44 protein-coding genes, 3 rRNA genes and 4 pseudogenes (2 of these 51 cut by a window edge) are annotated in these 57,671 nt (G+C 39.7%); 13 read left to right on the forward strand and 38 right to left on the reverse strand.

Annotated features, from left to right (window positions below; genetic code table 11):
- Positions 1–279 carry the beginning of a tetratricopeptide repeat protein gene (locus RCG17_RS01880; protein ID WP_308173601.1) on the reverse strand. 738 nt of this gene lie to the left of the window's left edge, so the window shows 279 of its 1,017 coding nt (coding positions 1–279); it begins with the start codon at positions 277–279; its stop codon lies beyond the left edge, outside the window.
- A 254-nt stretch (positions 280–533) separates the two neighbouring features.
- Here RCG17_RS01880 and RCG17_RS01885 point away from each other — a divergent pair, with 254 nt between their 5' ends.
- The gene (locus RCG17_RS01885) at positions 534–1,031 is read left to right on the forward strand and encodes a CcdC family protein (RefSeq protein WP_308173602.1); all 498 of its coding nucleotides are present in this window, start codon (positions 534–536) and stop codon (positions 1,029–1,031) included.
- Between the two features lie 48 nt (positions 1,032–1,079).
- On the opposite strand, the gene RCG17_RS01890 is transcribed toward RCG17_RS01885, so the two are convergent.
- The 3 genes from RCG17_RS01890 to RCG17_RS01900 are packed head-to-tail and all read right to left on the reverse strand — an operon-like array spanning position 1,080 to position 6,037.
- Complete coding sequence (locus RCG17_RS01890; RefSeq protein ID WP_308173603.1) at positions 1,080–1,580, reverse strand: acetone carboxylase subunit gamma; 501 nt, start codon at positions 1,578–1,580, stop codon at positions 1,080–1,082.
- A 23-nt stretch (positions 1,581–1,603) separates the two neighbouring features.
- A complete protein-coding gene (locus tag RCG17_RS01895; RefSeq protein WP_308173604.1) occupies positions 1,604–3,871 on the reverse strand; it encodes a hydantoinase B/oxoprolinase family protein in 2,268 nt (755 codons plus the stop codon).
- An 18-nt stretch (positions 3,872–3,889) separates the two neighbouring features.
- Complete coding sequence (locus RCG17_RS01900; RefSeq protein ID WP_308173605.1) at positions 3,890–6,037, reverse strand: hydantoinase/oxoprolinase family protein; 2,148 nt, start codon at positions 6,035–6,037, stop codon at positions 3,890–3,892.
- Positions 6,038–6,306: 269 nt separating this feature from the next.
- Between RCG17_RS01900 and RCG17_RS01905 the strand changes: the two genes are divergently transcribed.
- A complete protein-coding gene (locus tag RCG17_RS01905; RefSeq protein WP_308173606.1) occupies positions 6,307–8,199 on the forward strand; it encodes a sigma-54-dependent Fis family transcriptional regulator in 1,893 nt (630 codons plus the stop codon).
- Between the two features lie 22 nt (positions 8,200–8,221).
- A pseudogene (locus tag RCG17_RS01910) lies at positions 8,222–8,284 on the forward strand (hypothetical protein); the annotation flags it as partial.
- A gap of 61 nt (positions 8,285–8,345) precedes the next feature.
- On the opposite strand, the gene RCG17_RS01915 reads toward RCG17_RS01910, so the two are convergent.
- From RCG17_RS01915 to RCG17_RS01930, 4 genes are read right to left on the reverse strand one after another with little or no spacing between them, the layout of a single operon-like run.
- Positions 8,346–9,725, reverse strand: a complete 1,380-nt coding sequence (locus RCG17_RS01915) for a sensor histidine kinase (RefSeq protein ID WP_308173607.1) — start codon at positions 9,723–9,725, stop codon at positions 8,346–8,348.
- Entirely contained in the window at positions 9,725–10,402 is a 678-nt protein-coding gene (locus tag RCG17_RS01920; RefSeq protein ID WP_308173608.1) for a response regulator transcription factor, read from the reverse strand. Before RCG17_RS01920 ends, RCG17_RS01915 begins: the two co-directional genes overlap by 1 nt.
- Before the next feature lie 11 nt (positions 10,403–10,413).
- A complete protein-coding gene (locus RCG17_RS01925; protein ID WP_308173609.1) occupies positions 10,414–11,097 on the reverse strand; it encodes an ABC transporter ATP-binding protein in 684 nt (227 codons plus the stop codon).
- Position 11,098: 1 nt separating this feature from the next.
- The gene (locus RCG17_RS01930) at positions 11,099–12,133 is read right to left on the reverse strand and encodes an ABC transporter permease (protein WP_308173610.1); all 1,035 of its coding nucleotides are present in this window, start codon (positions 12,131–12,133) and stop codon (positions 11,099–11,101) included.
- 176 nt (positions 12,134–12,309) lie between these two features.
- Between RCG17_RS01930 and RCG17_RS01935 the strand changes: the two genes are divergently transcribed.
- Together RCG17_RS01935 and RCG17_RS01940 are read left to right on the forward strand one after the other, a co-directional pair.
- The gene (locus RCG17_RS01935; protein WP_308173611.1) at positions 12,310–13,332 is read left to right on the forward strand and encodes a DUF3231 family protein; all 1,023 of its coding nucleotides are present in this window, start codon (positions 12,310–12,312) and stop codon (positions 13,330–13,332) included.
- Between the two features lie 172 nt (positions 13,333–13,504).
- Positions 13,505–14,140 (forward strand): pentapeptide repeat-containing protein, encoded by a 636-nt coding sequence (locus tag RCG17_RS01940; RefSeq protein WP_308173612.1) that lies wholly within the window; start codon positions 13,505–13,507, stop codon positions 14,138–14,140.
- 45 nt (positions 14,141–14,185) lie between these two features.
- Here RCG17_RS01940 and rrf read toward each other — a convergent pair.
- From rrf to RCG17_RS02005, 13 genes and pseudogenes are all read right to left on the reverse strand, one after another.
- A 5S ribosomal RNA gene (gene rrf, locus RCG17_RS01945) occupies positions 14,186–14,302 on the reverse strand.
- A 74-nt stretch (positions 14,303–14,376) separates the two neighbouring features.
- Positions 14,377–17,314, reverse strand: a 23S ribosomal RNA gene (locus RCG17_RS01950).
- Positions 17,315–17,508: 194 nt separating this feature from the next.
- Positions 17,509–19,058 (reverse strand): 16S ribosomal RNA (locus tag RCG17_RS01955).
- The 16S, 23S and 5S rRNA genes sit together here, the layout of an rRNA operon.
- A 405-nt stretch (positions 19,059–19,463) precedes the next feature.
- On the reverse strand, positions 19,464–20,213 hold the full coding sequence (locus RCG17_RS01960) for a hypothetical protein (protein ID WP_308173613.1): 750 nt from the start codon (positions 20,211–20,213) through the stop codon (positions 19,464–19,466).
- A gap of 253 nt (positions 20,214–20,466) precedes the next feature.
- On the reverse strand, positions 20,467–23,457 hold the full coding sequence (locus RCG17_RS01965; protein WP_308173614.1) for a hypothetical protein: 2,991 nt from the start codon (positions 23,455–23,457) through the stop codon (positions 20,467–20,469).
- A gap of 20 nt (positions 23,458–23,477) precedes the next feature.
- Positions 23,478–24,878 carry a hypothetical protein gene (locus tag RCG17_RS01970; protein WP_308173615.1) on the reverse strand — a complete coding sequence of 467 codons (1,401 nt, stop codon included), beginning with the start codon at positions 24,876–24,878 and terminating at the stop codon, positions 23,478–23,480.
- Positions 24,862–25,605 carry a DUF6063 family protein gene (locus RCG17_RS01975; protein WP_308173616.1) on the reverse strand — a complete coding sequence of 248 codons (744 nt, stop codon included), beginning with the start codon at positions 25,603–25,605 and terminating at the stop codon, positions 24,862–24,864. The genes RCG17_RS01970 and RCG17_RS01975 overlap by 17 nt, the downstream gene beginning before the upstream one ends.
- Positions 25,592–27,106 (reverse strand): replicative DNA helicase, encoded by a 1,515-nt coding sequence (locus tag RCG17_RS01980; protein WP_308173617.1) that lies wholly within the window; start codon positions 27,104–27,106, stop codon positions 25,592–25,594. Before RCG17_RS01980 ends, RCG17_RS01975 begins: the two co-directional genes overlap by 14 nt.
- Complete coding sequence (locus RCG17_RS01985) at positions 27,088–27,777, reverse strand: Wadjet anti-phage system protein JetD domain-containing protein (protein ID WP_308173618.1); 690 nt, start codon at positions 27,775–27,777, stop codon at positions 27,088–27,090. The genes RCG17_RS01980 and RCG17_RS01985 overlap by 19 nt, the downstream gene beginning before the upstream one ends.
- Positions 27,770–28,114 carry a hypothetical protein gene (locus RCG17_RS01990; RefSeq protein ID WP_308173619.1) on the reverse strand — a complete coding sequence of 115 codons (345 nt, stop codon included), beginning with the start codon at positions 28,112–28,114 and terminating at the stop codon, positions 27,770–27,772. The genes RCG17_RS01985 and RCG17_RS01990 overlap by 8 nt, the downstream gene beginning before the upstream one ends.
- 572 nt (positions 28,115–28,686) lie before the next feature.
- Positions 28,687–29,511: pseudogene (locus tag RCG17_RS01995) on the reverse strand (MspI family type II restriction endonuclease).
- Positions 29,512–29,988: 477 nt separating this feature from the next.
- On the reverse strand, positions 29,989–31,278 hold the full coding sequence (locus RCG17_RS02000) for a DNA cytosine methyltransferase (protein WP_308175747.1): 1,290 nt from the start codon (positions 31,276–31,278) through the stop codon (positions 29,989–29,991).
- A gap of 236 nt (positions 31,279–31,514) precedes the next feature.
- Positions 31,515–32,741, reverse strand: coding sequence for an MFS transporter (locus RCG17_RS02005; protein ID WP_308173620.1), 1,227 nt, complete (start codon positions 32,739–32,741; stop codon positions 31,515–31,517).
- A 459-nt stretch (positions 32,742–33,200) separates the two neighbouring features.
- On the opposite strand from RCG17_RS02005, the gene RCG17_RS02010 reads away from it, so the two are divergent.
- On the forward strand, positions 33,201–33,722 hold the full coding sequence (locus RCG17_RS02010; protein ID WP_308173621.1) for a recombinase family protein: 522 nt from the start codon (positions 33,201–33,203) through the stop codon (positions 33,720–33,722).
- 229 nt (positions 33,723–33,951) lie between these two features.
- On the opposite strand, the gene cspD is transcribed toward RCG17_RS02010, so the two are convergent.
- The 5 genes from cspD to RCG17_RS02035 all read right to left on the reverse strand — a co-directional run bounded on the left by cspD (position 33,952) and on the right by RCG17_RS02035 (position 37,263).
- On the reverse strand, positions 33,952–34,152 hold the full coding sequence (gene cspD, locus RCG17_RS02015) for a cold-shock protein CspD (RefSeq protein ID WP_308173622.1): 201 nt from the start codon (positions 34,150–34,152) through the stop codon (positions 33,952–33,954).
- A gap of 204 nt (positions 34,153–34,356) precedes the next feature.
- Positions 34,357–34,938 carry a thermonuclease family protein gene (locus RCG17_RS02020; protein ID WP_308173623.1) on the reverse strand — a complete coding sequence of 194 codons (582 nt, stop codon included), beginning with the start codon at positions 34,936–34,938 and terminating at the stop codon, positions 34,357–34,359.
- Between the two features lies 1 nt (position 34,939).
- The gene (locus RCG17_RS02025) at positions 34,940–35,035 is read right to left on the reverse strand and encodes a LysM peptidoglycan-binding domain-containing protein (RefSeq protein WP_308173624.1); all 96 of its coding nucleotides are present in this window, start codon (positions 35,033–35,035) and stop codon (positions 34,940–34,942) included.
- A gap of 2 nt (positions 35,036–35,037) precedes the next feature.
- Positions 35,038–35,874 carry a glycoside hydrolase domain-containing protein gene (locus RCG17_RS02030; RefSeq protein ID WP_308173625.1) on the reverse strand — a complete coding sequence of 279 codons (837 nt, stop codon included), beginning with the start codon at positions 35,872–35,874 and terminating at the stop codon, positions 35,038–35,040.
- Positions 35,875–36,090: 216 nt separating this feature from the next.
- Positions 36,091–37,263 carry an MFS transporter gene (locus RCG17_RS02035; RefSeq protein WP_308173626.1) on the reverse strand — a complete coding sequence of 391 codons (1,173 nt, stop codon included), beginning with the start codon at positions 37,261–37,263 and terminating at the stop codon, positions 36,091–36,093.
- 149 nt (positions 37,264–37,412) lie between these two features.
- Here RCG17_RS02035 and RCG17_RS02040 point away from each other — a divergent pair, with 149 nt between their 5' ends.
- Both RCG17_RS02040 and RCG17_RS02045 read left to right on the forward strand, forming a co-directional pair.
- Complete coding sequence (locus tag RCG17_RS02040) at positions 37,413–39,005, forward strand: glutamate decarboxylase (protein WP_308173627.1); 1,593 nt, start codon at positions 37,413–37,415, stop codon at positions 39,003–39,005.
- A gap of 405 nt (positions 39,006–39,410) precedes the next feature.
- Positions 39,411–39,698 carry a heterocycloanthracin/sonorensin family bacteriocin gene (locus RCG17_RS02045; protein ID WP_308173628.1) on the forward strand — a complete coding sequence of 96 codons (288 nt, stop codon included), beginning with the start codon at positions 39,411–39,413 and terminating at the stop codon, positions 39,696–39,698.
- 41 nt (positions 39,699–39,739) lie between these two features.
- On the opposite strand, the gene RCG17_RS02050 is transcribed toward RCG17_RS02045, so the two are convergent.
- From RCG17_RS02050 to RCG17_RS02070, 5 genes and pseudogenes are all read right to left on the reverse strand, one after another.
- On the reverse strand, positions 39,740–40,639 hold the full coding sequence (locus RCG17_RS02050; protein WP_308173629.1) for a TIGR01777 family oxidoreductase: 900 nt from the start codon (positions 40,637–40,639) through the stop codon (positions 39,740–39,742).
- 265 nt (positions 40,640–40,904) lie between these two features.
- A pseudogene (locus RCG17_RS02055) lies at positions 40,905–42,349 on the reverse strand (DEAD/DEAH box helicase).
- Between the two features lie 219 nt (positions 42,350–42,568).
- Complete coding sequence (locus tag RCG17_RS02060) at positions 42,569–43,312, reverse strand: Cof-type HAD-IIB family hydrolase (protein ID WP_308173630.1); 744 nt, start codon at positions 43,310–43,312, stop codon at positions 42,569–42,571.
- A gap of 137 nt (positions 43,313–43,449) precedes the next feature.
- On the reverse strand, positions 43,450–44,640 hold the full coding sequence (locus tag RCG17_RS02065; protein ID WP_308173631.1) for a M20 metallopeptidase family protein: 1,191 nt from the start codon (positions 44,638–44,640) through the stop codon (positions 43,450–43,452).
- Between the two features lie 268 nt (positions 44,641–44,908).
- Positions 44,909–46,141 carry an MATE family efflux transporter gene (locus RCG17_RS02070; RefSeq protein WP_308175748.1) on the reverse strand — a complete coding sequence of 411 codons (1,233 nt, stop codon included), beginning with the start codon at positions 46,139–46,141 and terminating at the stop codon, positions 44,909–44,911.
- Between the two features lie 309 nt (positions 46,142–46,450).
- Between RCG17_RS02070 and RCG17_RS02075 the strand changes: the two genes are divergently transcribed.
- Positions 46,451–47,305, forward strand: coding sequence for an ABC transporter permease subunit (locus RCG17_RS02075; protein ID WP_308173632.1), 855 nt, complete (start codon positions 46,451–46,453; stop codon positions 47,303–47,305).
- Between the two features lies 1 nt (position 47,306).
- Entirely contained in the window at positions 47,307–48,242 is a 936-nt protein-coding gene (locus RCG17_RS02080) for an ABC transporter permease subunit (RefSeq protein ID WP_308173633.1), read from the forward strand.
- Between the two features lie 22 nt (positions 48,243–48,264).
- Here the strand turns inward: RCG17_RS02080 and RCG17_RS02085 are convergent, their stop codons facing one another.
- From RCG17_RS02085 to RCG17_RS02095, 3 genes are all read right to left on the reverse strand, one after another.
- Positions 48,265–49,017, reverse strand: a complete 753-nt coding sequence (locus RCG17_RS02085) for a hypothetical protein (RefSeq protein ID WP_308173634.1) — start codon at positions 49,015–49,017, stop codon at positions 48,265–48,267.
- Between the two features lie 171 nt (positions 49,018–49,188).
- Positions 49,189–50,091 carry an EamA family transporter RarD gene (gene rarD / locus RCG17_RS02090; protein WP_308173635.1) on the reverse strand — a complete coding sequence of 301 codons (903 nt, stop codon included), beginning with the start codon at positions 50,089–50,091 and terminating at the stop codon, positions 49,189–49,191.
- A gap of 265 nt (positions 50,092–50,356) precedes the next feature.
- On the reverse strand, positions 50,357–50,491 hold the full coding sequence (locus RCG17_RS02095; RefSeq protein ID WP_308173636.1) for a hypothetical protein: 135 nt from the start codon (positions 50,489–50,491) through the stop codon (positions 50,357–50,359).
- Between the two features lie 269 nt (positions 50,492–50,760).
- Between RCG17_RS02095 and RCG17_RS02100 the strand changes: the two genes are divergently transcribed.
- Entirely contained in the window at positions 50,761–51,996 is a 1,236-nt protein-coding gene (locus tag RCG17_RS02100) for a multidrug effflux MFS transporter (protein WP_308173637.1), read from the forward strand.
- A gap of 322 nt (positions 51,997–52,318) precedes the next feature.
- On the opposite strand, the gene RCG17_RS02105 is transcribed toward RCG17_RS02100, so the two are convergent.
- Entirely contained in the window at positions 52,319–53,458 is a 1,140-nt protein-coding gene (locus tag RCG17_RS02105) for a GerMN domain-containing protein (RefSeq protein ID WP_308173638.1), read from the reverse strand.
- 259 nt (positions 53,459–53,717) lie between these two features.
- On the opposite strand from RCG17_RS02105, the gene RCG17_RS02110 reads away from it, so the two are divergent.
- Positions 53,718–53,864: a hypothetical protein gene (locus RCG17_RS02110; RefSeq protein ID WP_308173639.1), complete on the forward strand. Its 147-nt coding sequence runs from the start codon at positions 53,718–53,720 to the stop codon at positions 53,862–53,864.
- A gap of 66 nt (positions 53,865–53,930) precedes the next feature.
- Positions 53,931–55,408: pseudogene (gene zwf / locus RCG17_RS02115) on the forward strand (glucose-6-phosphate dehydrogenase).
- Between the two features lie 63 nt (positions 55,409–55,471).
- Here zwf and RCG17_RS02120 read toward each other — a convergent pair.
- From RCG17_RS02120 to hemQ, 3 genes are all read right to left on the reverse strand, one after another.
- Positions 55,472–56,059: a class I SAM-dependent methyltransferase gene (locus tag RCG17_RS02120; RefSeq protein ID WP_308173640.1), complete on the reverse strand. Its 588-nt coding sequence runs from the start codon at positions 56,057–56,059 to the stop codon at positions 55,472–55,474.
- 182 nt (positions 56,060–56,241) lie between these two features.
- On the reverse strand, positions 56,242–56,790 hold the full coding sequence (locus RCG17_RS02125) for a DUF2179 domain-containing protein (protein ID WP_308173641.1): 549 nt from the start codon (positions 56,788–56,790) through the stop codon (positions 56,242–56,244).
- Between the two features lie 182 nt (positions 56,791–56,972).
- Positions 56,973–57,671, reverse strand: partial view of a hydrogen peroxide-dependent heme synthase gene (gene hemQ / locus RCG17_RS02130; protein WP_308173642.1) — the 3' portion only. Its footprint extends 45 nt past the window's final position; 699 of the gene's 744 nt are visible here — the last part of the coding sequence; its start codon lies beyond the right edge, outside the window; the stop codon is at positions 56,973–56,975.

The following is a 57,671-nucleotide window of genomic DNA, read 5'->3' on the forward strand; positions in this document are numbered from 1 at the left end:
GGCATCTTCTAGACAGATTGCTGCCAAATGATCATCCTTTTGATACTCTGTTTTCAAATAGGTGCCATAATGGATCAGATCATATACGAGTGATTGTTGAACATTTTCTATATAATTTTTGTACACATCATTTTGCTTACGAGCAAGCGGTTTAAGCCTGTTATACATTTCTTTGTATAGCTCAATCCTCATTGAGTAATTGCGTTGGCCTGTTTCTTCTTCCTCATCTAAAAGGTTCTGCTCTATTTCTTCTAATTCTTCTAATGTTCCCGACCGCATCTTTTTGCCACCCTTTTCATTTCCATAGTCACACTATAATTTTAACAAAAAAGCGGCACATCCTTTTAATCTTTTATTTTTTTCAAAATTCCTTCATGAGCTCTATCCAAAGTCATCACAAAAAACATGACTTGAGAAATAGACATTCATTACCTCGGAGACTCCATTCGTCATGTGGATTTCCTTATAATCAAGGCGTGATCAAGAAAAACAAAATGAAATTGAAATAAACTTACCGAAAAGGGGTATTTAAAATGAACGGATTCGCATTGTATGGAATGATGATTTTCATTGTAGGATTAGTATTTGGGAGACGTACCAGAGCAATGGTTCGGCCAATTCAGGGGTCGGGGATCAAGATCGTACTTCCCATTCTATTTTTACTTCCATTGGTTTCTTTATTTGCGCAAATTCCAGTGCGAGTCAAAATATGGGAAATTGGTGTTGCTGCTGTCATCGGGCTATTGTTGGCTGTCCCTCTTGTGTTAACTACTAACTATGAAGTTCGCCAGGACGGAAAGATTTACGCACAAAAAAATAAAGGATTTTTTATCGCATTGATTGCTGTCGTCGCCATCCGCTTCCTATTAAGACAGTTTATTGCCGATATCGACCCAGCAAGTTTAGGGTTGCTTTTCTTTACCGTAGCGATTAGTTATGTTGTTCCTTGGAGAATTGTATCCTTTATTAAATTTAGAAAAGTAAAACTTTCACAAACTCTAGATAAAGATATTGCAGCGATCAAAGCCTAATTTCAAAAAGGCAACTTCCATAATGGAAAGTTGCCTTTTTGACTACTGTTATTTTACAACAGGAAGCTTGCGCCCTAACCACTCTTGATAAAATGTATCAATATCCGGTTCAAAATCCTTTAAGATCGGGTACCAAGGAGTAACGGCTTCTACTTCTAATTGAGCGGCACACTCTGGGCAGTAATACTCACGGATCACTTGCCAATCTGTGTCCGGTGCCAGCATTTTTGGATAAAGTTCAACCATTTTTTCTTCCGAATCCCGTACATGAATCAGTGCGTGCATCTTCCAATTGTCTTTCGCATCACAAAATTCATGGCCACAATCACATTTTACAATTCGGTCTCCATTTTTCTTCAGCACAATGTAGAGATGCAAGCCTGCAGGAAGCAGAATCGGATCATTCCATGGTACTCTTTCCTGAAGGATGCTGATATATTTTTCAAATCGATCGGCGTCTTTAAAATTGGATAACATATCTTTTAATTTATAAAAATCAATTGTCCCATCCACTAATTCTTCAATCGTTTTGCGATCGTATTGTGTCATGTTTTCACCCCATTCACTGTCTTTTATGATCTTTTGATTTTCGCCCCGAATACTGGAACACCTAATTCATCTTCGGTTAACTTCCACTCTTCAGGTAAATTCCAGAACTCTTTAAATTCGTTCGCAAAGGATTCACTTAAAGCAAAACTGCCCGCATACATATGTTGAACTTGAACAGATGCTTCCTTCTTTTGAATCCTTTCTCTTTCCTGCTCCATCCATTTCGAAACTGGAACGCCGCGCTTTAGACGATCTTTTCGAATTTGTTTACGCTCTTGCTCTGTTGCAGCTTCATCGACCATATATTTTCCTTTTTCATTTTTGCTGATCACAGCACCATAAACTTTTTCCGCATAACGCTGCAAAATATGGCCTTCATTTAAGTCATCTTCGATCATTTTCGGCCTACGCTCAAGCGGATCCCCGAATCCTGGGCCCCCACGAAGGTAGTTCAAATACAGATCATAGTTATCAAAAATGGTTTCGGTCGTAATCGATTGCTTGTCACGAATAATCTCATTCGCATCCATGAGCTTTTCGTATTCAGGATGATCAGGATCAATGTCTCCGCCAGTTGGAATTGGCAGCATTTTTTCAATCCGCTCTTTCAGGTTTGTTTTATGTGCTTCAAAACGATAACCTGATGCTGCCGGATATCCACCCATCAAGCCGCAGTCACTTGACATAAATCCATTACCCATAAAGAACATCGTCCAGTCCTTCGCTCCATATACCATTCGAAGCGTTTCATAGCCACTGCCCCCGCGGTATTTTCCATACCCTGCTGTATTCGGTTTAATGCTTCTTCCCAAATAAAGCAGCGGTTCGGCCAATTCCCAAATTTCCATATCCCCCATGTCGCCCTCAGGGTTCCAAATTGCCGCTGCGTGGCTGATGCCGTCTTTTACAGCACTTGCCCCAACACCTTCAGCGGCTGATTCAAAGCTGTTAACAGCATGATTTTCATTAAATTGATTGTAACCGCCGCCCTGCAGCCAGTTGGAAGTGTTCGCATTTCCTGCATTGACCTCCTCCAGATAGCCACGGGCAAAATAATTGCGGCTCAAGGCCCGCCACAATGGACTCCATGCTGACACAAGGAAATGCCAGGCATAGCTGTGGGCTGTTCGAATATCATCCGGATTCAGCCATGAACCATATGGAAGGTCAAATTGGCTTGCATACAAAGCACCATCATTGACGCGATCGTTCGGGATTAATGTTTGCGACATCATGACCCAAATTCCACTTGTTATCGCAACAGGCGTAGCATTGTAACTGTGCCATCCCCAACGGTTAACTCCTTCAAAGTCAATCTCAAATTTTCCATCCTTGTGAATCGTCATTTCAGTTGGCGCATGCATGATCGTATTAACACGGGCATACGGCGGTACTTCCAAATTCTCATACGGAACGTCAACAAATGAAACCTGACGATATTTCCCTGGAATCAGCAATGTTTTTACTTGATTCACAAATCCGCGGCGGCCATCCTCAATCACTTCACGAACAAAGTGCTTATAAGTGTCTGGACCTTCTTCCTTAATAATATCGAGGACAAGATCTCTGATCATATGACAGCCTGCAATTCGGGTCCGTTCATCCAAGAGCCAGTATTTGGTTGTACGGACTGAGCGCTGACTTTCAATCAGCCAATCCTTAAACAAGGTATCCTTTTTACCAATTTTGCGGCATGCCACTTGGTAGCCATCATCGTAGCGGCTGACCGGACCAACCGTCATACTGCCTGGTGCTGTTGCCCCCACATCAATAACATGGGTGACACCGCCAACCCAGCCAAGTAGTTCCCCTTCATGAAAAATTGGCACAATCGTATGGACATCACATGGATGTACATTCCCAATTTGACAGTCATTGTTGCAGAAAATATCTCCATCTTCAATTCCAGGATTATCTTCGTAATCGTTTTGAATCATGTATTTAATCGCTGAGCCCATTGTACCTACATGAATGATAATACCTGTAGACGTAACAACTGAATCAGCTTCAGGAGTATAGAGCGTAAAACATAATTCACCTTCTTGTTCGACAATCGGTGAAGCAGCAACCTTCTTTGCCGTTTCGCGAGCATGGACGACCCCGCCACGCAGTTTGGAAAAGATTTTTTCATAGCGAATTGGATCTGTTTCCTTTAATGGCAATGTACTTAAGCCTGCGTAATGACCCGTTCTTTTGCTGACCTCCGTCATTTCCTGCCGCATTTGCTTAAGGGTTTTTCCGTCCCAGCCGATATTTTTACGACCTTCAAGCTCTTTTTGAATCATACTCATATTTGTTTACCTCCTTTATCATGAAAGTTCTTTTAAATGGAAGATTCGGTGCCCATCGAGAGTTGCTTCAAAGCCAGGTGGAATGACAAAGGTGGTTGCCGGAGATTCTAAAATGGCAAATGCACTGATTTTATTACCCGGTAACAATTTTTCCATTTCCCAAATATTAGCCTTAATCCATTCCCCTTTCCAGTAAACATCTCGTTGTCCCAAGAAAGCATCTCCCGGCGGTTTTTCACCTACTAATGGCTCTTCAGAAATACGTGGTTTTGCTACTTCTACTACCCCACGGATGATCGCTCCAGTAATGCTGTAGCCCAATTCAGGTGATGTTGCAGCCTTCGCATAAATTCTTGTATACGTTTCTTCAAAAGATTCTACTAGCGACTCCCAATCACTGACACTCCTAAACGCACTGATTGGTGCTTCAATTTCAAGGTCGTTTAACTGTCCTTGATACTGCATTCTAAAATAGAGGCGGAAGTCCACATCTTCTCTCTGGAACTGGTTTTTCTCAAACTCCACGGCGACTTTTTCCATTAACTCGTCCCAAGCATCCTGGAGCTCTTTTCCCGCTTTTAACTTACTTTCATCTCCTGCATCGGGATCGACATTGAGATCAAGCGTCTTATCATAGCGGTATTCAAAATCTGCCGCTCCGCAGCCAAAGGCAGAAAATCCTGCAGCCCATGCTGGTACCATTACATCTTCGAATCCAAGCGCTTTTGTATAGCCTGCTGTATGGAGCGGTCCTCCGCCGCCGTATGAGAAGCATACGTATTGTGAAGGAGAATAGCCTTTCCCCAGAATCATCGATTCAAGGTAATTGCGCAGCTGTGATTCAAGGAGATCAATGACGCCATATGCAGCATCTTCCACGCTTAAACCAAGCGGTTCGGCAACCTGTTTCTTTACTGCCTCATAAGCACGCTTCGGATCGAGCTTCACTTCTCCGCCAAGGAAGTTATTCGGATTGATTAAACCTAAGACGACATGACAATCAGATACTGTAACCGTGTCGATTCCGCCATCAGGGTAGCAAACACCGACTCTGGACCCTGCACTGTCAGGACCCAATGTTAATGATTTAAAGTTAGGATCAATTCTGACAAAGCTACCAGCTCCTGCACCGACAGTATCCATCGCCACAAGTGGTAATGACAAGACAAGTCTTGCCATATCAGGGCTGGTATTAATGCTTAAATCACCTTGTGTAATGAGAGCCATATCAAAGCTCGTTCCCCCGATATCGGAGCAGGCGATATTACGAATTCCCAGGTGTTCCCCAAGATATTTCGCACCAATAACACCGCCAATTGGTCCGGAAACAAGTGTTCTTGCAAGTTCGTTTGCCTTTGTACTAATCGTTCCCCCATGACTCGCCATGACGCGGAGATCAAAATCTGCTCCATGGTCTTGCAGCATGCTATCGATTTTTGATAACGTCTCACGAGATGGATCTGCGGCATAAGCTTCAATAATCGTTGTATTGGTACGATGGGTTTCTTTTCTGACAGGATAGTAATCGACTGAGGCAAATACAGGGATGTCTTTCCCGGCCTTTTTGATGACTTCCTTGGCAAGATCGCGGATCTTCCGCTCATGTACAGGAAACTTATACGAATGGAGTAAACTAATGACAATGGCTTCAACATCCTGCTCCAGTAATTCGGAAACAGCAGGTTCAATTTCATGTTCATAGAGCGGAATGACAACGTTTCCGAATAAATCGACACGTTCGGTTATTCCTTTTGTACACTCCCTCGAAACAAGCGGCGGATCAAAACGATGGGTATTTAAATGCAAACGGTCCGAATACGAATAGCCAAGGTATGCCTGAATGGCCCGACCCATGCGGTGGAAATCTTCCATCCCTTTATTGACAATTAAGCCAACTTTACGTCCATTTCGGGATACAAGACGATTTAGCATCGCCGTTCCGGAATAGACACCAGCCAATAGCTTTGGAAACTCGTCTTCAACTGTTGTTCCCCAATAGGTGAGGGCATCTCTTGCAGAGTTCAGCAGACCGATCGATTCGTCATGCGGCGTCGATTGTGCTTTACCTACTACAAAATCCCCGTTGTCATCGATAATAAAGGTATCGGTCATTGTTCCTCCCGCATCAATTGCGAGAATTTGCGCTTTTCTTGCTGAAATTGTCATTGCGATCTCCCCTTTCTTATTAAATGAATTTTTAGTCCACGCTTTATTACAATGCAAGTCCTGTGCCAACTTGAAAAAGTCTAAAATATCAGTCAGAAAATCGTTCATCTGTAGCATATCGCTACAGGTGTAGCGCTCCAAAATATCATCGATACAATACAATTGGACAAATTTAGGTACAGAGGCCTTTTCTTTTTTAAAAAACAAATGCTAAAATATATTCAATAATCCAAATATTCAAATTAATGTTTCGATTTTGGGAGGAAACGATGAGAAATCCTTATGTGTCTATCTTTTCTACGCAAAACTTGACTGAGAAAACAAATGAACTAACAACCCTATGGGAATTGTTTGTGACAAACTCTTTCTCTAAAAATCTCTCGGTTCAGATGCGCCAAAGTGTTCTAGATTCCTGGAATCGATGCCTGAGCGCTGGTGTGAATCCAACACAACTACAAACCAACTCGGCTTTAGCAGAAGCTGATTTAAAGCAAATTTTAAAGGAATCTGAACTCTATCAAGTCGCAAAACCAATCATCGATGATTTTTTTGCCAAATTATCTGGTACAGGCTATTTAGCCACATTGACTGATCAAAATGGCCGTATCCTTTACCTGAAAGGCGATCATCAGGTCCTTTCAGAAGCAGAAAAAATGAATTTTTCTCTTGGGATGGATTGGAGTGAACAAGCAGCAGGCACGAACGCGATTGGAACAAGTATTGCTACGGGGACGCCGATTCAAATTTTCTCTGCTGAACATTTTTGCCAAGGATGTCATCCATGGACATGCTCGTCTGCCCCCATTACACATCCTTTTACAAAAGAAATCATCGGCGCAATCGATTTTACGGGATTAAGGGGCAGTGCCCAGCCACATACGTTAGGAATTGCCATCTCCATTGCCCATGTCATTGAAAAACAGTTGAATCAAATCTATTTCAAATTTCATCAATATTTAACAGAATCATTTTTTAAAGCGATCAATAGATGGAAAACAGAACAAATACTGATCCTGAATCCATCCTTTTTTGTTGTGCAGAAAAGCGAAAAACTTGTAAACGCTTTCAGTCTTTCGGAAGGAATCAATCTGCTGGATCATTCTGATTTTCTTCCGTTAAAAAAGGAATTTATCAAGTTATCAACTTCTCCAAACTATCACTTTACGAATAGAAATATTGCTATCAATGATTTTCATGTAGTCATGATTGAGCGGATCATTTTGATGGGAAGGGTTGCCGGCTACATACTTATCTTTCATGAGCAAAAAAAGAAGATTCTCTCCTCGCCGTTTACTTTTTCAAATGAAGCTCCATGGAATCAGGTCATTGGCAAATCAGAAGTATTTCTGCAATCTTTATACAAGGGTTACAAAGCAGCATTTTCGAATGTTCCGATTCTTCTTCTCGGTGAGAGCGGAACAGGGAAAGAGAAAATTGCCAAAACAATTCATAATGCGAGCCCAAGAGCGGATAAGCCTTTTATCGCCATTAACGCAGGAGCAATCCCAAAGGAATTGATCGGCAGTGAATTATTCGGATATGAGAGTGGAACTTTCACTGGAGCAGCCAAAGGAGGAAAAAAAGGAAAGTTTGAGGAAGCAGACGGGGGAACCTTGTTTTTAGATGAAATTGGCGAAATGCCGCTTGACCTGCAGGTGCATCTTTTAAGGGTTCTCCAAGAAAAAGAAGTAACAAGACTTGGCGGGTCAAAAGCCATTTCAGTGAATACGAGAATTATTGCCGCCACGAATAAAAACTTATATAAACTATGTAAACAAGGCCTTTTTAGGGAAGATTTGTTTTTCAGATTGAATGTTGTAACGGTTAATATCCCTCGCTTGAATGAACGAAAAGAAGATCTACCACTTCTTACTGATTATTTTTTGAAGCAATTTGCGAAAAAGTACGAAAAAGATGCTTTATCGGTTTCTAATGATGTCCTTTCTTACTTTTTGGAGTATTCCTGGCCCGGCAACATTCGGGAACTGCAAAATGTTCTTGAGCATGCCGTCATTTTCAGTGTTTTCTCAATTATAGAGCTAGCAGACCTTCCCTCCTATTTGCTCGAAAATAATAGTAATATCAGTAGCGAGCCTCCTGCACTGCCATTATTAGCTGCCGAAGAGAGAAAAGTACTGAGTTCGACTTTTAGAGGAAACTAGAGGGAATTTATCTGCTGTTGCCAAAAAAATGAATATCGCCCGCTCAACTCTTTATCGAAAGCTGAAAAAATATCAATTATCGTAAAAATAGCGTCAGGCACTATCAAAAGACCTCTGGCCCATTGATGTTGCCTGACCCTAAAATCTTATTTTTTCGGCAGTTCCACAATAAAAGCAGTTCCTTCATTTTCGATGCTTTTTACGTTAATATGTCCTCCATGCAAATCAACGATCGTTTTGGCAATGGATAATCCAAGGCCTGTCCCATCGACTGTTCTTGTCCGTGCCATGTCTGCACGGTAAAAGCGTTCAAAGATCCGGTCTACTTCTGAATTTTTCATCCCTATACCAGTGTCTGCAAAAGTAACGAGGACTATGTCAGCTCGTTCTTCCATTGAAATCTCAATACTGCCATTCGGCTTGTTATATTTAATCGCATTGGATAAAAGGTTATCCCAAACGGTATTCAGTAAAGATGGATCACCAATTATCTCGATATCCGGCAGGGAGTAACTGAGCATAATTTCTTTTTCACCGACAATCCATTGGTAATTCCGCACTAGCTCTTTCAGTTGCTGGCCTGCATTATATCGTTTTTTCTTCATCATATCCTCATTTCTATCTAACGAGGCCAGCAGCAGCAATTGTTTGGTTAAAGTGGAAAGCCTTCTAATTTCGCCATTTATGGTGGAAACGTATTGAATTCTTTCTTCTTGACTGATGGCTTCACTTTCTAACAAGCTTGTATATCCTTTTATATTCGAAAGCGGTGACTGGATATCATGAGAAATATTGGAGATAAACTCCTTTCTCATCTCATCCATTTGCGACAATTTTTTTGCCATCCACAGAAAACTATGGGAAAGTTCCCCTAATTCATCATGGCGAGTTATCTCCATTTCCACATTAAAATCACCATTTGCCAATGATTTGGTCGCTTTCGTAAGAGTGGAGATCGGTTTTACCAGGTATTTTGTATAAATAAGCACCATGATAATCGTCAAAGTAATCGCGATCACAAAAATCCAGCCGAATAAAATGTGCATCTCATTGAAAAGAAATTTAATATCTGGTCTTATAAAAAGGGCAAAACTACGCCCGTCAGCTTTCAATGGAACACCGATTGTATTTTTAAGCTCATCGGCAAAAAATCCAGTCACAAAGGTTTCCTGCGGAAAAAGAAGCATTCCATGAAAAACACGGCCACCTAGAACATCCTCCTGGATGGAAAGGGGCAAACTTTTATCCCTGAAGGATTTGCCAAAAAAGCTTCTCTTTCCATGTTCATCAACGAGACAAATTTGGTATCCAACCTCAGAAATACTTTTTAAATAATCAGCCAGGCTTATCTGCGGATGCTGCTCAACAAATGAAGCAATATCAAGCGCCACTTTGGTGTTTTTGCTATCATTATAAGGTTTTAGTTTTTGCTGGTAATAAGCATTTGAAAGGATAAACGAGAAGATAAAGCTTATGAACATCATTCCTATTGTCAAGACAACAAATTTTACGTATAGTGTTTTCATCAGCGCTGAGCCTCCAAATAATAGCCAACACCGCGAACTGTTTTAATTTGGAAATCATCTGTAACGCTAGAAAATCGCTCCCTTAATCTTTTGATATGAACATCGACTGTCCGCGCGTCCCCTACATAATCCAGCCCCCAGATTTGTTCTATTAAATGCTCTCTGGAAAATACTTGTTTGGGATTGGAAACGAGATAACATAAAAGCTCAAATTCCTTTAAGGGTAAAAGTAATGTTCGCTTCCCAATATGGACTTCATAGCTTTTTTTATTAATCGTTGTGCCGCCAATGCGCAGCATGGATTCATCCTCCTGATGATCATATCGCCGCAACAAAGCTTTAATACGGAAAATTAATTCCTTTGGTTCAAATGGCTTAATGAGATAATCATCCGTCCCTGCTTGAAATCCTTGTTCCTTGTCCTCAATTTCGCTTTTAGCTGTTAAAAGAATTACGGGAATATCATACTGTCTTCGAATCTCTTTCGTTAATGCATAGCCATCCATATAAGGCATCATTACATCCACTACGGCTAAATGACATGCTTGTTTTTTTAGGATTTCCAGCGCTTCCATGCCGTTTTTTGCCTGGAAGACCTGATAGCCTTGTTTAGATAATTGAATATCTACCAGCTTTAAGATATTGATATCGTCATCAACCATTAAAATATTTGTCATTAATTTTTCTCCTATGCTTTTTGCAAAATCACTCCATCACTCATTTTAACGATTTGATCCGCAAATGTAAGCATTTCTTCATCATGTGATACCAGTAATGTAGCAATGTTTAACGTTTTCGTTAAATTTCTGATTAACGTCATCACATCTCTCGATCTTTTTGAATCCAGACTAGCCGTTGGTTCATCTGCAAAGAGAACTTTTGGTCGATGGATAATGGCTCGGGCAATGGCAACCCGTTGCTTTTCCCCGCCGGAAAGAGAAGCAGGATAGGCCTGTTTCCGATGTTCCATTTCCACCAATTGAAGGATTTTATCAATTTCTTTTTTTTGTTCACATTTCTTTATTTTCGAATTAGACACATCTAGCATAAGCATCAGCTGTTCTTCTACTGTAAGAAACGGAACCAGATGAGCAAATTGAAAGACGAAGCCAAATTCACTAGCGCGGATTTTTCGAACCTGTTCTGAATTCATTTCAGCCAAGTTTTTCCCTTCGAAGATGATCTCTCCATCTGATGCGGGCTGCAGTCCTGCCGCTATCGTAAGGAGTGTACTTTTACCTGATCCCGACGCACCCACTAACGCCGTAACCTCTCCTTCCTTTAAAGAAAGATTCACTCCTTTTAGGATTTCTTCTGTCACTTCACCGTTTGTAAAGGTCTTTCTCACTTTATCCATTGTAAATATCGTCATATTAAACCTCTCCTTGTTGAATGGCTTGTAATGGCTGAACTTTTTTTATCTGAAAACCCGAAAGTGTAGCGCCAATAAATCCGATAATAAAGAAAACCAGTGACAATTGTGCGGTTGTTTCAGGTGTTAAATTAAACGGGATTCCTTTAGGTGCAATCCTGTTAAAAACTTGACTGATGGCAATGGAAATACTAAGTGCCAGGACAGTGATCAACACCATTTGCATCCACATCATTTTAAACAGTGTACTTGTTTTTACACCGATTGCTTTAAGAATGCCAAATAACCCAATTTTTTGGACATTCATCATATAGAAAAAGATGGCAAACAACATTCCACTGATGACCACTAAAAACCAAATTATCATATTAAGGGACAACTGTTCTGCTTTATAACTCGAAATGGTATTTAAGAATTGATTATTCGAAAATGATTGCATTCCAGCAATTGTTGCTGCTGTATCCCCTTTTGGTATGAAAATCAGCTGCATTTCGTTCGTTTGGTAAATTTCTTTATAGTCCTCCATATTGATATAAGCTACAGGTGAATGGCTATATTTATTGTGTCTGACAAAGCCTTTTACAACAAACGTGCCTTTGTATTGATTATTGGTTAAGGTATCTCCGATTTTGATTCCATCATCTTTCAAGGAGCTGTCGAGTACAATCTCTCCTTTTTTTACAGATTGAAACCACTTTGATTTGGTCGCAGTCACAAAGGCAACACTTCTCTGTTTACCATCAGCGCCATTCACAAACCCCATTTGAATGGAAAATGCGGAGGCGTTTTTATGATTATCTAAAATTTTATCTACAATGCTGGGAGCGATTTTTGACAAATTAAAAGTTTGCTCCGCCTCTTTGGTCATATAAAATTGTCCATTTGGTAAGTTTTTTATTAAGGCTGCATTATCTTGCGACAGTCCGTTGGCTAAACCGGATATGATGAACGTTAATAGACTAACGAGAAAAACGATAGATCCTAAAATTAAAAACCTAACTTTATTTTTCTTTATTTCTTTCCATGCGATATTCATCTTTATTCCTCCCATCTCTTTTACATCCCTAGTGTATGATCTGTATATGAACGGAAGATGAACAGGAAATTACATTGGGGATATTGTAAAAGGTTCTTCTGATTTATCTGTATACTTCATTACCTATTCCATAAAATAATCTAAGAATAACAAATGAAAAATTGGAGGTATTTCATTTGGGTATTTTTAAGAAAACCCAAACCAACACTTTAACTGCTGCCGAAGTATCCGCACTTTGGCTTCAGTATATGGGCGATAGTATGGCAGTTTGTGTTTACAAATATTTTCTTAACATCGTTGAAAACAAGGAGATAAAACCGATTTTAGAAGACTCGTTACAGTTATCGGAGAGCCATTTAACAAAGATCACAGAATTCTTAAAAAGTGCTGATTTTCAAATCCCAATAGGATTTGCTGAGAATGACGTGAATATGAAGGCTCCTCGTCTTTTTTCGGATCAATTCTTACTTTTTTACTCCTATATTATGACCATACATGGGTTAACCGCTTATAGCTTAGCGATTACAAACACGGAGCGACAAGACATTCAAAATTATTTTTTTGAGTGTACGGTATCATCTAAAGAGTTGTTCCAAAAAATTGTGGAATTGGCTAAAAACCAGCCAAAATATGCAAGTGTTCCCTCCATTCCTTCACCTCATGGGGCAAAGTTTATGGAATCTCCAGGATTCATTTCTAACTTAATTGGGGATAAAAGACCACTCAATAGTGCGGAAATCAGCACCCTATTCTTTAATTCAACAAAAACAGGATTTATCAGGTCGTTAAGTTTGGCTTTTAGTCAGGTGGCGGAGTTGGAAGAAGTACGTGATTTTATGTTGAAAAACGTTAAATTAGCAGGAAAAGATGCTAAAAGTTTTGACGATATTTTACAAGAGGATCATTTACCAATACCTGAGAAATGGGATGCTGAGATTACTGAGTCTACTGTAAGTCCATTTTCTGACAAGTTGATCATGTTTCACGCAGGGTTTTTAGTAAATGCCGCTCTTACTTATTATGGTGCATCGATAGGCTCCAGCTTTAGATCGGATATTATCTTAAATTATTCTAGAGTATTTACCCACGCTATGGAAGCTGGTGCATTGTCTTACAATCTTATGGTGAAACATGGATGGTTAGAAAAACAGCCAGAAGCAATTGACAGAAAGTCTCTGGCACAGGGTTCTGAACAGTGAAACGGCAAATAATTGTGCGTTGTACCCCCAGTACAACGCCTTTTATTTTTGCATGTTAAATATATTTCAGTTGACAACACGAACAATGCTCATTCAATCTATACTATAGATGAAATAGTGAGTACAAAATACATACTTAAATCAATAATGATTTTTTGAAAAGAGGAATTTTATGAAAATCGATTTACCTAAAGTTGCAGCTGATTTCCCTCCACGGAACTTCTATGATCTCGTTAATGAAGAAGATCCTACTCTGGAAATGTGTAGCATTACCCACTCTGTTTTTGAAAATGAAGTTTTACATAGAGTGCGATTATCAAATGTCGTGCTTAAGAATTGTAGATTTAATCATACGGATTTTGGGAGAACTGATTTTACTGATGTGTGTTTTGAAAACTGCGATTTATCGAATGTCAATTTGAGCAAATCCTCCATTCACAGAGTCGAATTTAAAAACTGTAAATTAGTCGGTGCTAATTTGACTGAATCTAGCTTTGGAAATGTTCGTTTTGACAATTCTTTACTAAACTTGGCGGCATTCGGAAATTCAAAGCTAGAAAAAGTGATATTTCAAGATGTTTCATTGAAAAGCACTGATTTTTACGACTGTAAACTTAAAAATGTTGAATTTCAATTATGTAATCTTGACGGAGCAAACTTTGAACATACGTCGCTAAAAGGAATCGATATTAGTTCTTCAACTTTTGATAAACTTACTGTTTCAATCGAAGATCTAAATGGATGTAAAGTATCGACAAATCAGGCGGTTCAGTTTGCAACTCTTATGGGATTGATCGTTAAAGATTAACAAAACAAAAAGACAACCTATCTCATTAGGTTGTCTTTTTGTTTTGCCTGGCAACGTCCTACTCTCACAGGGACTTTCGTCCCAACTACCATCGGCGCAAAGAAGCTTAACTTCCGTGTTCGGTATGGGAACGGGTGTGACCTTCTTGCCATAATTGCCAGACTTATTGAATTGAGGTTCATTCCCTCAAAACTAGATAATCAAAAAGAAGTGTAAAGAACGAATAATCATTTCTATTGGTTAAGTCCTCGATCGATTAGTATCAGTCAGCTCCACACGTCACCGCGCTTCCACCTCTGACCTATCAACCTGATCATCTTTCAGGGATCTTACTAGCTTGACGCTATGGGAAATCTCATCTCGAGGGGGGCTTCATGCTTAGATGCTTTCAGCACTTATCCCATCCGCACATAGCTACCCAGCGATGCCTTTGGCAAGACAACTGGTACACCAGCGGTGCGTCCATCCCGGTCCTCTCGTACTAAGGACAGCTCCTCTCAAATTTCCTGCGCCCACGACGGATAGGGACCGAACTGTCTCACGACGTTCTGAACCCAGCTCGCGTACCGCTTTAATGGGCGAACAGCCCAACCCTTGGGACCGACTACAGCCCCAGGATGCGATGAGCCGACATCGAGGTGCCAAACCTCCCCGTCGATGTGGACTCTTGGGGGAGATAAGCCTGTTATCCCCAGGGTAGCTTTTATCCGTTGAGCGATGGCCCTTCCATGCGGAACCACCGGATCACTAAGCCCGACTTTCGTCCCTGCTCGACTTGTAGGTCTCGCAGTCAAGCTCCCTTGTGCCTTTACACTCTGCGAATGATTTCCAACCATTCTGAGGGAACCTTTGGGCGCCTCCGTTACTCTTTAGGAGGCGACCGCCCCAGTCAAACTGCCCATCTGACACTGTCTCCCACCCCGATGAGGGGTGCGGGTTAGAATTTCAATACAGCCAGGGTAGTATCCCACCAACGCCTCCACGTAAGCTGACGCTCACGTATCAAAGGCTCCTACCTATCCTGTACAAGCTGTACCAAAATTCAATATCAGGCTACAGTAAAGCTCCATGGGGTCTTTCCGTCCTGTCGCGGGTAACCTGCATCTTCACAGGTACTATAATTTCACCGAGTCTCTCGTTGAGACAGTGTCCAGATCGTTACGCCTTTCGTGCGGGTCGGAACTTACCCGACAAGGAATTTCGCTACCTTAGGACCGTTATAGTTACGGCCGCCGTTTACTGGGGCTTCGATTCAGAGCTTCGCTTTTAGCTAACCCCTCCTCTTAACCTTCCAGCACCGGGCAGGCGTCAGCCCCTATACTTCGCCTTGCGGCTTCGCAGAGACCTGTGTTTTTGCTAAACAGTCGCCTGGACCTATTCACTGCGGCTCTTCAGGGCGATTAACCCCAAAGAGCACCCCTTCTCCCGAAGTTACGGGGTCATTTTGCCGAGTTCCTTAACGAGAGTTCTCTCGCTCACCTTAGGATTCTCTCCTCGCCTACCTGTGTCGGTTTGCGGTACGGGCACCTTTTATCTCGCTAGAGGCTTTTCTTGGCAGTGTGGAATCAGGAACTTCGGTACTCTATTTCCCTCGGCATCACAGCTCAGCCTTCACGGTGAACGGATTTTCCTATTCACCAGCCTAACTGCTTACACGCACATATCCAGCAGTGCGCTTACCCTATCCTCCTGCGTCCCCCCGTTGCTCAAACGATAAAGAGGTGGTACAGGAATATCAACCTGTTATCCATCGCCTACGCCTTTCGGCCTCGGCTTAGGTCCCGACTAACCCTGAGCGGACGAGCCTTCCTCAGGAAACCTTAGGCATTCGGTGGATGAGATTCTCACTCATCTTTCGCTACTCATACCGGCATTCTCACTTCTAAGCGCTCCACCAGTCCTTACGGTCTAGCTTCAACGCCCTTAGAACGCTCTCCTACCGCGGACACCTAATGGTGTCCACCCACAGCTTCGGTGATACGTTTAGCCCCGGTACATTTTCGGCGCAGAGTCACTCGACCAGTGAGCTATTACGCACTCTTTAAATGGTGGCTGCTTCTGAGCCAACATCCTGGTTGTCTAAGCAACTCCACATCCTTTTCCACTTAACGTATACTTTGGGACCTTAGCTGGTGGTCTGGGTTGTTTCCCTTTTGACTACGGATCTTATCACTCGCAGTCTGACTCCCACGGATAAGTCTTTGGCATTCGGAGTTTGTCTGAATTCGGTAACCCGATGAGGGCCCCTAGTCCAAACAGTGCTCTACCTCCAAGACTCTTACAACGTGAGGCTAGCCCTAAAGCTATTTCGGAGAGAACCAGCTATCTCCAAGTTCGATTGGAATTTCTCCGCTACCCACACCTCATCCGCGCACTTTTCAACGTGCGTCGGTTCGGGCCTCCAGTAGGTGTTACCCTACCTTCACCCTGGACATGGGTAGATCACCTGGTTTCGGGTCTACGACCACATACTAAAATCGCCCTATTCAGACTCGCTTTCGCTGCGGCTCCGTTTCATCAACTTAACCTTGCATGGGATCGTAACTCGCCGGTTCATTCTACAAAAGGCACGCCATTACGCAAAAACGCGCTTTGACTACTTGTAGGCACACGGTTTCAGGAACTGTTTCACTCCCCTTCCGGGGTGCTTTTCACCTTTCCCTCACGGTACTGGTTCACTATCGGTCACTAGGGAGTATTTAGCCTTGGGAGATGGTCCTCCCAGCTTCCGACCGGATTTCACGTGTCCGGCCGTACTCAGGATCCACTCAGGAGGGAACGAAGTTTCAACTACAGGGTTTTTACCTTCTATGACGGACCTTTCCAGATCGCTTCATTTACCCCGTTCCTTTGTAACTCCATATAGAGTGTCCTACAACCCCGAAAGGCAAGCCTTTCGGTTTGGGCTGTTCCCATTTCGCTCGCCGCTACTTAGGGAATCGCAATTGCTTTCTCTTCCTCCGGGTACTTAGATGTTTCAGTTCCCCGGGTCTGCCTTCATTATCCTATGTATTCAGATAAAGATACTGCTCCATTACGAGCAGTGGGTTCCCCCATTCGGAAATCTCCGGATCAAAGCTTACTTACAGCTCCCCGAAGCATATCGGTGTTAGTACCGTCCTTCATCGGCTCCTAGTGCCAAGGCATTCACCGTGCGCCCTTTCTAACTTAACCTAAAAGGTTTTTTCTTCTTAATTAATAAGAGAGAAAACTAAAATGGCGATTACTCGGTTCTTTCTTGACTTCTTCTTATACGATTATCTAGTTTTCAAGGAACAAAAATAAACTTTGAGAGAATTATTCCCTCAAAACTAAACAAACAAAATCCGTCGAACAATCTGTGATGTCCGTTAGGACATTTTCCTTAGAAAGGAGGTGATCCAGCCGCACCTTCCGATACGGCTACCTTGTTACGACTTCACCCCAATCATCTGTCCCACCTTAGGCGGCTGGCTCCTTACGGTTACCCCACCGACTTCGGGTGTTACAAACTCTCGTGGTGTGACGGGCGGTGTGTACAAGGCCCGGGAACGTATTCACCGCGGCATGCTGATCCGCGATTACTAGCGATTCCGGCTTCATGTAGGCGAGTTGCAGCCTACAATCCGAACTGAGAATGGTTTTATGGGATTGGCTCCACCTCGCGGTTTCGCTGCCCTTTGTACCATCCATTGTAGCACGTGTGTAGCCCAGGTCATAAGGGGCATGATGATTTGACGTCATCCCCACCTTCCTCCGGTTTGTCACCGGCAGTCACCTTAGAGTGCCCAACTAAATGCTGGCAACTAAGATCAAGGGTTGCGCTCGTTGCGGGACTTAACCCAACATCTCACGACACGAGCTGACGACAACCATGCACCACCTGTCACTCTGTCCCCGCAAAGGGGAACGTCCTATCTCTAGGAGTGTCAGAGGATGTCAAGACCTGGTAAGGTTCTTCGCGTTGCTTCGAATTAAACCACATGCTCCACCGCTTGTGCGGGCCCCCGTCAATTCCTTTGAGTTTCAGCCTTGCGGCCGTACTCCCCAGGCGGAGTGCTTAATGCGTTAGCTGCAGCACTAAAGGGCGGAAACCCTCTAACACTTAGCACTCATCGTTTACGGCGTGGACTACCAGGGTATCTAATCCTGTTTGCTCCCCACGCTTTCGCGCCTCAGCGTCAGTTACAGACCAGAAAGCCGCCTTCGCCACTGGTGTTCCTCCACATCTCTACGCATTTCACCGCTACACGTGGAATTCCGCTTTCCTCTTCTGTACTCAAGTCCCCCAGTTTCCAATGACCCTCCACAGTTGAGCCGTGGGCTTTCACATCAGACTTAAAGGACCGCCTGCGCGCGCTTTACGCCCAATAATTCCGGACAACGCTTGCCACCTACGTATTACCGCGGCTGCTGGCACGTAGTTAGCCGTGGCTTTCTGGTTAGGTACCGTCAAGGTACCGACAGTTACTCCGATACTTGTTCTTCCCTAACAACAGAGTTTTACGACCCGAAGGCCTTCATCACTCACGCGGCGTTGCTCCGTCAGACTTTCGTCCATTGCGGAAGATTCCCTACTGCTGCCTCCCGTAGGAGTCTGGGCCGTGTCTCAGTCCCAGTGTGGCCGATCACCCTCTCAGGTCGGCTACGCATCGTCGCCTTGGTGAGCCGTTACCTCACCAACTAGCTAATGCGCCGCGGGCCCATCTGTAAGTGTCAGCCGAAACCGACTTTCAGCTTCACCTCATGAGAGGTGAAGAATTATCCGGTATTAGCGCCAGACTCCGGTGTTATCCCAGTCTTACAGGCAGGTTGCCCACGTGTTACTCACCCGTCCGCCGCTAACCATCAGGAGCAAGCTCCTAACGACTCGCTCGACTTGCATGTATTAGGCACGCCGCCAGCGTTCGTCCTGAGCCAGGATCAAACTCTCCATTAAAGAGTATGAGTTAGCTCATAAATGTTACGTTGGCTAGTGAAGACTCTCTTCACTATATTTTTATTGTTGACGTTTTTGTTTGTTTAGTTTTCAAAGAACAATAGTTTGTCTTAGCGACATTTATTATCTTATCACACCAATTCGTTGTTGTCAACTTCTACGAAAAATATTTGGTTTTTAATATTTCCGTAGGCTGTTAACGAATCAGCTTTATTACTATAACATCGAATAGTTTTTCCTACAACAGAAAGTTTTTTCCATTTTTATTAAGCCTTCTATAAACATTAATTACGAGGGTTTACTCAATCAAATTGGAGGTACGCTCAACTCTACTAGAATGAAAGAATGCGTACTCCAATTTGAATGACTTTTAGTAAAAACCTAAAACTCTTTTTCGAGAATTTTTCAGCTATATTGAGGATCGTTTTTTTGATTATCTTTGAAGAGAATGCCCTCTATTTGCAGCATAGTAGAGAATACATTGAGGAATATGTCATATGGGGTGTCATTTATTTTTAAATACTTATCATAATGAAAATGAAAACAGTTAGCTATCGCTTCTCTTGCTTCAAAATCAAAATGATAAAAGTCAACAATTGGGAAATACAAGCCATCACCAAGGGGGATTAACAACCCTGCGGCAATTTCTCCTTTTTTGGGAGAGACGGCGAGAGGATCGTACACTATAACATTCAGAGGTTTTTCATCAAGGATATCGATTGCGACAAAAACACGATCATTATATTTATGGCCAATAAAATAAAACTTTGGCACTGCTTTAGCACAAGTTTCAAGCCAGGAAATCAAAATGGGTGTATTCTTCAATCGATCGTTGTTTTTATAAATAAAATCGGAAATACAGCTATTCCAAAAATCTTCATTTGAATCATAAAAAACTTTACACCAAAAGATATTATGCAAAACATCATTCCATTTCTCTTCTCTTACATCATGTTCTGCTGCAAACTCATTTAATAATGGAAGACAAGCATCATAATTGAGCTGTACGACATCAATCATGAAATCCCTAAATACTTCGCTTACCATTATCCTCCTTAGCTCCTCAGAAACAGGATAATGAAGCCGAAATGTTTTTGTGTTAACTGCGGTCTGTTCAAAATCAACCACTTTTTCAACTGATTCTTTCTTCCCCATTTAAACACCTTCCTTTTCCTTAACTTCACACCAATATTCGACATTAATCCCGACTTTCCTCTTTATTGTCGAAATTATTTTTCATGTTCCTTTCAGGAAAAAATGTCATAAAAAGTTCGTCTAATGGTATGACAAATTGATCTTGCTGCTGCAAAAAAGAACTTTTAAAAATAAATCCCCATGCTGTGCTTACGCTGACAACATGGGGGGAAATACTTTGGTCTAATTGGTTAAGATCGCTTAAACTATCTATTTAAAACAACTCCATTTGCTCAGTTTCACCGAGCCGTTCAATAGTTTTCGGTTCATGATCCTGGAAATACGCATGATGAAGCCATTTTTCTTTTGTCATCACTTTTTTGCCAGGATCAGCTGATACCCTTAGGCGACAGCTGTAAATAATCGGAAAATAGTCTTGCAGGAATTTTCCTTCAGCATGTGCTGTCAAGGCAATAATTTGAAATCCCAACTGTTCTGCCACAAAAAACACAGGGCTAAGTACATGTTCACTGGAAGCTTTTCCAAACGGATTATCGAGGATCACCGATCGATTGTGCTTCGTGATCGATTGGATGTGCTTTTTTTTCTCAGCAACATAGTTGAGAATGCCCAGAAAAAGCGTCATGTTCTTGCTCCATTTTTCTCCACCGGACCAAACATTACTCTGTTCCCAGGTATAGGACCGAGTTGTGACTTTATTATCATTGGTCACTTTGCGACAGCTTACCTTCATGACTTCATTATTCATGACCATTTGTAAAAGTTGCTTGGATTGTAGCCACATTTCGATTTCTTTTCGAACTTTTCCGTTATCCTGGTACCCTTGATCATTTAAAAAGCGGTCAGTCTCAAGCTGCTGTAAGATCCATTCAATGTAATCCCGGATGCGCATTTTTCCAACTGTTTCTTCCCATTCGGGAATCGAAACCGTAAAAATTTGCTTCCAATCCTCTCCTACTTTGATTTTTGTTTTTTTCGGAATTTGTTTCAGTTCCTCCACCAGTGTTAACAGATGAGAATGGATTTGGTTGATAAACAGCTCCATTTCTTCATCACTTTTGCGGATATGTTCATTTGCATAGAGGGTACTATTTTCAATACTCTTTAGCATGTTCTTTTTAAAATCAAGAATATCGGCATAGTTTTGTTTCGTTTCTACTCCATTGATGGCCATTTGTTGCAGCTTAATATTGGAAACTTTATTCAAACAAAACTCTCTAAATCTACGTTTTGCCCGATCAATGTCTTTTTGCTCTTCTTCAACTAACACCTTGTGCTCTTTTAATTGATTCGTAATCGATGTGACAAACGGTGTCCGGTTATAGGTAAAGGTCAGCACTTCTTCCGCACTCAAAGAAATGGGTTCAATATTCGGGGCATTGAAATGATGCCCTTCCTCAAATCGGTCCAACCCTTTTTTGGCCTCTTCAAGATCGTTTAATTCTTTGTCAAATCTTGCCAACTCTTGGTCGATGAAGGCTTTTCTTTCTTCTAATTTCTTATTTTCAGAGTCTAATTCCAAGACAATTTCATCCAATGAGTGGTCAAAGGTAAGTATTTCGATCGAAGGAAAATCACGGTTAAATTGCTCTATTTTTGTTTTCCATTTTCCTTCTTGTTTATCCTGTTTAGAACCTTTTTGCTGCACTTCATTGGATAATTGCTCTAATTCGTCTTTCATAGTCGTGATTTGCTCCAACAATGTTTGCAGCAATTGTTTTCCGTCGCCTGGAAATTCCTTTGTTTCATTTATGTCACTATGCTCACTTCGCAATTCATTCATGCGTGAATTCAAAGAATCGATGGAATCAATTGCTGCTTTTTTCTTCGCTAACCATTCTCCCTGGGCAACTGTAATCTCACGGATTTTCATTTCCAGAGTCAGCATTCGATCTTTTATTGTTTTTTTGCTTTCATTTGTATACTTGGGTGTATATGTTTGCAGTGCCAGATATTCTTCATCTTCGTTAAGTAAGCGCTGCTCAGCAGCTAAAAGATTGATCCGCTCCTGTAGATGTTTTCTTTCATCGGTAAAACCAGCCAATTTCCGATTAACTCTTGTCAACGCTTTTGTGACTTGTTCAATCTCTTCCTTTGCTGCTTTTTCTTTTGTTGTTGCTTCTTCAATCTCTTTTTCATATTGAAAATATTGAACTGCTTTTTCGATTTTTCCATTAAGTCCGTTCATTTCATCACGATGAAGACTAATTGTATTCTGATTTGCTTTGACCCTTATTCGTAACTCAGAAATAAAAATTTTTTCCTTTTGAATTTTTCCAGATAGCTCATCGAGTAAACTTGATAGTCTTGTAAAATCCTCTGTTAATTCTGAAGCTTTTTCATAAGAGTAGTCCCTCAAAAATTGATTAAAAGCATTTAAGCCATCTTCCCATTGCTTAATGTCCTGTTCCTTTTGCTCCCGTAGCATTGTTGCTTCTTCTGCGAAGGAGCTTATTTGCTTTTTCCATTCACTAAAGTTGCCAGAGTCTATGTTTTGCTTCCAATGGGCAGGAGAAATCCAATCAGCCATCGACTCTCTGTCATGTACAGATAAGGCTTCTTCCGAAGAGAGAACGGTGATCGGAAATAACAATTGGTCTGCTGCAGATTTTAGCTTTTCGATGACTTTTGGCTTGGAACGATTGGTGGTGACTAATGTAATTGGCCATAAGGGGTAGCTGCCCAGTTCTTCCCTTTTTGCTTCATCCATTCCCTGCAGATATTCTACCCCTGAGATCAAATAATCGAATTGATTTTTCCATGAAAATAGCTGTCCATCCAGGAAAGCGTCACCAAAGAAAATGGATTGGTTTCCATAATCGTCACAAAAACGATGAGCCACCCGTTCCTTGTACAATAGCGTGTTTTTATCATTCTTATATTTTTCAATCGTTTCGATCAGCCTTTTTTGAATTGAATCCTGTGCTAAGTAGATATTTTCAATAGCTGCCCATTGGGATCTTAACAAAGCAAGTCGATCGATCAGGTTCTTTTGTGCATTCTCGATTGCTTTTCGCTCAAATTCAACTTCACTTTTCTGATGCTTGGCTTCAGATTGCGTATTTTTCAGCTTTTCTTCTCTATCTTCCGCTTCCTTTGACTCCTGGTTGAGTTGTTTAACTACACTTTGAAGACGGATGATTTCTTCATCAAGAAATTGCGTCCTACTGATCCATTTTTCATACTCCTCTTTCACCTGTTCCTGGTCAGGATTGGCAAGCAATTGTTGTTTCAGTTTCTCCAAGTCATTTGTACGTGAACCAACTACAGCTGAAATTTTAGATAGGGTAATACGAAGGCTTGTCTCGTTTTCTTCGAGACTACCTTTTTTTGGTCAAACAGCTCAATCTGGGTTAATATCGGATTCAATTGAAATTCTAGCCCCTGCTTGTCCTTTTCCAGCACTTCCATTTTCCCCAATAAACAGCCAAGTAATGCTTGTTTGGTTTCTTCCAATTGATCATTATAATCTTCGACTTCTTCAGTTTGTTCAAATTTTTCCAGTTCTTTATCAATCTGTTTTAATGAATCCTCTTGCTCATTCCGATCCCGTTTTAATTCAGCAAGTTTCAAAGAATAATACTCTTTGTTGTGCTGTTTCCATTTTTCTTCATGCTCGATTTTTCTTGTTAATGCTTCTTTATATGTAGCTTCAAGCTTTTTATAATCCGTTTCCTCACGAAAAATCTCATAAGAAGCTGATTTTACCTTATGATTTTTGCTGTTTGTTTTCCATTCTTCGTATTTTAGCCTTATTTCTGTTCTCTCAGCTGTATATGATTGGCTTTCTTTCATAATTTCATTCCAAGTGCCTTTTGCTTGCTGCTTTATTTTTTCATAATCCAGCTGTCGTTGATGGAACCGTTCAAACGTGCTGGCATATTGATCAAGCTGCTGTTCGATCCGCTTATTTTCCGCAATCGTTTCCTTAAGTTTTTTGTAATTCTTCAAGCTCGTATGCTGTGCCTCAAACATATCCGCAAACATTTCCGCATCGTGACCGACAATCGAGTTTTCAACAACAGGAATGAGGAGGCGGTCGAATAGCTGGTTTGTGCTTTTACAGTCATTGAAAAAAGCTTCCACACCGCCTTCGGAACTGTTAATTTTAGCAATACTTTCCCATTCTTCAGAAATAATATGGTATTGTTCTTCAAGGTAGGATTTATAGTCTTTAATTGTGTTAAAAGTCCGTGCACTAAAGGTTTTCTCGCGCATGTGGCTGTAATAGTCCTGCATTTCCCCACGTTCTGCCGTCCGTTTGCCTTCCTTACCGTCCCGAACAAACGGAATCCCTTCAATTCCATTCGGATCATTGGCATCATATTCGTACACATACCGAAGGAAATCGAGTCCCTGCTTTGTGGTAAATAGGGAGACCGCTGTTACGACATAGCGCCGTGGTACATCATTGGCAATCCACTCAATCGCAATATGTGCCGGAGCATTTTCAAGCATTAACGTATTTTTGATTTTTCGGTCAGCCAGGTCGGCATGTGGCAAAATTGCTTGGAGGGCAGCTTGAATAAAGACTGTTTTTCCACCACCGTTTTCAATCAGGACCGCACCATTATGGCCGTCATACAGGAAAATCTCATCGTTATATCGCTTGTTCCCCTCTTCATAAACAACGTTTGTTAAACGAATTTTACTGATTGCCGGCATACGCTTCCTCCCTTTCAAAACCGTAAATGAATTCAAAAATACCTTTGTTGTACTCCACTTCCATAAAATACCGCTGAATAATCGTTTTTGCTTTTTCAGTTAACGTAATCTCATCATTGCCAATTTCCTGTATCAGCTCCTGATCCACCAAAAATCTTTTGACCGTATCTATGAAACTTAAACGGCTAATCGTATTTCCGCTTTGTTTTTTTGCCGTTTCTTTGATATCATCCATGTCTTCCCATTTCTCTATGATTAAACTCCAATTATAGGAGAATTCTTTTTCCAATTGTTTGAGTTTTTCTTCATCATGCATCTTTAATTGCTCGATCCTATCACCGATAAACCGGACCCACTCATCGATCCGCAGAAATTGCCTTGTTGGCTCTTGGCTTTGATACGAATCGTAAAAGCTTCCGAACAGAATGATCGTTGAAAAATATAGGAGGTAAATGTCCCCATTCGTGGCCCCGGAGCGTAAATAATTTCGCTTGATCCAGTCATTGCTAACATGGAAGGGAGACAGCTTTGTCTCTGGAACCAAAAACAGCTGCTCGCTTGTTCCAACGACCACACAATCCACTTCCCGGCTAAATGCATCAAGTAATCCGCGGATTTCATCATCGGACCGGTACTGCTGAACCGTCTCTTTGCTTGCAACACCATCGCGTGCAAGTTTGGCATATATTTGAAAAGCCCTAATGACTGTTTGCTCAGAATAATTCATCTTCGTCTCCCTCCAAGGTAATGATTAGCTCCTGAATGGAAAATCTATCGACCCGGTTCACGATTTCGCTGGCTTCTTGAACGGTTAAACTTCTATTTCCCAGAAGGGTGAGTGCTTCGCCGAGAAGTGTTTTTCCTTCTTCATCGTTGACTTCCCCGTTAATAATTGGTGACCGCTGATGGAGAATCAGCCAAAAATCATAAAAATACCGCTGCTTAAACAGGGCTGATTGACCCGTATGATCGAGGTAATCCATGAATCGAGACAACGTATTAGCTTGTTCTGACTCATAAGCTTTCAGGAAGGAATGCATAAACTCTTTGTATTTTTTCATTAAGGCACTTCGATATGGGTCCTCGGCATTGTCATCTTCTGCTTCGATAAAACCATGTTCGACCCGCTCCTGGCGATCTTCGGTAATATTTTGTTCCGCCAATACAGTCAGTGGTGACCAAAACTGATTTTCTTCTACCTTTAATAATGGACGAAGGACACCGGACATTGCTTCAAGCGGCAATGGAGTGGATATAATATTTGACACAAGATCCTGATTGAAATTAAACGCCTGAATTCCAGTGTAATACAGTGATTCCTGCGCACTCACAAGCGTTGTATTTTTTAACGCAAAGGTCTGCTCAAGCAGATGTGAATGGTTGTAATGAACCGATTCCAGTTCTCTAGTTATGGTCAGGATCAATTCGAATGTCTTTTGTTCTTTTTTATGAACATCTCTTGAGTAAAGACGCTCTCTTGTTTCTTTTACAAACTGGCGCAGTTCTTTAAATTCCTCATCTTCTCTCATCAAGCGCCCGTAAATGTCTTCAAGCAGTTGTTTATACCGTTCAAATGTCTCTTCTGAAACAATACTCCTTTGAATTTCATGCTTGAGCTTGATCATTCTTTCTTCCAGACTTTCCACATCAATCCGCATTTCATTAATTTGTCTGAGCGCGCCTTTGAATTCACCCTTGTCCAATTGCTTCCGTAACATCAACTGATTGATGGAAAGCTGGAATTCACTGTAAAACTCTTTTGTAGCAAAAACCAACTCCAGACCGTCTTCATCCAGCGTGTAATATTGGGTATTGGTTTTAAAATCAAAATTATTCGCTTTTAAGATCGAGTACTCTATTATCCCATCACGGTTCATTTCCCAATCAAAAAAGGCATAGCTCCTCTTCCTGCCTGTTGTGGGCCTGAAGGTTTGGATGATTGTTCTAGCAATTCTTTCGTAGTCCTCTTGATCCAAACGATAGTGGGAATCTGTTAATCTTCGTAAATAAGAAGCTAGTTCTCTGGTACCTGTCTTATACTGACGCATTAATTTTTGTTCAAAGAAGAAAAGTAAGGTGAGCAGTCCAAGCCCCTTCATGTCAATCGCCTTTTCGGTTAAATCCTGCTCCCGTTTCCGATCCAGTTCATATAAAGGCTCAAAAAGTGCAAGACGGCGCATTCGTTCACGATAACCGGATGTTATTTCCTTTAAATCCAGCTGGTCCAATCCGATTCCCTCCATATCTGTTGTAATTCTTTTGTTTTCAGGGTTTCCTGCGGATGGTATTTTCCGTCAGCCAATAGTGAACGGATCTTTTCTTGCAGTTGTTTTGATTGAAAAAAAGCAAGGAATTGTTCAAGCGCCATATTGTGTTCCTTTTGATATTCCTTTCCGATTGCCGCCTCTTTTTCCAAACATGCCAGATAAAAAGGCAGCGCCAATGTTGCTTTTTCTTTCTGATTGAAAGAATACCAGATTAGGATCCCTTCCCGATCGAGATCACCGAAATAAAAAAACTGATGGTTTGCTTCAATCGGATATTGCATCGAAAACTGTTCAATGCTTTTGACAACAGCTTTTCCTGCTCCATAAATCAAGGTTGAAAAGATCGTTTTCGTTAATACCGGGAGCAACCCCTGATAGGTTGTTTTGTTTTCAACAATCAAGTGATACTGTGTTTTTTCATTTAATTTGTTAGGATTGATACCGAACATCAGCGGCTCTGAGACGGGAATGATTTTTAATAGCAGAAATAGATCGATTCGCTCAAGGATTTCCTTCCCGCCTTTTTCCACAATCCATTTCTCATCCCCTACCAATTCATAGCTTCGCTCTGGTGCGGGAACTTGTTCTTTTGGAAAGGAAGATTGTTTTAGATATTGATCAATTTTAAGCAAAAATGGCAGATCGTTTTTCCATACGGACGGATCCTGCCAGGTAATACTCGTCGAGATTGATAGAAGGATGAAGTATGCTGCGATATTGCTGTAATTCTTTATGGTAATCTCCGACTAAATCACTTTTGTTGATCCGGTACTGAAATGCTAGAGATGGGACTCGATTTGTCCGCCCTTTTGCCTTCACCATCACAAGAACAGCTTCTTGCTCCAGTTGCAGAATTTCTTGAGCAAAGTCTTTATATGTATCTACATAAGGTTTCAGCATCTTTTCAAGTTCTGTTAACCCAATTGTCTTTTTCTTAAAAGTTGAGATCCTTCTTTTGATTTGTTCCAATACGGATTCACTCCTAATTCTAAATGCTTCATAAAACTATTGTACTAGAATGAATCGCTTCCCGCAGTTGAAAATTATTGTATTGTCGTTAAACCTACCCTAAAGTTTCATAAAATTTATAATGGTAAAACTACAAAAAAATCATCCAGGATGCTCCGGAAGATTTAGAAAACAAATGAAAGAAGAACTTAACCTTCAGCTGTATAAAAGTAAAGTTAAATTTGCCTATTCATCGAGCGAAAGGACTGCTTTCCACAGGCATGCCGAGGTACCTCCTCTTCAATTTATTAGCTACCTTCACAGCTGTTTTTTCTTCTTCTCGGTCGTCAATAATCTCTATTGACTACCATGAAGCCTTCTTTTTGGCCTCCTTGGTCGTCTATAAGCTCTATTGTCTACCATAAAGCCTATTTTTTGGACTTCACGGTCGTCTATAAGCCCTATTGGCTACCTTGAAGGCTATTGTTTGGTTTCCTCAGTCGTCTATAAGTTTGTGAAAAAATTAACAAAATCCTTTAATAAAGACTAATAAAAAGAAGCTGGCTCTTATCCTCTTGAGCCAGCTAAATGTTTTATAAAATTTTTCCTCGCAATTGGATGTTCGTTCCCCTATCACCCGTGTATGTAAATTGAAACGGGCTACCTAGTTGCCCTTTAGTTTCGGTAATAATTTTTTGTATATACTCGTCTATATGATAGAACTCTAATTCTTTGGTTTCATTTTTATATACAGTGAAATATTTTGCCCAATGGACATGTGGGTCTCCTTCCCCACCAATTCCTGCGTACGCCCATTTTGCTAAATCTAAATAATAGTTAGGTAAAATGTCTTTAATGATCTGTTGGAAATGATCCGAGATTTGAGTAGGAGCACCTGTCCGTTCTAATTCATAAAGAGCATCTTTCAATTACGGCTCCTTAATGTTTAATATGTTTATATAGGTTTCTGCTGAATATTGATTGATCGCTACCCATTCACTGCTTGTCCTTTTTGAACTGATCGTAAATGAATATATCTTCCTAGGCTCACTATCCAATTCAATTTTAACCAAAATATCGGTTTTTGGTTTTCCTCCTCTGGTTTTCCCAGGACTCGGTGGTAAATTCGGTATATTATCTGTTGCATCGACGTTTTTAAATTTATGGATGCTGGAATCAAAGCCAAACTTCTCTAGGATTTTTTCAAAGTATGGATAGTTAAATCCTAAATCTTTGTTAATCCCATTATTCCAATTTTCTATATTTGCTAGGTGTGTTACTATATCCACTAACCATTTTTCAAACGCTGTTCCCTGCAAAGCTTTTCTTTTCCCAACGTTCGCATACTCCAGCCACTTACTTTCAATTAAAAGGTAGAGGTCAGCAAAACTGATTACACCATCCAAGGATGTAAACATTTTATGATTAAAAATCTTTCTATTATAACTAGTGCAGCTTTTTACATCACTTAATCTGGCGGAATCCGGATAAACGACCAAAGCTTTTTCAATCGATGAATCGATCTGCTTTGAATGAAAGGCATTCCATTGGTAACCGTGAATTCTTTCACGTGGAAACCCAGTCGAAGTTTGAATCAACCATTTAGCACCATCTTCAAAAACAATGGCAAATGGGAAATAATAAGAATCCTCCGGGAATTATTGATAACTAAGACGGTGTAAAACTTGAATTTCGGTAATCAAGCCACGAGCTTGTAATTTTTCAAAAAGAGAAAAAACAATCTGTTGATATTTATTACCTCTAGACGAACGTAATTGCTGATCATCAGAATGAGAGTACATTTTTCCACCCCTAAACTAGCCGCTGATAGTGAATACGAATCCAGTATATCAAATTGGGAAAGAAAAAAAGCAGGGATTTCCCCTACTTTTCAACTAAATATTTAACTTTTCTCTTTGAAGATGGTTTTGTTGGTAAAGGACGTCCAATGTTTTTACCACTTCTTTCCCCAGCGCATAGCCAAGAAGTGGTGGAATGGCATCTCCGATTTGTTCATATCGGTCTTGCTCAGGGTCAGAATGAAACTTTACATATGGACCCTGGAATTGATACCAATCCGGGAATGATTGTAGTCTAGCTGCTTCCCTTGGTGATAATCCACGGTTGAATCTAGGGTGAACCATTTCATCCAAACAGTGGCTTGTGACGGTAAAACTCGGTTTATTCAAAAATAAGCGGCGATTTCTAGCTGCGTAGAGCTTATTTGGAAAATAGGCTTTCACCACATGTTCCTTGTTTTCGGAAAATAATCGATCCGCTGCGTGTTTCATCCCTTCACCTGGTTTGATATGGTCCATTCGAAACACCATTTTATCGGTGTGTCCAGGAGTAATATGTGAACTTAAGAGTCCTTTTTTAGCTTCCAAATGTTCAGGTAACCCATGCTCTTTTCCAGACATAATCCGTAGGAATTGTTTTCTTTGTTCTGAAAATTCATCTTTAATATCAACGCCAAACTCTACTTCTTCTTTACCTTCTTTTGGATTTTCATACTTTGGTAGATCATCCAAGGCATCCGAGACAGTTACATAATCGAATTGACGGTCTTTCCCATGTGTTTTTTCAGGATAGCTAAATTCAGCTTCCAATTTTGAATTAATCCCAACCAGAATAACACGTTCTCGTTCTTGTGGTGTGCCATAATCTGATGCTTTTAATAAAACAGTATTTTTATCGCGAGAAGCCAATCGGTAGGAGACCCCTTCTTCACTAGGTGCTTCAAAATGATCACAAATTTCTTGATACATTTGTCCTGCGATGCCGTTACTTTTCTTTGAGAGAAGGCCTTTTACATTTTCAAAAAGGAACATAGGTGCATCAGTATGTTTCGCAATTCGAGCTAAATTTAAAAATAAATTATTACGTTCATCCTCTTCTTTGCGGTGCCCTGCCATCGAAAATGATTCACATGGTGCCCCACCTGTAACAATATCAACGGATTTGACACCAAATCTTTCTTGAAGAATCTTATCTATTAATTTATTACTTACATTTCGTATATCGCCATGAATAAGTAAAGTTTTCGAATTCGGTTTAAAGAATTCACTGCTATTTTCTAACTTTTCATCTAAGTAGTCTTGTAACGGTAAAACATCCGCATTGTGTGATGCTTTATAGGTTTCTACTGTCCAGTCACTCCACTCGACAGCAATTAGAGGTTTAATTCCTGCCCATTTAAAACCGGTACAAGACCCCCAGGTCCTGAGAACAAGTCAATACTTGTATACATGTTCTTCACTCCAATAAATCGACATGATAAATTTTATTGTAACAAATATTGACTACATTGTCGCTATCGTTCTAATAAACTATTAAATACCTTTTAATGGGATATTTCTTATATATAATTATATAATACAAACGTGCGTTCTGTAAAGGGCAGTTGGTCAACCCCCAATGCTTATACAGCCATTCTTCTTTTTGCTACTGCTTCTGATTGTCTTGTTTCCGGGAAAGTGGCTACCAAGAATATATATACACTTGAGACTGCGATAAAGAAAATCATGGCTGGCGTGTATCCGGAAGTACCTAATATATAGCTCCAAATTATGGTAGCGACTGTTTGACCAGCATAAGCCAATGCCCAGAATAAGCCGAACATAATGGTCAATCTTTGTGCTGTCATCCCTTTTAATTCATGGGGAAGATTTAAAAAGATTGGATACTGAATATACATGGCAAACCCAGAAATTGCAATCAAAGTATAAGAAAGTAATGGAAATTGATTGGCAAAGACCAAAGCCAAGGCAAAAGCACCTACCATTGCAATCCCGCTTAGCATTAGGATTGGCTTTCGTGGCACTCCTTTATTTCCAATTCGGATCCCAGCAAATGTGCCCAGAATTCCAAAACCTGATATCAGCAAGTTCGTAACAGAGCCATTTAATAGTGTATATTGTTCAAAAACGGCTTTAAAGCTCACAAGTGATAAAACATATAGGGTTAAAAAGGAAGCAAACGCCATGCCGTAACGCCATAGAAATCCATCTTTTAGGGCATCTTTATAGCCATATGCCTCCCCTGTTCCATCATTACTTTCTTTCGTGTCAAAATTCTCCGCTTTCAAAAGCCAGCCGACAAAAAACAAAATCGTTAAAGAGGCAAAAAAGGTTAACGTTAATCGCCAGTTTACCACCATTTGTTTAGCAAAAATCGTAAATAAGATGGCCACAATAAACGCTCCCGCATTATATGCAACGGTATTGGCTGCATTCATGCGCAGTTTGCTTTTTGAGTTTGTAATGTAGTGAGCTACAACCGGGTTCATGTAGACAATTACCATTGACCCGCCAACAGCCATTACCATTCTTGCTGCTGTATAGGCCCAATAATTGGGTAGATAAATCGCAACTAGACCCATGATTAACAGTCCAATTGCAGTTCCTGCGGCTTTTTTTGGACCTAGTTTCATTAAGATAACCGCTGCTAATATATTGGCAAATACCCGAGCCGTAGTAATGGAGTAATTTACTAATTGTGAAATAAGTGGGTCCACCGGCTCGCCGAAAAAGGTTTTCGTGATTTGCGGTGTCAAAGAAGAGCCGGCCACCCAGTTCATAGCAAAGGTTACATAGGACAACCATAAAACAGCCAGCATAAAGTATCCTTTTTTTGTTTCGTTTTTCATGATGAGTATCTCCTTTCAAAAATCAATATCATCAAATGTTGTTTGTTTTTACTATTATCACGTTAACAACAAAGAGTATATCATCTTTTTGTGAAATATTTCACATACATTGTGAATATACTATGAACCTTTACTATTTTCTCTTTTACATTTTTAAAGGTTCATTGGAAACTAATCCCCCGTTTGCTCATACCAATCTATGAAAAATTTTCGTTGTTATTCTTTCAGTGATTCGTTTACTGGGAACTAAAAATAGGTATACGAACTAGTCCGCACTGGAAAAACCTACATAGACTAATGATATACCATGATAAATTCATATGGAGGTTATTTGACTACAAAGAGAAGGAAATATAGGGGTTTTTAATAAATTGATATTTTTACTTGCGAAAATACAGAAACATCATGATTGAAGAGATAAACTTTTTTACACAATATCTTGTAAAGGAGAGGAAAAACTTGAAGTTTGGTTATATGAGCGTCTCTAAAGTTGATCTAAATTCGGCCCAAAAGAAACAACTAGAAGACTTTGGATGTGATCGTATTTTTCTTGAGAATATCAACAGTTCACGTCGAAATCGCCCGGAGCTAAATCGTTTGATAGAGTTTCTTCGTGAGGGAGACACGGTCGTTGTAACGGATTTAACTCGTTTATCACGGTCTACAAAAGATCTGATGGCAGTCATCGAACGTATTTCCCAAAAAGGAGCACACTTGAAAAGTCTTAAAGAATCATGGATAGATACAAACTCCGACGATGGAAAAATATTGTTAACCTACTTAGCAAATATCACTCAATTTGAAAGTGAGTTAACCACTTTACAGAATAAGGAAGTGGTTCAGGCTGCAAATCGTATAAAAAAGAAAAGAAAAGAAATCCTTTCGAGCATTTCAAGATTATCCACATCACAACAAAAACAAATTATCGGTCATTTAGATGAATTAATCACAATTTCTTATGATATGTTATTTAGAAATTAGAAAAGAACGGGGGTATTTGTGACAATTCCCTCAGACAAAAGTGTAGAGAACTGACACCAATGTTATTAAGATTAGGTTTTATCGTAAAAGTGTGTTACACTAAGTTTACCGTTTTTCAAACTGCTTTACCTTAGGCTTAACCACCCTGCTCATTCTTGAGTGGGGTATTTTCTTTTAAAAAAAAAAGAAGACAGACTCTTTAGGAAGAATCTGTCTTCTTGTTATTTGATTAAGCTTTGTTTACGTTAGCAGCTTGTGGTCCACGAGCGCCTTCAACGATTTCAAATGTAACTGCTTGACCTTCGTCTAAAGATTTGAAACCTTCGCCTTGGATCGCTGAGAAATGAACGAATACATCGTCTCCACCTTCGCGTTCGATGAATCCGAAACCTTTTTCTGCATTAAACCATTTTACTTTACCATTTTCCATGTATGTTGCCTCCTAGTGTGTATACACACAATGTATTACTATCCTTGCTCTCAGTGATCATCAGGGCAAAAAGTATGTACTTGTACTTCTACTATCCTTAACACCGAACAAAAATAATTCTTTATAAGAATAACATTTTGTGAAAGTATTTGCAATAACACAGAATAGTAAATCTATTTTCCATCGCTTCTAATCGATTATTTGTCACTCCACACATCCATTAAATCCCCAATTGGTCACATAGTTTGTTTTGCTCCAAATCATTTCTTTGTTTCTTTTTGCAAATGTTTCATCATCTTGATAGATAGAGAGATATTTATATGGCGGTTTTATAATGTAAGCAACACGAGCAAGGCCTTCTTTCAATAATGTTTCTGCGACAGACTGACCATCCTCATAAACATAGGCAAGGAGACGCCCGTAGGCATCCCTCCCGGCCCCTTGTTCAAACTCAAGCGTTAAGGTACCGCTTCGGACTAATTGGTTATTTCGTTTCGAAGCCTCCACTGCATACGGCTGGACACAACTTCCTGGCTTTTTAGATTCAGGAGTATCAATTAATAAATAGCGAACGGTTTCCACTTTTCCATTTAGCTTCACTTTAATCGTGTCACCATCGATCGTTTCAACTATAGTTACCGGTATTTGCCCTGTTTGAATGATTCTTGTTACAGACTCGGTATTTAATTTACCACTATTCAGCTGAACAGAATGAGAGACTGTTAGCAAAGCTGAAGCGATTAAGGCGGATCCTGCTAATCCTTTTTTTATTTTTGAAGGCCCCACATTACTTCACCCGAATTCTCTGGCCAGCAATGATCAAATCTGGATTGGTGATCCGATTCAAGGCTTGCAGCTGGCTAACGGTTGTTCCAAAATTCACTGCTATCTTTGATAAAGTATCTCCGGTCTTATTGTATATTCAATCCCTCCTGATAATCCTTTAGCGGAAGGGATGGTTAGAACCTGACCTGCATAGATGAGATTTGGATTTCGAATATTATTTTCCCTGACTAGTTCGTCTACCGACGTTCCAAAATGTAGGGCAATGCTGCTCAACGTATCTCTCGGCTGAACAAGATATATGTTAGTTGAATCCAGAGTTGATAATGGTTGAGAGGATGCTCCTTGCTTACCTTTGCCCCATGAACCAGCATTCGATGAAACTTGATTATAATCTACTGGTATTCCAGCTATTTTTTTATTGAAGCCATATTGAAGGATGTCAATAAATTCAGCAATATTTCCACCCGACCATGCCGATGTTTGCCAATAAAAGTCCGCTGCACAAGAGCTATGAAGTGTCTCAAGAACAGTATAGGAACCATATACGCCCACTTTGTAATTTTCCCCTAATCCTTGGCGGACACCCGAAAAATAGTTTAAGATGGCTTTCATATCCGAAGGCTGTGTGTCATAATCAACGGCAAAGTAGATTGCACTTCCTTCTGGCTGTCCAATCGATTGTGCGAAAGAAGCCGCATCATGACCATCAGCAAACCCTTTGTCCATCGTAAAATACCTCTTATTGGTTGGATTTGTTTCCCAGATGCTGACAATCTGTAATCCATTCTCAAGGAGCACAACCGCCTCCTGTTTGTTGATCGATTTCCAATTATCCCCTAGGTAGCGGGCCACATATTCAATTCCAGCAGCCTTTAATTCTTCAACTACTTCTTGACGAATTGCTGTAACACAATCTACTCCATTTAATCTTGCCATAACCAATCATCCTCTCTATTAACATTTTTTGCTCCATCCATCGGTTCAAAAATACTCTCACCCTCTATATACAAATGAACAATCTAAAAGGACAGGTTAATAAGAAGTTTTTTAAGAATTTATAAAAAAATAGAAAGAGCAGCCCATCGGAAATGAGGCTGCCCTTATTTGTGTAAAATAATAAATATTACAAGGTAAACGAAAAAATGAAATAAATTAAATAAAAATGGCCGGTTTCTTTTTAAGTTCAAAATGGCGATAAACTAAGGCAAGCAGCATAGATGGAATCGTACAAACAATCATTCCGGCAAAGGCGTATCTCGGCTCAATTTCGTATAAAAAACCACCGAAAAAGGTGAACACGGCTGTGCTCCAGCTTAGTGCCAATGCTGAATACATGCCTTGGGCTTTCGGGATCTGGGCCTGCTTTAGATTTTTGCTTAAGTATTTCATAAAGGCATAATGGCCCATTGCAAACGAGCATGAATGCAAGGTTTGCGCAATACAGAAAACAAACACATTTGGAAAGGAAAAGACTAAAAGCCAACGCACGGTTGAACCCAGTGCTGCTACTCCCAGTAATGTGCCAACGGAAAACTGATGAAAGTGCCGATCGGCTATGGAAAAGAAAATAATTTCTGCAATCACGGCAATGTTAATAATAACGCCAATTAAATATTTTGGTGCATGGATATCTTGTAAAAAAAGATAGCCATAGCTGTAATAGGAAGCGTGAGCCGCTTGCAGAAAAATGACGATCACAAGCACCAACCCAAAATGTTTAATGTGAAATAATTTCAGCATGCTATCATTTTTTGGTAATTTGGGGTGCGCTTTTTCCAATAAAACAGCAGGTGCACGCATAAAACCAAGACCTGCGAAAATCAATGCGCCGAGTAGCAAGGCCCATAAAATGACGCTATCCCCTAGCGCTCCTGTAAAGACCGTTAAAACCATTCCCGCCAAGACAAATCCAATCGACCCCCATGAGCGGCTTTTTCCGTAATGCCTTAATTGCTGATTTTGCATCAGGACACCAGCAGCACTATCTAAAATTGGCATCAACGTTGGATAGAAAAAATTCAATAGGATCGTAACTACCAGCAAGCTAGTAAAGTTATTGGCTGGAATACTACACAGAATGGCAGCAACCGTGCCAATTGCCATCCCATTAATAAGACTTTTACTACTACTTTTCTCAGACAAATAAGGAAAGACAACTATGGTAAATAGGCCTCGTGCAACCAAACCTAAACTCATAATCAAACTAGCTTGTGAAATAGATATTCCTTTTGTATGTATCATCCAGCCTGTCCAATAGGGTAGAAATATCCCCCATGTCATGTAAAACGTAAAAAAATGACTGCTCATCCAGCGGTGTGTGTTCATGTTAAATTCCTCCATCGTTTGCATGATAGCATGAAGAACCATAAAAGAATAGAGGAAATGCCAAGGAAAAAGCATTTTAAATGATTCAAACTTCTAGATTAAAGCTCTCCCTCATACATATCTACAAACAGTTGAACAAGGAGGACATTATGAAAAGCCAAGATAAGTTTTATCAACCTCATTTAAGTCCAGTTAATCCTTGGCCCCAAACATACACCGCACCAGCTAATTTATTCAATGGATATCCGCCGCCAAACTTTTCCCAATACACTCCACAAGCCCCACTAAGTCCTGTACCCCATTGGAATCCAACATCCTACCCATATGTCAATCCTCATGGACCTTCATGGCGTCCTTATAGTTCACAAAGAATTGCGTCACAAGGGTATTCTGTCATTCCTCCCTTTACCCGTCATAAAGAAGAGTCCGTCCCACACTTTCGCTTGCGAAATCAAGGCATGTTACCTGAAGCTGCGTATCAAATTGTGCACGATGAAATTTCAAAAGATGGGAATGCCCGTCTCAACCTAGCAACATTCGTCACGACCTGGATGGAGTCAACCGCAAACCCATTATATGTGGAGTCTTTTAATAAGAACTTAATTGACAAGGATGAATATCCGAAGACAGCGGCGATCGAGGAAAGATGTGTACGTATTTTAGCTGATCTTTGGCATTCGCCTAGCCCACAAACTACGATGGGGGTTTCGACAGCAGGATCGTCGGAAGGCAGTATGCTTGGTGGGCTTGCCTTAAAGCGGAACTGGCAAAACAAACGCAGGAAGCAAGGAAAGCCGATTGATCGGCCCAATATCGTATTTAGTTCCGCCGTTCAGGTTGTTTGGAAAAAATTTGCGAACTATTGGGACGTTGAACCGCGTTTTGTGAACATTACTCCAGATCGCCCTTATATGGATCCAGATGGTGTACTCGCTTGCGTAGACGAGAATTCGATTGGGGTGGTCCCGACTCTTGGGGTGACCTATACAGGTCTTTACGAACCAGTTGCCTCTATTGCCAAGGCCCTGGACGAGCTACAGACAAGAACAGGTCTTGATATTCCAATCCATGTAGATGCTGCTTCAGGCGGTTTTATTGCACCCTTTCTTCAACCGAAATTAGTATGGGATTTTCAGTTGCCCCGTGTGAAGTCCATTAATGTTTCCGGACATAAATATGGGCTGGTTTACCCTGGAATTGGCTGGGTCATTTGGCGTGATGCGAAAGATCTCCCTGAGGATCTGATCTTTCGAGTGTCCTATTTAGGGGGGAATATGCCGACGTTCGGTCTGAACTTCTCTCGACCCAGCGCACAAGTTCTTCTGCAATACTATAACTTTCTCCGTTTAGGAAAAGACGGGTACTATCAGGTTCAAAAAGCATCTCAAACTGTTGCTCAATTCCTTAGCAAAGCGATTCAAGAAATGGGTCCTTTTCAACTATTTACGGATGGTTCAGATATTCCCGTTTTATCATGGCGATTAAAAGATGGATATACAACAAAGTGGAACCTTTATGATTTGTCACGCCAATTGCGTACCTATGGCTGGCAGGTGCCTGCCTATCCGCTGCCCCCTAACATGGAAAATGTAACGATTATGCGTGTTGTCGTTCGAAATGGATTTTCGATGGAACTGGCCCAATTTTTCTTACTGAATCTCCTCCAAGCTGTATCATTTTTGGATTTCCTGGATGGACCAATGAACCATCACACGAAGGGAGATCATAGTTTTCACCATTGATGTAGCTATTACTTTTGTAGATTTTTCCTCATAAGAAAAACCACTTGTATATTATCCTGTTTAGTAGTTTTATTATTAATGCGTTATATAAACCATTGTTACCAAAGTATTTGATCATTCATAAGCTAAAGTACCACACCGAAGTTAACCTCTCCAAAAAGTCCTTAAATAAGGACTTTTTTTATTCCCGTTAAAAAAATGGTGTTTTTTTCTAATTCCACTTTAAAAACAACTCTAAGTTTCCTATAGAAAATAGGCATCCTGTGGCATGAAATAGGCACTTCAATCAGTAACAGCAACCTAATATGAATCATAATTTGTTGAAGAGAGTACACATTGAATCTACTCTCGCACCAGGTGGTGGGATTATTTAGTTAAAATAAGATAAGCAATGGGGAGGTAAACATGCAAAATTTTCAAAATGAATTACAAATGTTAGGGCTGGACCATTACCAAGCGGGTGAGCTTACTCACATGAACCCGATGGGAATGGGTCTAGATGACCCTCGACGCTGTGGACGTTGTGGCGGTTGCGGAGGCTTTCGCTGTGGCGGATTCGGTTGCGGAGGATTCCGATGCGGAGGCTTTGGTTGCGCAGGATTTGGAATTGGATTTGGATGTGCTGGATTTGGATTTGGATGTGCTGGTTGTTTTGGCTTTAGTTGTTTCGGAATTGGAGTCGGTTTTATTTAATAAGAATGTACCCCTGCTGGTTCCACGCAGGGGTATTTCTATTAGGTTAACAAATCAGTCAACGCCGCTTCCAGCGAAGAAAATGAAAATTTAAATCCCTCTTTCACTAATACTTCCGGCAAAACCTGTTGTCCTTCCAGAACTAGGCTGCTTTTTTTGCCAAGCGCCAGTTTCATTAAAGCAACAGGTACTGGTAACCAAGAGGGGCGCTGCAAGATAGCGGCAATCGTCTTCCCAAACTCCTCCATTCTAGTTGGTATGGGAGATGTTACGTTAACGGGACCGTTCAAATGATTGTTTTCTACTGCAAAAAGCAGCGCTCGAGCAACATCTGTGACATGCACCCATGACACCCACTGTTCGCCGGACCCGAGTCTGCCGCCAACGAATAATTTATATGGCAGCGCCATAAGTGGAAGTGCCCCGCCTTCTGTTCCAAGGACAACACCAAACCTCATATAGACAACTCGGACGCTATGTATTGAAGCTTGTGCCGCCTTTGTTTCCCAGTCATGAACCGTACGACCAAGGAAATCATCCGAAATTTCTGTTGAACTTTCTGTATAGACAGTATGTAACGATGGAGGATAGATTCCAATGGCACTAGCGTTGACAAGTACAGTCGGTTTTTCAGGTAACGAACGGATGATTCGGAGGATTTCGTCCGTTGCTATCATTCTGCTTTCGTAAATTTGTTTTTGATGTTTTTGTGTCCAGCGTCCTTCGTTAATCGATACGCCTGCCAGGTTAATAAATGCATCAGCTTTGCCAATTTCCTTTTCCGGTACGGCACCTTCTTGAAGCCATTTTACATATTTTATCTGGGGCTTGGACAGTCGTTCCATTCTTGTTAAAATGACGACTTGATGGCCTTTTTCGACCAGGAGGTCTGTTAACTTCCTGCCAATAAATCCTGAACCACCTGCAATGATTAGTTTCATTGTTTTTTACCTGGTCATTTTGATAAAAAACAACCAGGATCCACCTCCTTTTTTTCGTTAATATCCAATAAATACTGACATTTTGTAATGGAATCGAGTAAATAGTAAAAAGCCTTACGAAAACATTCTTTTATTTTCGCAAGGCCCTTTAGTTTAATTTCTTACTATTATAGCTCAATGGTTAGAAAGAAGTTTAGGATTCACTGATCCCACTTGCTGATGTTAATTCCCCTCATCTTTTTTTAAGTGAGGGGGTGATATTAGGTCATTTAATGGCTTTACTCACTTTTAACTTCTTTCCTTTGATCGTCTCATTTTCCATGGCTTGAATAACTAGTGAGCCTTTTCCATTCAGAATATCAACATATGACATATGATCGTGGATGGTTATTATGCCGATATCATCTGCTGTGACTCCAGGTATTTTTGCGATCGTTCCAACAAAATCAACTGCACGAATTTTCTTCTTTTTTCCTCCGCTGAAATGGAGTTTCGTAATATCTTGATTGATTCGGGCTGTTTTATTATTTCTTACAACTCTTCTCCCGCCAAGTTTTTCTTCGAAAGCAGCTTTTCCACCAGCCACTTCGCTGTGGCTTGGAGCTTCTATAGTAGGGATCTCAAAGCCGATATATTTTTCAATTGCTTTTATGAACTTTCCTTCAAAAGGTGTCAAAAACGTAATTGCTTTTCCTTTATTTCCGGCACGGCCGGTTTTCCGGTTCGGTGGACATAGCTCTCTTTTTCCAGCGGAACGTCATAGTTGATGACAAGTGTCACATTATCAATATCAATACCTCTGGCAGCTACATCAGTGGCCACCAGATAGCGGAAGTTCCCCATTTTGAAACCTTCCATAACAGCAAACCGATCTTCTTGTTCAAGTCCCCCATGGAGTCTTTCACAAGAATATTTGGATTTTTCCAGTTCGTTATAAACAACATCAACGTGTTCTTTGGTTCGGCAGAAAATGAGGCAGCTGTCTGGATTTTCTACAACCGTGACGTCTTTAAGGAGTGAGATCTTTTCTTCTTCTTTCACTTCAATTAAAAAATGTTCAATGGTTTCAGCCGTTACCCCGGTTGATTCAATCTCAATATGAGTTGGTTCTCTCATATATTTATGGCAGAGACTTTCAATAACTTTTGGTATAGTAGCAGAAAAAACCATCGTAACTCGGTTCAAAGGCAGCTCTTTGATGATCGCTTCTACTTCATCGATAAAACCTTTATTAAGCATCTCATCTGCTTCATCTATGATAAGATACTTAATTTGATCTAAAGCTAGGGTTTCTCGTTCAATATGGTCCATGACCCGTCCAGGCGTACCGACGACTACATGAGTTTTTTGTTTCAATTCATCCTTTTGTTTCGTAAAAGGTTCTTTTCCATAGACGGCAACCGCTTTAATGCGTTTAAACCTTCCAATATTCGTAATATCTTCGCGGACTTGAACTGCAAGTTCCCTAGTTGGGGTGAGAATTAAGACCTGTGGCTTTTTTTCTTCCCATTCAATCATTTCGCAAACAGGAATGCCAAAGGCGGCAGTCTTGCCACTTCCAGTCTGAGATTTTACGACGAGATCTTGATTTTCCATTGCTAATGGAATGACTTCACTCTGAACTTCTGTTGGAGTTTCGTATTTTAACACAGCTAGTGCTCTTTTTATTTCATCGCCTACATGATAATCCGCAAAACTTCTATTATTCATTTATTAACCTCGTTTTTTTGTTTTTTCCGACATATGTATAGAATTCTCTCCAAAAAATATCATATGCATTATCTGAATATCGTTTATTATACTTGAAAAGTCCAGACAAATCGGCTTTTATTTTAAATTTTAAATTGGGACAGATAGAAATGGCTGGAAATCTTGCGGATTATTTAATTGCTACCAACTTCAAACTGCTTGCTTCAGACCTTTATTTTATCACAATACCCAGTAGCGAATTGCTTTAGCGACGCCATTTTCCTCATTGGTGTCGGTGATCCAATCGGCTGCATTTTTTACTTCGTTTTGTGCATTACCCATCGCTACACCACAACCAGCCGCCTTAATCATTTCGATATCATTAAGACTATCGCCCATGGCAATAACCTCATCCATTGAGATTCCAAGTTTGCTGCAAACATGTAAAAGTCCGTTAGCTTTATTAACCCCTACTGCATTTATTTCGATGTTAGTCGGGCTGGAATTGCTAACCTCAAGTTGTTGATTGCTTAAAAGCTGCTGTAAGATCGATTCTCTCAGTGAATCATCAGCAATATCAAAGCCAAACTTCAGCCAAGTGTGTGCAAAAATATCTTTCGGCATTTGATTACGCCACACCTTATCAGTTGCAACAGCCCAGAAATGGGTCTGATTTGTATCTGCCCACTCCCACATCATTTGAATATATTCCGAATGCAGGATATTTCTTTCATGAAGATTTCCTGAGCAATCCCATATTTCACTGCCATTAACGGTTACCAAATAGGAAGATAGATTTAGAGACTTTGCATATGCCCCACAAGTCAAAATCGAGCGGCCAGTACTTAAGACTACATGAATCCCATTTGCCTGAGCCTCTTCGATTGCTCGGCGGTTTTCATCAGAGATTTCCCCTTTTTCATTCAATAAAGTTCCATCCATATCTAAAGCAATAAGTTTATAATTTTTTTTATCAGCACGCATTCTATTAATTCCTTTCTTAGGTGATATCCAAAAACTCAATTATATTTAGTTTAATTTTTTACAATTAAAAAGTCCACGAACAGGCGTCGTCCAAAGTAACCTTGATAACTGTACATTATCAAGGTTACTTTGGACGACTAAAACAGATAATGTGATACGATTTTGATAAATGATTTCTGGCTGTTCAAGAGAGCCCTTTCGTCGATATCGAACTTTGGATGGTGGTGCGGATAGTGTGTGGCTTTGTCTTCATTTTGTGAGCCTACCCTAAAATAAGTTCCTGGTTTTTCTCGTAAATAATAAGAAAAGTCCTCCGCACCCATTGTTGGTTTCATTTCAAGCACGTTTTCCTCTTTAAATACTTCCGAAAGCAATGAGCGGACAGTCTCCGTTTCTTGCGGATGATTGTATAAAGCCGGATATCCGTTAAGATAATCGATCGAATACCCAGCACCAAAAGCCGATGTGATCCCTTCTACAATACTGCGAATCTGATTTTCTACTTGCTTGCGGACATCTTCGTCAAAGGTCCTGACTGTTCCTTCCAAAACTGCTTTATCAGCAATCACATTAAATGCAGAGCCTGATTGAAAAACACCAATGGTCACAACGGCTGATTTTAATGGATCCACCCCGCGACTGACAATTTTTTGCAAGGCACTCACAATTTCAGTGCCAATGACAATAGAATCAATCGCTTCATGAGGTCTTGCTCCATGCCCACCCCTGCCTTGAATGTGAATCGCAAATTTATCGACGGCCGCCATTTGGTAACCTTCCCCTACTAATACTTTACCTAAAGGAGCCTGTGAATCTAAATGAATGCCAAATACATAGTCCACTCCGTCCAATACTCCATCTTCTACCATAAATTTTGCACCGCCAGGGGGTGTTTCTTCTGCCGGTTGAAAAATGAAGACCACTTTTCCCTTCAGTTTCTCCCGGTACACGCTTAATGCCTGCGCTGTCCCCAGCAATGCAGAGGTATGGCCGTCATGGCCGCAAGCGTGCATAACCCCAGGATTTTGGGATTTGTATGGAACTTCTTTTTCATCATGGATCGGCAGGGCATCAAAATCCGCTCTTAGAGCAATTGTTTTTCCTGGCTGGTCCCCTTCCAATATGCCAATCAACCCATTGCCGCCAATGTTTGTTTTTACCTGCAAACCAAAGCTAAGCAATTTTTCCTTAATGAATTGAGCGGTCTTTTCTTCCTTAAAAGACAATTCCGGATACTGATGCATATGTCTCCTCCAGTTGACCACTTCTTGAAAATTGCCATCTACAAATTTTTCAATCTTGTTTAGTAACTGCTGAGCATCTGCCATTTCCATCCCTCTTCCAAAAATTAATTATTCTGATTATAGCTTACTAGATGATATCAGATTTCAGCTGTTTCTTATATTTTTCAGCACTGTTCATTTAGTTATGGAGTCAGGAAATTATATAGATGCCTATGGAGAACATGTTGTACTTCAACAAGGAGAACAATTTCCGGCACGTCCGAAAACAGGTCAAACCGTTACTTGGACTCATGAACAATAATTCAAAATTTTAGGCGCGGTATAAAACCACGCCTTTTTTATTGTTGAATATCTAAGCTAATTCTTTTATGACCTGTTTCTTCTTGCGATACCATAAGAATAATCCAGCCCTTAATGCGTTATCTGATGCAATCGAAATCCAAACAGCTGGCAATCCAAATCCTAATTTCCATGCAAAGATATAAACGCCTAAAGTACGAATGACCCAAATACCAATAAAAGTAACAATCATAGGAAACTTACTGTCTCCCCCAGCATTTACAACTGATGTATCCACTAAAACTGAAGCTAGAAATGGTTGAGAGATCGTATCAATAAAGAGAATAACCATTAATAAATGTATGACAGTGGTATTATGTGTAAATAATTGACCGACCCATGGGCTTAAAATAGCTAATAAAACCGTTACTAACGTCATCAATACAGCCGATTGGATATAACTCCATCTTCGATATACTTTTACATCATTCATATTTCCCTCACCGATGGCTTGTCCGATTAGCGTACTTGCAGCAATAGCAAACCCACCACCGATTGTATAGGCAAAAGTTGTGATTGTACCAGCAATATTATGTGTGGCGTATGCAGCCGTCCCCATCCGGACAATTAACCCAAAATAAACAACTTGCCCTAAGCGCATAGACAATCTTTCCAAAGTTGCAGGTACGGCAAATTTGGTCATACTCCCAACTAAACTTCCAACCAGTTTAAAATCCCTTATTTTTAAAGCAATTGCTGGTATTCGTTGAGATTTAACAAACAGTCGAAGAAATCCATAGATTCTAGCCAAAATCATCGCAATGGCTGCCCCAGTTAGCCCTAATCCACCTATTGACCCTATACCAAAAATCAAAATGTAATCTAGGACGACGTGAACAGCGTTCATTTCGAGTCCAACGCCTAAAGGTGTTTTGGTATCCCCTATTGCTCGAAATGCCGAAGATTGAGCCGTATACAGTGCAATAAACGGAGTTAGCCCAAGAACCACTTGAAAGTAAATTATTGCTTTACTCTTCAGTTCCTCATTAGCACCAACCATGTTCAACAATGTTTTGGAAAAAATAACAGAAACAAACGAAAAAATCAAACCCACTATTACTGATAAAAATACACCATGAAAAATCACGGATTTACTTCGAGAAACGTCTTTTGCGCCAAACGCTCTCGATAAAAAAACAGAAAGAGTAGCTGAAAGGGCTGTAAATACCCCGACATAGGTCATACTGTATATGTTTGTTACGCCCACAGCATTAATGGCAAGCAAACCTAATCGAGCTATAAAAATGGAGTCTCCACTCCGAGTAAACTTTGTAAATAAGACTCTCCTATGGCTGGTAAAGCAATATTAAATACTTTTTTTGCTTTATCTGAAAAAAGCATTATATGTCTCCTATCATTTATCTAATAAATTTATCAATAACCGTTTCATCCGCCTCTTTAACGGCTTCAAACACACATTTTAGCATAAAATACACAAACACGTTAGGCTTTCCAAGCTCTCATTTCTTTACTATTATTTATAATTATCAGATAATATTTTCAGAAAATGATTTTTCGAAATATTCATTAGATGCTGTAACTGAAGGATGATTTCATGAAAATGATTAGAAATGTATTTACTTTGATTTTGGAATGTCTGGTTACCATTGAAGTTCTAATCTGTATCGGGGAATTGCCAACATTATTTGCCAATCTCGGTTTTCATTTTAAAGACTTTTTTCATTTAGTAGCTGATTTTACTGTGAGATTTTTTACCTTTCAGCCATTTACTTACAATGTTGTAGGAACCACTGTCCCCTTATTTCCTATTATTCTTCAAAAATATCTATATTCTATGGAAATCCTAGTTTTAGGGGTTCTCACTGCTACTACCATTGCTTTTCTTTTTACCTATTTAACGCTTCTTCTGTTTCGAAAAAGGATGGATATTATAAAAAAACTAATGGAGCTGGGGGAATCTATTCCAGATTTAATATTCATTCTTTTACTGCAAATGCTGGTGATTTTCATTTATAAAAAAACGGGGGTTAGAGTCGCCCAAGTTGTATCGCTTAATCAAAAGGTTCTACTCTTACCCATCATCAGCCTTGCCGTTCCAAACAGTTTTTATATCGCAAAAGTTATGATTCTATATATCGAGGAAGAATTCAACAAAGATTATGTAACATTAGTTAAATCAAAAGGCTTTTCGTTTTCTTATATTTTCAATATTCATGTACTGCGCAATATAGCCGAAAGGATGTTTATCACTTCAAAGACGATGATCTGGACCATGCTTTCCACTTTGGTTATTGCTGAAAAACTGTTCAATATGAACGCTTTAATAAATCTTATGTTATCAGGGACAGATACTTTTATCATCGGCTGTATGCTTATTTTCATCCCTTTTTTTATCCTCTATCGTATTTTCGAATGGGTAAGCTTTGATAACGGAAAGGATGCCAGATAAAATGATCCTCTACCTTCTGAAAAGTAAAAGATTCCTTATTGGCTTTCTATTTCTGGCTCTTATGATGGTATTTAGTTTTCTTCAGCATGGCCCGATTCATCAGATCGTGTTTCGTTCCGATGCAAAAGGAAATTTTATCGATAACTCCCCCTATCCACCATTCAGTGTGTTTATTTTTGGGTCTGATCGATTTGGGTATAGCCTTGGACAAATGATGATTCAGGGTGCCAAGTATACCATTGGCAGTATCATCGTTGTAACGTTTATTAGAATGTTAATTTCCCTTATCATTAGTACCACGATTTATACGTTAAAACCCAAATATTACAAGGTATTAAAGACGTTATTTGAACCTTTTTCGGTTGTTCCACAGACCATCATAGCGTTCTTTATTTTAGCCAGTGTTCTCTGGATGCCGATGACGGGGTTTCATACTTCTTTATGGCAAAGGGTTTTATTTGAATTTTTTATTCTTGTGCTGATCGCCATTCCGAACCTTACAATGCAACTCTCCAATGAATTGAGGATTGTCCGAAAAGAATCTTTTATTGAAGCATCGCAAACCCTGGGAGCTGGACAAACGTTTATATTCTTTAAACATATGATCCCACATCTATACGAAAAATGGATCCTTTTATTCGGTCAGCAATTTCTGCAAGTTTTGCAGCTACTAGTCCAACTCGGATATTTAGGTTTGTTTTTCGGTGGTACTATCGTGCAATATAACAGCGATGATCCTCCAAAGTCTGTCTCCAATGAGTGGTCTGGGATGATTGCCGCCAATGTTGACTTTCTTCGCTTTCACCAATGGATGCTATTGGTCCCGATGGCCTTTTTTATCCTTACTGCCATTAGTGTCTTCTTCATAAATGATTCCGTAAAGGATTATTTTCAAAAGAAAGACAGGATTAGAGAACAGCTGAAATCGGAAGTGTAGGAAATGACTGCAGGGCCCAATGTTAGGATTCGTCAAAAGAAATAACTTTATATAAGTTCGTGTTAAATGTACTGGTACTACTTTTCGTTGATTTCCACAAGTTTTCTAGGAGCAGTGGCATCATCTGTTTGGAAGGTACTATTCCATATTCATTAAAATAGATAAAGTACTTTAAATACAAATTTCCTACATATGGTAAATGGAGATCATAAAAATAGTCTCTATTTTGAGATATGGTTGCAAATGAATTTGTTTCCGTTCCAGCAATAAAACGCGTTTCCAATCCGTTGTAGATATTTGATATATAGTGAATCCTATCAATTACAATTGGATCATCTGGACCATCAGCGTTTGCGAATCGTGACTGAGTGATAGCAGTTATTGAGCTAATATCGCGAGAGTATACTGATATATGCGCATAGGCTTTATCAAAACCCTGTCTGAAAGGAATCAACTTATGGATATTTAATTCTTCCATTAAAGGGAAGCTTTGATAAGAATCAAGATATGGTGGAATGAAAACTTGACGAGATAATTTCAACTCAAACAAAGAATTTACCTTGAAGGAAGTTATATAATAACACTTGTCTGTATCATCAACAGTAAAGAATGAAGACTTTTGACCATTTTCTGCAGTTTTTACAAAATCCAAAAACCTATTTTCTTTGTCAAATGAGAAATCATTATGATTTTTAATGGTATAATCCGTTAAACATTCTGGCTTATGTACTTTTACTCCCAAATGTATGTATATTTCATCAAATTGATTGCTCATTATCATAACTCCATTTTAATTAGGAATGTATTTATGAAATAATTGAGTGACCGTTCATTTTTTTAATTTGCCCCTAACAAAGAAGAGATAAACAGCAGCAACAAAAACTGTTTAATTGCAAAAAAAAACTGCCTAATTGGCAGCATAAAATTTTTCAAAAAATAGATTGTTTTAAATTGAAGCCTTTGCTTTTGAATGATTTAAACGTTGTTGTGGAGTTTTCTTCTGGATCATTTGTGAGCTATAAATCACTATGGCAATCCAAATGCAGCCAAAGCTGATCAAATCAATTTCACTAAAACTTTCTTGGTACAAAAATAATCCTAATAAAAGAGTAATAGTGGGTGCTAAATATTGGAAAAATCCCATTATCGACAATGGTAAACGTTTTGCCGCTTCCGCAAACCATAGCAATGGTAAGGCTGTGGCAATCCCGGCGAGTAAGAGTGCAATCATTTGCCACCAAGATAGAACGAACCAAGCTTTCCCGCCATGTTGAAAAATCAACAAGTAAAGCAAGGCGAGCGGAAAGACAACAATCGTTTCAAGTGTCAAACCTGCTAGCGGTTCTGCTTTTATTTTTTTCTTTGCTAATCCATATAACCCAAATGTAATGGCCAATGATAGTGCAATCCAGGGAAATTGGCCATAGTTAATCGTAAGAATGAGAACACCGACTAGGGCAACTCCCATTGCGCCCCATTGCAATGATTTTAAACGTTCCCCCAAAAAGAACACACCCAGCAGCACACTTACCAGCGGATTGATATAATACCCAAGACTTGCTTCTATCATATGTCCATTGTTCACCGCCCAAATGTAAATGGTCCAGTTTGAAGCAATGAGGAGCGAACTAATGATAATTCTGATCCTGCTATTCCAATTGGGTACTGCTTTTTTGATCGAGTCCCATTTCTTAGAAGCGAGCACAAGTAATACAACAAAAACTACTGACCAGATAATCCGTTGCGATAGTATTTCCCAGGCACTGATTTTTGAGAAGATCTTCCAATAAATCGGCAGTAACCCCCATGCTGTGTAGGCAACAATTGCGTACCAATATCCTTGATTCATTTATTATCCTCTTTTCCATTATAGTAAGTCCAAAAGTAGCAAAAATAATGAGAATAAGGCCATTAATATAACTTTCTTAGATTGCTATCTTTTTTCTACGTCTAAAAGGCGAGCAAATCATTCTTGCTCGCCAAAATCACAAATGTTAATATAATACTCTAATGTATATATGTCAAATTAAAAATATTCATCTTATAAATAAAACTATCTTTCTATGTATAATTACAAAAAAGATAGTTTTAATGGAACAGGATATTTTCTTTTATTACTTTTTAACCGGTGTTACCACTGCAAATAAACTTTCTGCTGGATCGGATACATTGAACTCAATGATCTTATATCCATTATCCCCCTTCTTTAACTCGTTTTTACTCGTTGATTGTAATTGAATGCTTTCCATTTTTTTTACTTCCTCCCTTTCAAATACTCACAGAAAGCAATATATGATCGATTTAAAAATATGTGCATGAGATTTTTAAATATTCCTCATTATCCTGCCTTTGTAGGATTGAGTATATAAATGTTTTCCAATGAATAAAATAATGAAAACCGTGTAATTTCGAATATCGAAATATTTTTTCACCATTACTAAGCAATTAACATTGACGTATGGAAGATAAAACGGGTACCATAGGAAAATATGAATATACAAAGAAAGGCGAGGGAAAATTGGATACACCAAGTGGAAAAAAACGACTACAACTTGCTTTACTTTTAGGATCTCTTGGACTTTTAGGACCTTTTACAATCGATACCTATTTACCATCCTTTCCTACGATTGTAAAAGATTTTCATACTACTGCTTCACTCGTACAAATTAGTTTAACTGCATGTTTATTGGGACTGGGGTCAGGGCAATTATTTATTGGGCCCTTGAGTGATGTCAAAGGCCGTCGGAAACCTTTGCTAATTTTTCTTGTCTTGTACTTCTTAGCTTCTGCAACCTGCTCGTTTGCACCTAATATCTACTTCCTTATTGTGGCTCGTTTTGTACAGGGCTTTTCTGCAGCAGGCGGTCTTGTGATCTCCAGAGCTGTCGTCCGAGACCTTTTTAGCGGGAAGGAACTGACTAAGTTTTTTACATTAATGGTGTTAGTGGGTAACCTCGGCCCAATTGTGGCACCAGTCGCCGGAGGAGCGATACTTGCTTTTACCAATTGGCATGGCGTTTTTGTTGCATTGGCTTGTGTTGGTATGGTCTTAATCTTTATTGTTTCTTTAAAATTAACAGAAACTTTGCCAGTGGAAAAAAGAATACCCAGTAACTTGCCCCAACTCGTAAACAACTTTGGTTCATTATTTAAAGATCGGCAATTCATGGGATTCGCACTCACTCAAGGATTTACCACTGCTGGAATCTTTGCCTATGTATCTGGAATTCCTTTTGTCTATCAAAATATTTACGGTGTCACACCTCAACAGTTCAGTCTCTTGTTTGGGGTGAATGGCTTAGGTTTAATTATTGGAAGTCAATCGGTTGGGCGCTTTACAGACATCATTTCGGAGCGGACGTTTTTAAAGATCGGGATTGGAATGGCAAACTTGGCGGGTGCAGGTTTATTAATCGCTTTACTTTTAAAAGCGCCGCTTATCGCTGTTGCCATCCCAGTGTTCTTTTTTGTTTCCTCCATCAGTATCATTGGAACGACCTCTTTTGCATTAGCCATTCAGTCGCAAGGACATATTGCAGGCAGTGCCTCTGCATTATTGGGCTTACTGCCATTTGTACTTGGCTCCCTAACCGCACCGCTTGTCGGAATCGCTGGTGCGTACACAGGCATTCCAATGGGTGTCATCATCTTTTGCGCAAGCTTTCTGGCCTTCCTTTCCTATTTCGTGTTAGTCCGAAAAGCTTCGTTTAAAAACCAAAGTTCGCAATCGCTGGAACATGCACATAAGTTATAGTTGATGACTACAGCTAAAAATGTTAAAAAGTAGTCCTATGGGCTACTTTTTATTTACCTATAATAATTTTTAAAGACTATAGCGATCGTTGCAAAAGCAATGTTTGCCAAATTCCATTCACCTCCGTTGATTAAACTGTATAAACGATATAATTTTGCCCGCCTTACAATTACTTTGTGAAGGATTGTACTTCAAAAAAATGAGTGCCAAATTCATATACAATTTGGCACCCACTTTTTACATTTTTAATGTTTACGATAGGTAACGATACATCTCCCGTACCTAGTTGTATGTGGCTAACACAAAACTTACTCCAATCAAACTATTTGATTTCAATCGAATTTTGGGTCTGTACCTTGAAGTACTCTCCTTTTCCCATTAGGATATGACCTGATTCATTTGGTTTATTATCAATCGTTAAATATACTTTATCGACTTGATAATATTGACCAATTGTATTGACTACGCTTTGAAGAATCATCGCCTCATATCCCGCACCTGCATTCATCTCTTTCATAAAAGCTTGATTCAAATCTATATACACCTTACCATCCCGATTTAAATATAAGCTGTTAATCTCGGTATTTTTTGAAAAAACAGCACCTAATTGATTATTAACAGGTTTTTTGTACGCCTCCGCAATAACTTTTCTAGTAATCTCATTTGTATAAAAACTGATTGGCATCCTTTTATAATAAATTTTTTTGTCATTTATATTTGGGTAAAAAAAGTTGATGTTTTGGACCAATGGAACATTTTCCTCGATTTTGGTCAGCGTGGAGGTTATTTGGGTTTCCCCGAAAACAAAAACGGATTTCACTAAACCAACATTTTTGGCATAATAATCAATGGTTTTGTCTTTGGAACTCTCTGTTGTGACCTCGAGTGCCTTATAATTACCAGTTGGTGTTGTAACTTCAGCCGCAGTATCGGTAATTGTTCTCTTACCTCCATCATTCAATTTCCAGGTTGTACCTTTTATTAATGGTTCCATTAGGAGCACTTCTATTTTTTCACTCTTTTGATTCAGTAAATTTTCTCGATAGTAGGCTTCCCCTCTTGTATATACTTTGGTAAGTTTACCTCCACTAAGTTCCATTACATTAACCTTGGTGGTACCGCCATTATTCATTCTTTGTTGGACTTTTTGTCCAGAAATGTAATCATTGTAAAGATCATAGGAAGCAAATTCGTTTCCTGCTCCTTCATATATATAATGCACATTTTTCTTCAATGGATAATACTCTTCAATTGTTCCCAAATTCGCTTTCGGTTCTGTATTTTCCTTATTCCCGCTGCTGTTTTGAGTATTGTTGGAACTATTTTCGCTTTTGCTGTTATTGTTTACTGTCTTGTTGTCTGTACTGTTGTTTCCCGTGTTAGTTTTCCCACTATTGACCCCGCAGCCCGCAAGATTTCCAATAAGAATAACGGCGACAAAGAAGGCGATAATCTTTTTCATCTTCATATCCCCCTTTTCTTTAACAATACCATGATTTTCTATATTTAAAAATGAGAATTTTTCGAATTAACTCCCAGTTTAGATAGAATTGTTTTGCACTATTTTAGGAGAGCTTTGCACGAAATCAGACAAGGTTTGCACGATTTTTCAGAAGGTATGAATGTACTTAAGCCGACTTTGCATGTTTTGCCAGTTTCTGTATTCAAAAACTCTCTTTGGGACACTATAAAGGTGAATTTAGTAAAAGGAGAATCATCTTATGAGCGACCATACTGAAAAACAAAAAAACATGCCCCAGACAAATGGTGATGGAGATAATTGCAGTCTATCCCAGAAACAAGCACGCATGGAAATGAAAAAGGAAGATGAGAGAAAGCAGATTAGCAAAATGATGGAAAAATTATAAATCGAAAATAATTTGATCCGAGGGTAGAAGCAGCATGATTATGTAAAATTTATAGGGGGAAATACATTGGACACGATAACATTTGTCTTATTTGGAGCATCTGGGGATCTTGCAAAAAGAAAAATTTTCCCTGCTTTGTACCATCTTAACATGGACAAGAAGCTTCCAAAGCCAATTTCCATTATTGGTCTTGCCATTGAGGAATGGACTGATCATGATTTTCAAGAGAAAGTAAAAGAATCGATTAACACCTTTGCACAACCAAAGGAAAACAACGAGAAAGAATTGGAAGAATTCCTGGATGCATTCCGTTACTGCAAACTTGATGCAAAACAGCCCGATGATTTCAAAAAATTGCTGGAACGAGTGAAACAAAGAGAACAAGAGCTGAAAATCGAAGAAAATCGCCTTTTTTATCTCTCAGTAGCCCCCGATTTTTTTGAAATCATTGCTTTGAATATTAAAGAAAGTGGTCTTGCCGATACAAAAGGCTGGAAACGTTTGATGATTGAAAAACCGTTTGGTCATGATCTGAACTCCGCCCGTGAACTTAACCAAACATTAAGCAAGGGTTTTGAAGAAGAAGAAATATATAGGATTGATCACTTCCTCGGAAAGCCGATGATCCAGAACCTTGAAGCCTTAGAATTTGCCAATCCGATCCTTCAGTCTACCTGGAATAATGAGCATGTTGCGAATGTCCAAATCACTGCCAGTGAAACCGTAGGGGTTGAGAAAAGAGCCGGATATTATGATCACACCGGAGCAATCAGGGATATGATTCAAAATCATATCCTGCAAATGGTCATGCTAACCGCAATGCGCATCCCTCAATGTGTTACAGGTCCAGAAATCCGGGTGAAAAGCGCAAGGTTATCGAAGCTGTTCGGCGGCTGAAAAAAGAAGAGGTGAAAAACGAAATCATCCGCGGCCAGTATATCTCAGGTGAGCTGGATGGAAAGTCGGTTGTTGCTTATAAAGAGGAGCCTGGAGTAGACCCTTCCTCCAACACCGATACGTTTGTTGCTGCCCGTTTATGGATCGATAATTCTGCTTGGAAGGGTGTACCTTTCTATATTCGAACAGGTAAGCGATTGAAGGAAAAATTAACCAGGATTGTGATCGAATATAAAAATCCTTTAGAAAAACATTTTGAAGCAGAGGAAAAGGAGGATCTAGCTCCTAATTTATTGATCATTGATGTTAGTCCAGGTGAAGAAGTATCCTTGCAATTAAACAGTAAAAACCCATTAAAAGATGGAAAAATCGAGCCCGTACGGATTCATTATTCGACCAAAGATAAAAGTGTTCCTGAGGCATATGAATGGCTCATTTATGATGCGATCATCGGAGACACTACGTTTTTTGCTCATTGGCTTGTTGTGGAATCATCATGGAAATGGGTTCAGCCGTTACTAGACGCTTTTGAGGAGAATCTGCTCCCCCTCCATGAATATAAGTCTGGCACTTGGGGCCCTGAAGCAGTTGATGCCCTCTTAAAAGAGAATGGGTTTCAATGGTGGATGGATGAAACCCATTCATAATACTTTTGTGGCAGAGAATTTTGAAAAGCGGGCAAAACCGCCGGTCCTTTTTTGTTTATCCGATCATCCATTCTTTATTTCTGAAAGGCACTCCAAACGTTTCTGACAAAATATTGTTTGCCTTCCCTCTTGTTCATTTTCTTCATAAAAAAGAATTTTCCAATCTTCAAATTCAGATAATAGTTCCTGCGGCCTCAGCTTATATTGGTTTGAAATCTTTTGATCGTTTTGTGGGGATTGAAAGTACGTTTCCATAAAAAAATAGCCATTTTCCGCTATGATTCTTTTAACAGTCGAAAACAGTTCTCGGTCCAAATAATAAGTAATCACCACTAAGTTAAAAGAATCGCTTGGCCACTGAAGCTTGTTTAGATCAGCAAGGTCACATTTTTGCGGATCGATTGAAAGCTTACGTTTTACCGTTTGATCCTGGATATAGGCGATCGCAATATCTGAAATATCAACTGCCTGTACTTGGTAGTTCTTTTTTGCAAGGAAAAAACTATTCCCCCCAAGTCCGCAAGCAATATCGAGTGCCCTGCCTCCATTAAGATACAAAGACAGGCCCTCCAACCTTCGATTTGCCGTAGGTCCCTTTTTCTTCTCCAATTGTTCTTTATGTTTTGAGTTCCATTTCGTTCTCGTGTCCATTTGAAAACTCCTTGTTTTTTGAATGATTTACAATCAATCCAACATATTTCTAAGTAAAATTATACCAGTTCACGGCAGCTTCATAAAAATCTATCAAGTTTTTAAAACACATTCAACCCTAAAAGAGCCGATTACGAAATCGTAATCAGCTCCCCTTCAAAACTATTTTTCATAAATGATCGTTAGTTTGATTGATGTCCCTCATTTTGTCTCCTAAAATATTTTTTCATTGACTTAACGAGGTACCCACCCTTAAATTTTCTAGGTTCATAAGAAATGATAAAGGCTTTAGGTTCATATTCTTCGATTATGCTCATTACTTCATTTTCTCGATTTCGTTTTGTTAAAATTTCTAATTGATATCGTTTACTATCACGGCCCTTCCCTTCAAAGACCGTCACACCAAAACCTTTATTTCGTAAGACAACAATAAGCTCTTCGTTTAGATCTAACAGATTAACTGCCAAAGAAACGAATCCAATGGCCAATTTATTTTCAATTCGCGATCCAATGTACAATCCTACCCCAAAACCAACAGCATAAACGATCATGCCAGCGATTGTTTGATGCCCCGAAAAAACCAGGGAGAGACCAAAAACATAAACTAAAGCTTCTAAAACACCAAACGATGAGGCTGCCACACTCATATTTTTTACTAAAAAGATTGTGCGAAGCGTCAAAATAGGAACATAGATTAATTGAAGTACAAATATCAAAATAATGCTTGTCATAATAAACTCCTTTAATATCTTTCATTATTCAATAACCTACTCATTTTAACATGTTCATAGTTTATCAAAAAGCACTAATCGATTAATTTTTTTTAACAAAAAAAGTACCCAGTCATCAGACAGGTACTATAAAATTCATATTTTTAGTATCTTTAAATAGGATACTTGGACCGATCCTGAAATTAAATATGAAAGAACTGATTGATTCTTTCCATTTTCAAAAGATTTCCAATGTAAAAAGATCCGAATATGCCATAAACAGCACTAACTTCATCAAATCTTGTTGCATAGATTAACTTTTTAAATTGTAAGGCATCATCACAGAATAATGACACGCCCCATTCATAGTCATCGAAACCGACTGAACCAGTAATGATTCGTTTCACTTGCTCTGTATAAGGTCTGCCAGTGTCAATATGCTCAAACATTAATCTTTTTCGTTCTTCCTTAGGAAGCATAAACCAGTTTCTTTTTTCACCGCGAAGTTTGCTCATAGGGTAAAAACATACGTATTCATTCTTTGGAATAACAGGGAAAAGTTTGGCTTTCATCACTGGATCTTCATGTGGATTTACAGGCATTGAAGAGTAGCTGCTTTTTTCAATGACTGACACGTATGAATAAGCTGGTTTTGTAAAATCCGCCAAAATGGTTTTATTAAATTCAGTTTCAACTTCATTAAGATCTTTCATCGTTGGTCGTAAAATCATTAATAAAAGATCTGCTTTTTGGCCAACCACTGTATAGACTGTATGACTTCCGTTATGTTGATTCTCAATCTGATCCCACTTGTTTATTAGGTTTTTGAATTCAAAAAGGGCTTTTTCGCGTACTGCTGCTGAAGCTGATTTCCATTTAGCCCAATCAATCATCCGAAAGTC

The organism is Neobacillus sp. PS3-12 (assembly GCF_030915385.1).
Classification (GTDB): domain Bacteria; phylum Bacillota; class Bacilli; order Bacillales; family Cytobacillaceae; genus JAEVLT01.

Excerpts from the sequence above, each read along its gene's own strand:
- RCG17_RS02075 (WP_308173632.1), top strand. The coding sequence starts at position 46,451 with ATGAAAATGATTAGAAATGTATTTACTTTGATTTTGGAATGTCTGGTT.
- RCG17_RS02105 (WP_308173638.1), bottom strand. The coding sequence starts at position 53,458 with ATGAAAAAGATTATCGCCTTCTTTGTCGCCGTTATTCTTATTGGAAAT.
- RCG17_RS02125 (WP_308173641.1), bottom strand. The coding sequence starts at position 56,790 with ATGACAAGCATTATTTTGATATTTGTACTTCAATTAATCTATGTTCCT.
- RCG17_RS02080 (WP_308173633.1), top strand. The coding sequence starts at position 47,307 with ATGATCCTCTACCTTCTGAAAAGTAAAAGATTCCTTATTGGCTTTCTA.
- RCG17_RS01885 (WP_308173602.1), top strand. The coding sequence starts at position 534 with ATGAACGGATTCGCATTGTATGGAATGATGATTTTCATTGTAGGATTA.
- RCG17_RS02040 (WP_308173627.1), top strand. The coding sequence starts at position 37,413 with ATGAAAAGCCAAGATAAGTTTTATCAACCTCATTTAAGTCCAGTTAAT.
- RCG17_RS01960 (WP_308173613.1), bottom strand. The coding sequence starts at position 20,213 with ATGGGGAAGAAAGAATCAGTTGAAAAAGTGGTTGATTTTGAACAGACC.
- RCG17_RS01890 (WP_308173603.1), bottom strand. The coding sequence starts at position 1,580 with ATGACACAATACGATCGCAAAACGATTGAAGAATTAGTGGATGGGACA.
- RCG17_RS02110 (WP_308173639.1), top strand. The coding sequence starts at position 53,718 with ATGAGCGACCATACTGAAAAACAAAAAAACATGCCCCAGACAAATGGT.
- RCG17_RS02045 (WP_308173628.1), top strand. The coding sequence starts at position 39,411 with ATGCAAAATTTTCAAAATGAATTACAAATGTTAGGGCTGGACCATTAC.
- RCG17_RS02095 (WP_308173636.1), bottom strand. The coding sequence starts at position 50,491 with ATGGAAAGCATTCAATTACAATCAACGAGTAAAAACGAGTTAAAGAAG.
- RCG17_RS02085 (WP_308173634.1), bottom strand. The coding sequence starts at position 49,017 with ATGAGCAATCAATTTGATGAAATATACATACATTTGGGAGTAAAAGTA.
- RCG17_RS02050 (WP_308173629.1), bottom strand. The coding sequence starts at position 40,639 with ATGAAACTAATCATTGCAGGTGGTTCAGGATTTATTGGCAGGAAGTTA.
- RCG17_RS01920 (WP_308173608.1), bottom strand. The coding sequence starts at position 10,402 with ATGACAAATATTTTAATGGTTGATGACGATATCAATATCTTAAAGCTG.
- RCG17_RS02035 (WP_308173626.1), bottom strand. The coding sequence starts at position 37,263 with ATGAACACACACCGCTGGATGAGCAGTCATTTTTTTACGTTTTACATG.
- RCG17_RS02005 (WP_308173620.1), bottom strand. The coding sequence starts at position 32,741 with ATGAAAAACGAAACAAAAAAAGGATACTTTATGCTGGCTGTTTTATGG.
- RCG17_RS01930 (WP_308173610.1), bottom strand. The coding sequence starts at position 12,133 with ATGAATATCGCATGGAAAGAAATAAAGAAAAATAAAGTTAGGTTTTTA.
- RCG17_RS01895 (WP_308173604.1), bottom strand. The coding sequence starts at position 3,871 with ATGAGTATGATTCAAAAAGAGCTTGAAGGTCGTAAAAATATCGGCTGG.
- RCG17_RS01915 (WP_308173607.1), bottom strand. The coding sequence starts at position 9,725 with ATGAAAACACTATACGTAAAATTTGTTGTCTTGACAATAGGAATGATG.
- RCG17_RS01940 (WP_308173612.1), top strand. The coding sequence starts at position 13,505 with ATGAAAATCGATTTACCTAAAGTTGCAGCTGATTTCCCTCCACGGAAC.
- RCG17_RS01900 (WP_308173605.1), bottom strand. The coding sequence starts at position 6,037 with ATGACAATTTCAGCAAGAAAAGCGCAAATTCTCGCAATTGATGCGGGA.
- RCG17_RS01975 (WP_308173616.1), bottom strand. The coding sequence starts at position 25,605 with ATGAATTATTCTGAGCAAACAGTCATTAGGGCTTTTCAAATATATGCC.
- rarD (WP_308173635.1), bottom strand. The coding sequence starts at position 50,091 with ATGAATCAAGGATATTGGTACGCAATTGTTGCCTACACAGCATGGGGG.
- RCG17_RS01925 (WP_308173609.1), bottom strand. The coding sequence starts at position 11,097 with ATGACGATATTTACAATGGATAAAGTGAGAAAGACCTTTACAAACGGT.
- RCG17_RS02120 (WP_308173640.1), bottom strand. The coding sequence starts at position 56,059 with ATGGACACGAGAACGAAATGGAACTCAAAACATAAAGAACAATTGGAG.
- RCG17_RS01905 (WP_308173606.1), top strand. The coding sequence starts at position 6,307 with ATGAGAAATCCTTATGTGTCTATCTTTTCTACGCAAAACTTGACTGAG.
- RCG17_RS02065 (WP_308173631.1), bottom strand. The coding sequence starts at position 44,640 with ATGGCAGATGCTCAGCAGTTACTAAACAAGATTGAAAAATTTGTAGAT.
- RCG17_RS01970 (WP_308173615.1), bottom strand. The coding sequence starts at position 24,878 with ATGCCGGCAATCAGTAAAATTCGTTTAACAAACGTTGTTTATGAAGAG.
- cspD (WP_308173622.1), bottom strand. The coding sequence starts at position 34,152 with ATGGAAAATGGTAAAGTAAAATGGTTTAATGCAGAAAAAGGTTTCGGA.
- RCG17_RS02030 (WP_308173625.1), bottom strand. The coding sequence starts at position 35,874 with ATGGCAAGATTAAATGGAGTAGATTGTGTTACAGCAATTCGTCAAGAA.
- RCG17_RS02060 (WP_308173630.1), bottom strand. The coding sequence starts at position 43,312 with ATGCGTGCTGATAAAAAAAATTATAAACTTATTGCTTTAGATATGGAT.